Annotated in this window: 42 protein-coding genes (1 of these 42 running past the window's edge); 10 read left to right on the top strand and 32 right to left on the bottom strand. The window is 68.4% G+C overall.

What is annotated here, in order from left to right; genetic code table 11:
* Positions 1–21 precede the first annotated feature (21 nt).
* From DPV79_RS34640 to DPV79_RS34705, 14 genes are all read right to left on the bottom strand, one after another.
* Positions 22–1,467, bottom strand: a complete 1,446-nt coding sequence (locus tag DPV79_RS34640) for a Do family serine endopeptidase (protein WP_113047528.1) — start codon at positions 1,465–1,467, stop codon at positions 22–24.
* Positions 1,468–1,543: 76 nt separating this feature from the next.
* Complete coding sequence (locus tag DPV79_RS34645; protein ID WP_059854273.1) at positions 1,544–1,903, bottom strand: hypothetical protein; 360 nt, start codon at positions 1,901–1,903, stop codon at positions 1,544–1,546.
* A 45-nt stretch (positions 1,904–1,948) separates the two neighbouring features.
* On the bottom strand, positions 1,949–2,809 hold the full coding sequence (locus tag DPV79_RS34650) for a hypothetical protein (protein WP_113047529.1): 861 nt from the start codon (positions 2,807–2,809) through the stop codon (positions 1,949–1,951).
* Positions 2,810–2,817: 8 nt separating this feature from the next.
* Entirely contained in the window at positions 2,818–3,708 is an 891-nt protein-coding gene (locus DPV79_RS34655; protein WP_113047530.1) for a peptidylprolyl isomerase, read from the bottom strand.
* 44 nt (positions 3,709–3,752) lie between these two features.
* Complete coding sequence (locus tag DPV79_RS34660) at positions 3,753–4,157, bottom strand: hypothetical protein (protein ID WP_113047554.1); 405 nt, start codon at positions 4,155–4,157, stop codon at positions 3,753–3,755.
* 26 nt (positions 4,158–4,183) lie between these two features.
* A complete protein-coding gene (locus DPV79_RS34665; RefSeq protein WP_113047531.1) occupies positions 4,184–4,771 on the bottom strand; it encodes a YbjN domain-containing protein in 588 nt (195 codons plus the stop codon).
* 59 nt (positions 4,772–4,830) lie between these two features.
* The gene (locus DPV79_RS34670; RefSeq protein WP_113047532.1) at positions 4,831–5,529 is read right to left on the bottom strand and encodes a hypothetical protein; all 699 of its coding nucleotides are present in this window, start codon (positions 5,527–5,529) and stop codon (positions 4,831–4,833) included.
* Between the two features lie 12 nt (positions 5,530–5,541).
* Positions 5,542–7,353 (bottom strand): putative porin, encoded by a 1,812-nt coding sequence (locus DPV79_RS34675; protein ID WP_113047533.1) that lies wholly within the window; start codon positions 7,351–7,353, stop codon positions 5,542–5,544.
* Positions 7,354–7,445: 92 nt separating this feature from the next.
* Entirely contained in the window at positions 7,446–8,144 is a 699-nt protein-coding gene (locus DPV79_RS34680) for a TonB family protein (RefSeq protein WP_053076265.1), read from the bottom strand.
* Between the two features lie 4 nt (positions 8,145–8,148).
* Positions 8,149–8,559, bottom strand: coding sequence for an ExbD/TolR family protein (locus DPV79_RS34685; protein ID WP_059706122.1), 411 nt, complete (start codon positions 8,557–8,559; stop codon positions 8,149–8,151).
* 24 nt (positions 8,560–8,583) lie between these two features.
* Positions 8,584–10,389: a DUF2341 domain-containing protein gene (locus DPV79_RS34690; protein WP_113047555.1), complete on the bottom strand. Its 1,806-nt coding sequence runs from the start codon at positions 10,387–10,389 to the stop codon at positions 8,584–8,586.
* 65 nt (positions 10,390–10,454) lie between these two features.
* Entirely contained in the window at positions 10,455–12,107 is a 1,653-nt protein-coding gene (locus tag DPV79_RS34695) for a ShlB/FhaC/HecB family hemolysin secretion/activation protein (RefSeq protein WP_059588536.1), read from the bottom strand.
* Positions 12,108–12,257: 150 nt separating this feature from the next.
* The gene (cysC, locus tag DPV79_RS34700; RefSeq protein WP_244321851.1) at positions 12,258–12,806 is read right to left on the bottom strand and encodes an adenylyl-sulfate kinase; all 549 of its coding nucleotides are present in this window, start codon (positions 12,804–12,806) and stop codon (positions 12,258–12,260) included.
* Between the two features lie 95 nt (positions 12,807–12,901).
* The gene (locus DPV79_RS34705) at positions 12,902–13,465 is read right to left on the bottom strand and encodes a DUF4915 domain-containing protein (RefSeq protein WP_244321852.1); all 564 of its coding nucleotides are present in this window, start codon (positions 13,463–13,465) and stop codon (positions 12,902–12,904) included.
* A gap of 647 nt (positions 13,466–14,112) precedes the next feature.
* Here DPV79_RS34705 and DPV79_RS34710 point away from each other — a divergent pair.
* Together DPV79_RS34710 and gspK are read left to right on the top strand one after the other, a co-directional pair.
* A complete protein-coding gene (locus DPV79_RS34710) occupies positions 14,113–14,676 on the top strand; it encodes a hypothetical protein (protein ID WP_059622569.1) in 564 nt (187 codons plus the stop codon).
* Between the two features lie 32 nt (positions 14,677–14,708).
* The gene (gene gspK / locus DPV79_RS34715) at positions 14,709–15,704 is read left to right on the top strand and encodes a type II secretion system minor pseudopilin GspK (RefSeq protein ID WP_113047535.1); all 996 of its coding nucleotides are present in this window, start codon (positions 14,709–14,711) and stop codon (positions 15,702–15,704) included.
* Between the two features lie 67 nt (positions 15,705–15,771).
* Here gspK and DPV79_RS34720 read toward each other — a convergent pair whose 3' ends face one another.
* The gene (locus DPV79_RS34720) at positions 15,772–17,406 is read right to left on the bottom strand and encodes a type II toxin-antitoxin system Phd/YefM family antitoxin (RefSeq protein ID WP_113047536.1); all 1,635 of its coding nucleotides are present in this window, start codon (positions 17,404–17,406) and stop codon (positions 15,772–15,774) included.
* Positions 17,407–17,588: 182 nt separating this feature from the next.
* Between DPV79_RS34720 and DPV79_RS34725 the strand changes: the two genes are divergently transcribed.
* A complete protein-coding gene (locus DPV79_RS34725) occupies positions 17,589–18,413 on the top strand; it encodes a hypothetical protein (protein WP_113047556.1) in 825 nt (274 codons plus the stop codon).
* A 275-nt stretch (positions 18,414–18,688) separates the two neighbouring features.
* On the opposite strand, the gene DPV79_RS34730 is transcribed toward DPV79_RS34725, so the two are convergent.
* The 6 genes from DPV79_RS34730 to gspG form a co-directional block, all read right to left on the bottom strand.
* Entirely contained in the window at positions 18,689–18,940 is a 252-nt protein-coding gene (locus DPV79_RS34730) for a FecR/PupR family sigma factor regulator (RefSeq protein WP_225740345.1), read from the bottom strand.
* 257 nt (positions 18,941–19,197) lie between these two features.
* On the bottom strand, positions 19,198–20,193 hold the full coding sequence (locus tag DPV79_RS34735) for a FecR family protein (protein ID WP_113047537.1): 996 nt from the start codon (positions 20,191–20,193) through the stop codon (positions 19,198–19,200).
* A gap of 11 nt (positions 20,194–20,204) precedes the next feature.
* Entirely contained in the window at positions 20,205–20,753 is a 549-nt protein-coding gene (locus DPV79_RS34740; protein ID WP_011354683.1) for an RNA polymerase sigma factor, read from the bottom strand.
* Between the two features lie 6 nt (positions 20,754–20,759).
* Positions 20,760–21,506 carry a secretin and TonB N-terminal domain-containing protein gene (locus DPV79_RS34745; protein WP_021161928.1) on the bottom strand — a complete coding sequence of 249 codons (747 nt, stop codon included), beginning with the start codon at positions 21,504–21,506 and terminating at the stop codon, positions 20,760–20,762.
* A 182-nt stretch (positions 21,507–21,688) separates the two neighbouring features.
* The gene (gene gspH, locus DPV79_RS34750) at positions 21,689–22,186 is read right to left on the bottom strand and encodes a type II secretion system minor pseudopilin GspH (RefSeq protein WP_059813714.1); all 498 of its coding nucleotides are present in this window, start codon (positions 22,184–22,186) and stop codon (positions 21,689–21,691) included.
* Between the two features lie 19 nt (positions 22,187–22,205).
* Complete coding sequence (gspG, locus tag DPV79_RS34755; RefSeq protein WP_051392336.1) at positions 22,206–22,661, bottom strand: type II secretion system major pseudopilin GspG; 456 nt, start codon at positions 22,659–22,661, stop codon at positions 22,206–22,208.
* Positions 22,662–22,749: 88 nt separating this feature from the next.
* Between gspG and DPV79_RS34760 the strand changes: the two genes are divergently transcribed.
* The gene (locus tag DPV79_RS34760; RefSeq protein WP_113047538.1) at positions 22,750–23,196 is read left to right on the top strand and encodes a general secretion pathway protein GspC; all 447 of its coding nucleotides are present in this window, start codon (positions 22,750–22,752) and stop codon (positions 23,194–23,196) included.
* 13 nt (positions 23,197–23,209) lie between these two features.
* Here DPV79_RS34760 and gspF read toward each other — a convergent pair whose 3' ends face one another.
* Positions 23,210–24,427, bottom strand: a complete 1,218-nt coding sequence (gene gspF / locus DPV79_RS34765) for a type II secretion system inner membrane protein GspF (RefSeq protein WP_021161924.1) — start codon at positions 24,425–24,427, stop codon at positions 23,210–23,212.
* 636 nt (positions 24,428–25,063) lie between these two features.
* On the opposite strand from gspF, the gene DPV79_RS34770 reads away from it, so the two are divergent.
* The gene (locus tag DPV79_RS34770; RefSeq protein ID WP_113047539.1) at positions 25,064–26,398 is read left to right on the top strand and encodes a substrate-binding domain-containing protein; all 1,335 of its coding nucleotides are present in this window, start codon (positions 25,064–25,066) and stop codon (positions 26,396–26,398) included.
* A 531-nt stretch (positions 26,399–26,929) separates the two neighbouring features.
* On the opposite strand, the gene DPV79_RS34775 is transcribed toward DPV79_RS34770, so the two are convergent.
* From DPV79_RS34775 to DPV79_RS34815, 9 genes are all read right to left on the bottom strand, one after another.
* Positions 26,930–39,685 carry a filamentous haemagglutinin family protein gene (locus DPV79_RS34775; RefSeq protein WP_244321854.1) on the bottom strand — a complete coding sequence of 4,252 codons (12,756 nt, stop codon included), beginning with the start codon at positions 39,683–39,685 and terminating at the stop codon, positions 26,930–26,932.
* 316 nt (positions 39,686–40,001) lie between these two features.
* On the bottom strand, positions 40,002–42,242 hold the full coding sequence (locus DPV79_RS34780; RefSeq protein WP_113047541.1) for a tetratricopeptide repeat protein: 2,241 nt from the start codon (positions 42,240–42,242) through the stop codon (positions 40,002–40,004).
* Positions 42,239–44,482 (bottom strand): tetratricopeptide repeat protein, encoded by a 2,244-nt coding sequence (locus DPV79_RS34785; RefSeq protein ID WP_113047542.1) that lies wholly within the window; start codon positions 44,480–44,482, stop codon positions 42,239–42,241. The genes DPV79_RS34780 and DPV79_RS34785 overlap by 4 nt, the downstream gene beginning before the upstream one ends.
* A 42-nt stretch (positions 44,483–44,524) precedes the next feature.
* On the bottom strand, positions 44,525–46,747 hold the full coding sequence (locus DPV79_RS34790) for a tetratricopeptide repeat protein (protein WP_113047543.1): 2,223 nt from the start codon (positions 46,745–46,747) through the stop codon (positions 44,525–44,527).
* Between the two features lie 186 nt (positions 46,748–46,933).
* Positions 46,934–47,596 (bottom strand): PulJ/GspJ family protein, encoded by a 663-nt coding sequence (locus tag DPV79_RS34795; RefSeq protein ID WP_060220302.1) that lies wholly within the window; start codon positions 47,594–47,596, stop codon positions 46,934–46,936.
* The gene (gspI, locus tag DPV79_RS34800) at positions 47,580–48,011 is read right to left on the bottom strand and encodes a type II secretion system minor pseudopilin GspI (RefSeq protein WP_042976664.1); all 432 of its coding nucleotides are present in this window, start codon (positions 48,009–48,011) and stop codon (positions 47,580–47,582) included. The genes DPV79_RS34795 and gspI overlap by 17 nt, the downstream gene beginning before the upstream one ends.
* Before the next feature lie 333 nt (positions 48,012–48,344).
* Entirely contained in the window at positions 48,345–48,551 is a 207-nt protein-coding gene (locus DPV79_RS34805) for a hypothetical protein (RefSeq protein WP_021161906.1), read from the bottom strand.
* Between the two features lie 340 nt (positions 48,552–48,891).
* Positions 48,892–49,497 carry an alpha-ketoglutarate-dependent dioxygenase AlkB family protein gene (locus DPV79_RS34810; protein ID WP_224052591.1) on the bottom strand — a complete coding sequence of 202 codons (606 nt, stop codon included), beginning with the start codon at positions 49,495–49,497 and terminating at the stop codon, positions 48,892–48,894.
* 179 nt (positions 49,498–49,676) lie between these two features.
* Positions 49,677–50,825, bottom strand: coding sequence for a metallophosphoesterase (locus DPV79_RS34815; protein WP_113047545.1), 1,149 nt, complete (start codon positions 50,823–50,825; stop codon positions 49,677–49,679).
* 576 nt (positions 50,826–51,401) lie between these two features.
* Here DPV79_RS34815 and DPV79_RS34825 point away from each other — a divergent pair.
* The 5 genes from DPV79_RS34825 (at position 51,402) to DPV79_RS34850 (ending at position 57,317) form a co-directional block, all read left to right on the top strand.
* Positions 51,402–51,695: a hypothetical protein gene (locus DPV79_RS34825; RefSeq protein ID WP_011354664.1), complete on the top strand. Its 294-nt coding sequence runs from the start codon at positions 51,402–51,404 to the stop codon at positions 51,693–51,695.
* Positions 51,692–52,741 (top strand): multidrug transporter subunit MdtN, encoded by a 1,050-nt coding sequence (gene mdtN, locus DPV79_RS34830; protein WP_113047547.1) that lies wholly within the window; start codon positions 51,692–51,694, stop codon positions 52,739–52,741. The genes DPV79_RS34825 and mdtN overlap by 4 nt, the downstream gene beginning before the upstream one ends.
* Positions 52,722–54,773 (top strand): FUSC family protein, encoded by a 2,052-nt coding sequence (locus DPV79_RS34835; RefSeq protein ID WP_113047548.1) that lies wholly within the window; start codon positions 52,722–52,724, stop codon positions 54,771–54,773. The genes mdtN and DPV79_RS34835 overlap by 20 nt, the downstream gene beginning before the upstream one ends.
* Positions 54,760–56,304, top strand: coding sequence for a TolC family protein (locus tag DPV79_RS34840; RefSeq protein WP_059677436.1), 1,545 nt, complete (start codon positions 54,760–54,762; stop codon positions 56,302–56,304). Before DPV79_RS34835 ends, DPV79_RS34840 begins: the two co-directional genes overlap by 14 nt.
* Positions 56,305–56,609: 305 nt before the next feature.
* Positions 56,610–57,317: an MgtC/SapB family protein gene (locus tag DPV79_RS34850; RefSeq protein WP_021162348.1), complete on the top strand. Its 708-nt coding sequence runs from the start codon at positions 56,610–56,612 to the stop codon at positions 57,315–57,317.
* A gap of 50 nt (positions 57,318–57,367) precedes the next feature.
* Here the strand turns inward: DPV79_RS34850 and DPV79_RS34855 are convergent, their stop codons facing one another.
* Positions 57,368–57,671: the 3' portion of an autoinducer binding domain-containing protein gene (locus tag DPV79_RS34855; RefSeq protein WP_021162347.1), read on the bottom strand. 416 nt of this gene lie beyond the right edge of the window; only the last 304 of its 720 coding nucleotides appear in the window; its start codon lies beyond the right edge, outside the window; the stop codon is at positions 57,368–57,370.

Here is a 57,671-nt window from a genome sequence, read left to right on the forward strand (position 1 = left end):
CCCGATCAACCGCCCACCCGCTCAACCGATCTCGATCGGCACATACAGGCGCGTGCCGCCGCGCTGGACGAGCAGCGCGACGTTGCCGCGCGCGGCATCGATCTCGGTCATCAGCGCGCCGATGTTCGCGACCGGCGTGCCGTTGACCGACAGCACGATATCGCCGGCCTGCAATCCCGCGCGCGCGGCCTGGCCGCTCGCCTGCTCGACGACGAGCGCCTGGCCGACGCCGAGCCGCTGGCGCTCCTGCTCGGTCGCCGCGCGCAACGCGAGCCCGAACCGCGCGGGCCCTTGCTCGCCGCTTGCCGGTGCCGACCCGCTGTCGAATGCGGCGACGGTCGCGATCACGTGCCTCGCCCTGCCCGCGCGCCACACCAGCAGGTCGGCTTGCCGCCCGGCCCGCATGAGCGCGACCGTGCCGAGCAGATCCGCCGATTCGGCGACCGGCTTGCCGTCGACGGCGAGCACGACGTCGCCCGGTTGCAGGCCCGCGTGCGCGGCCGGGCCGTCCGGTTCGACCATGGTGATCAGCGCGCCGTCCGGGCTCGCGAGGCCGAACGAACGTGCGAGTGCCTGGCTTACCTCCTGCACGGCCACGCCGAGCCGGCCGCGCGTCACCTTGCCGGTGCGCAGCAGCTGGTCCTTCACGTCGAGCGCGATGTCGATCGGGATCGCGAACGCGAGCCCCTGGTAGCCGCCCGTCTTCGAGAAAATCATCGAGTTGATCGCGATCACGCGGCCGCCGAGATCGAACAGCGGGCCACCCGAATTGCCGGGGTTGATCGGCACGTCGGTCTGGATGAACGGAATCGCGCGCTCACCGGGCAACGAGCGCGATTTCGCGCTGACGATGCCCTGCGTGACCGTGTTCGCGAACCCGTACGGCGAACCGATCGCCATCACCCAGTCGCCCACCTCGGTGCGTGCCGGGTCGCCGGTCGCGACGACCGGCAGGTCGTGCGCGTCGATGCGGATCACGGCAACGTCGGAGATGGGGTCGCTGCCGATCACGCGCCCCTTGAACTGCCGTTTGTCGGTCAGCTTCACGTCGATCGCGACGGCGTCGCCGACCACGTGCCGGTTGGTCAGGATCACGCCGTCCGCACTGACGATGAAGCCGGAGCCGAGGCTCACTTCCTCGCGATTGCCGATCACGCGCCGCGCGAGAAACGGCGCGAGCGGATGATCGGGCGCGATGCCCGGCGGCAGCTGGATGCCCATCTGCGTGACTTCGCGCGTGACGCTGATGTTGACGACGGCCGGGCCGACGCGCCGCACCAGCGCGGCGAAGTTCGGCAGCGCAACGGCCGGCGCAGGCGACGCGGCAACCGGCTGCGCCGGCCGTTCGGCGGCCGATGCCGATGCCGGTGCCGGTGTCGTTGCACCGGCGCACGCGCAGGCCAGCGCCAGCCCGCCCGCCATCGCTCGCAGCACAACCGCCCGGTTCGTGTGCCTGCCCGCCTTCATGTCGCTGCTCCTCGTCGGTTCGCGCCGGAACGCCGCCGGCTCATCGGTACGCGCGCGGCACGCCCGGCCGCACGCATTACTTCGGTGGCACCACGACCGGCGCATCCGGCCGCTGCGGCGTCACCGACCGGCCCCAGTTCGAGCCGAACCGGTTCCGCTCGGTCGACAGGTTGAACGTGCCGAGACGGTTCGACGGCTGCTTCGACAGTCGCTCCGCATCCGTCTGCGATGCGCCCGCCTGCGGATCGGCCTTCGGCGTCAGTTGCCGGCTCAGGCAGTCGTACGACAGCGCACGCTTGCCGTCGACTTCCGCATCGACGCACACCGGCTTCGTGGCCGCCCCCGCGCTCGCCGCCGCGCGGCCGCCCTGCGCGTGCGTGCCGGTTGCCACCAGCAGGCAGACGATCGTCGCGATTGCGCTTCGTCGCATCTTCATGCGCGCTCCTTCAGAAAGGACTCCATGGCACCCGCGCTGCGGCGGTCACACGTTCGTGCCCGGCGCCGACGCGCGCGCCAGGAAACGCGCGAACGCCGCGCGATCGGCGTCGTCGACGGCCGGCTCTTGCGCATCGACCCGCTGCGCCCAGGCGTCGCGCATGCCGTCGACCGGCTGCCACGCCTGCACCTGCGCGCCGGTCGGATACGGCGTGACGAGCGGCTCGCGATAGTCGACGCGAAACAGCGACGGCGCGCCATTACCGGCCGCCCACAGATCGCCGACGTCGCGCACGCTCGCGTCGAACCAGAATCGCACCCACCGCACGCCAGGCGCGCGTGCGTCGACGCCCGACGCATCGGCGCCCGACGCATCGGTACCCGAAACATCGGCACCCGACGCGTCCGGCACGCGCAGGAAACCGGCCAGCACGAGCAGCACGGCCGCCAGATCGTCGTCGCGCAACATCCGGTACGACCAGAGATCCGCGACGTCGACGCAGGCGATCACCGCGATGAAACGCCCGATCGTGAGCGCGGGCCACGCGCGCCGCATCAGTGCGTAATGACGCGCCCAGTGCGCCACGAAGCGCTCGCGATGCCGGGCGGCCACCTGCGCGTCGCGCGAGCCGCGAATCGTCAGGTCCTCCGGCTGGTACTGGCGCGTGGTGAGCACGCACTGCGCGGAGCATCGCGCGCTCCGGTGCCGCGCGTAACCGCCCGCACCGGGCAACGGCTCCAGCGCCCCGAAGCACAGCGGGCAATGCGTGGGCCACTCGCCGGGCCGGCCCGGCCACGGGTTCGCTTTCGGCATGCGCGGGCGGTCGGCAGCCCCGGCCGGGCGGCGGCGCCCCGGCGTGCGCGCATCGGGTGCGCCGACGCGCGGCGTCGAACGGACGGTTCCCATGCGCGCGCCTACCGGGCGGATGCGAGCGCTTTCTTCAGCGCGTCTTCGTTGATCGGTGCGTTCGCGGCGAGCTTCGCGAGATACGCCTGCGCATTCTGCTGCGTGCGCTGCGCGCGCAGCATCGCGCGCAGTTGCTCCTTCACGTCGGCCAGCGGGCGCGGCGCGGCCGCGCGAACGTCGATCAGCTTCACGACATGAAAGCCGGCCGGCGTCTGGATCGGCGCGGAGACCTGGCCCGGCTTCAACGCGTCGGCCGCCTGACGGACTGCCGGCACCATCAGCTGATCGGGCACGAACCCGAGATCGCCGCCGTTCGCGGCGCTCGCCTTGTCCTGCGAATTCGCCTTCGCGAGCGCCGCGAAATCGCCGCCGCGCGCGCGGCTCGCGAGATCGGCCGCCTGCTTGCGCGCCTTGTCGAGCGTCGCGGCATCCGCGTTCGGCGGCACCGCGATATAGATCTGCGCGACGTGCAGCGCGCGCGGCGCGGTAAACGCGGCGCGATTCCTGTCATACGCGGACTGCAGCTCCGCGTCCGACGGATAGTCGGCCGGCGGCGCATTCGCCGACGCCAGGTAGCTGCGCACGACGATGTCGCGCTGCGCCTGTTCGACGGCCGCCTGCACCTGCGCCTGCTTGTCCCAGCCCTTCGATTTCGCCTCGGCCAGCACGGCCTTCTGCGCGAGCGTCGAACGCACGACCTGGTCGAGCGCCGCGGGATCGGCCGCGAGACGCTCGCGCCCTTCCTGGCTCACCGACTTCAGCAGCCCCGCGATATCGGCCTGCGTGACCGATGCCTGCGCGGCATTCGCGACCACGTCGTCCTGTGCGTGCGCAATGAACGGCGCACCCAGCACGAGACTGCCTGCCACCGTCGCCAGCATCTTCATCTTCGTCATCATCGTTCGACTGCCCTCTCGATCGTTCCTGAATTGCGGACGCCGCATCAGCGCGCGTCCGTCAGCGTCATGCGCAGGACAAGCGGCTGCGCCATCCCGCGTGGCGGCGCCGCGCCGACCGCCCGGCCGACGAGTGCGGCGTGCAGCGCCGCGTCGAGCGCCGCTTGCCCGGCCGCACCGCTGTCGATGCGCGTCACGTGCCCGTACCGGTCGAGCCACGCGCGCACCGGCAGCACGGGACGGTCGTCGCCCGCATCGGCCCGTTCGCCGGCCCAGCGCTCGATGCCGGCGCGCAGGCGGCAAACCGCCGCGTCGTCGCTTTCGTCGTCGAGCGTCGCCCGCAGCCACTGTGCGATGCGCTGTGCATACGCGCCCCACGCGGCGGGTACATCGCCCGCGGCCGAGGCTTTCGCGTCGTGCCGCGCGCGGCCCGGCAACCACGCACGCAGCATGGCGCCGATCCGGCTGCCGGCGCGCGTCACTGCGCGGCAGCCTCGACTGCTGCCGTGGCCGCTCCGGCGGTCGATGCGCGTGCCTGGTCGCCGGCCGCCGCACGCGCCGCCGCTTCCTGCCCGGCCATCGCGGGACGGTTGCGCAGGTGCAGCAGGAATTCCTGGATCAGCCGGTCCCACAGCTCGATCGTCGAGCGCAGGTAGCGCTCGGACACGCCGCCCGCGACGATCACGTCCATTTCCAGCGCAAGAAACTGCCCGTGGCTCGCGAGACGCGCGAAGCGCTTGGTCCGGTTCCAGTCCGCGACGAGCTCGGCCGGCAATTCACCCTGCACCTGCAGCACGCACGACAGCGTGTAATCGATGTACGGCAGCACGGCGGGCGTTGCATCGGCACCCTGCGGCGCGAGCGCGGCAGCCGGGTTGCCGAAGCGCACCGCGAAGCCGATGCCCTGGCTCGCGCTCATCAACTGCACCGCGCCGTTCTGCTCGGCCGCCGTCACGCGATAGCCCGCGCGGCGCAGCACGTCGGCGAGACGGTCGGCGCAGATCGCTTCGATCGGCGCATCGTGTGCCGCGCGTTCGTCGCCGGCGTTCGGTTGCTTGTCTTGCATGTCTGTCTTCCCCATGTTCAACGAATCGATCGGTTCAATCCCGGTTGCGGGCCGCGCGCTCACTGCGCGTTCGCCGAAGCGGCCGAAGCGGCCGACGCCGACGCCGGTGCCGGCGCGGCGGCAACCGGCCGCGCGGCCGGATCGTACTTGCCCGCGTACAGCGCATCGCCGTAGCGTTGCGCGAGGTCGTCGTACTTCACGCGCGCCGACTGCGCGAACGGCTGACGCGACGAGAACAGCGTGCCGATGCCGACGTGCTCGTACGCGTCGAGAATCTCGTGCCCCACGCGATACAGCTCGGCATTGTGTGCCTGGCAGGTTTTCAGCTGCGTGTCACGCGCGGCGACGTCCTTCTGCAGTTGCGTGTGCTGCGCGTCGCGGGCACGCGACACGGTCAGCAGGTCCTCGTAGGACGACTTGTATTTCGCCAGCGACTTTGCGTCCTGCTCGCGGCCCGCCCGTTCCTGCGCCAGCGCGCGCTTCGCCGCGGCCTCGGCGCCCGAGTCGCCGCGCGCGGCCGCCAGTTGCCCCTGCATCGCCTTCAGCTGCGCAAGTGCGTCGTCGCGCTGCTTCTCGGCCGCCGCCTTGTCGCTCTGCAACTGCGCCTGACTGTCCTGCAACTGGCGCAGCTCCTGCACGGTCGAGCGTAACTGGCTGCGCAGCTTGTCCTCGATGCTCTGCGCATGCGCGCCGCCGGCCGCGGACAGCAGCATGCCGGCCAGGGCGGCCGCGAGCATCGTGCGAGTGATCGTGTTCATTCCCGGCTCCGGTCAGAAGCGAGCATTGAGCTCGATCTGCAGCACGTCGATCGATACCGGCGGCCCGTACACTTCCTTCGAGCTCAGGTAGCGGGCCGACACCCACGTGTCCCGTGCAACCGCGTAGGCGGCGCCGAGCACGTAACCGCGCGCGTTGGTGCCGCCCAGGTGGAAGTCGGGATCGTTGAACGCGTCGAGCACGGCGTCCGGCTGCAGGTACTTGTATGCGATCGAGAAGTTCCACTGGCCCTTCTCGCGCGGTTCCGGCTCGCCGAACGTCGCCTTCGCGAGGAAGCCGTTCGGGCCGCTGCGGTAGTCGGCGCGCGTCGCGTTCACCGACGTCGATTCGTAGTTGTTGACCGGCAGCGACGCCGCCGCGAACGCCTTGTTGTCGTTGTACGCGAGGTTGCGCACGTATTCGCCGTCGAGACGCAGCTTGAAGCGGTCGGCGACGACCGTATCCCACTGCGCCTTCAGGTCGAGCAGCCGGTAGTTGTACGCGAGACCGAAAAGCTGCGGCTGCGGCGTCATCCCCGGCGCGAGGTTCGGGTTCTGCACGATGTTGCGCAATGCGATCAGCGTGTTGCCGCCCTGCATGAATGCCGGCGCCTCGTTGTCGGTGCTGCAGTTCGTCGCGCCGAGATACAGCGCGCACGGCGACGACAGCGTGCCGCGCATGTTCTGGAAGTCGTAATACGCGACGGCGCCGCGCAGCCGGTTCTTCGCATCGATCTTCCAGTCGGCGCCGAATTGCGCGCCGATCATCCACTTCGTGTCGCTGCCGGCCTTGTCGGTGCTGTTCGACGGGAAGTTCTCGCTCGTGTACTGGATCGGGAACACGCCGAGCGTGCCGAACAGCGTGACGTCCGGATTCCACGGCAGCGCATGGCGCAGGTTCGCGGCGAGCCCGTCCATCATCAGGTCGTCCGAGAACACCAGGTCCGACTTGAAGAACGGGTTGTCGAAACGGCCGGCCGTCAGGTTCAGCCACGACGTCGGCTTGTACGCGAAGAACGCCTTGTTCAGCCAGATGTTCTTCTTCCCCCAGCCGCCCCCGGCCGTTCCCGTCGTCGACACGGGGCCATTGTCGTTGCCGCTCGCGAGCTGGAGGCCCGCGATCATCTCGTCGGACAGCGTCGCCGTCACGCCGAGCCGCGCGCGATAGCGCAGCAGGTTGTTGCGGTTCTGCGTGGTGTTCTGGGTCGGCAGCTGCGTCGTGTTGGTGTTCGAGTTGATGTCGAACCCGTTGCCCTGGTTGATCGCCGCGAAGTTCGTCACGTTGTTCGCGTTGCGGCTGCCGTAGAAGTGGTACTCGTCGCGCACGCGCATGTCGCCGTCGAGCTTGATGCGCGACACCCAGTCGGGAAACGTGTTCGGCTGCGCCCAGTTCTCGGCCTTGGCCTGCGCGATCACTTCCTGCTTCACCTGGTCGCGGATCTGGTCGCGCACGAGCTGCGGCACGTACGGCACCGCGACGTCGCCCGGCTGCGTCGGCGGGTTGACCACGCCGCCCGCCACGACCGGTGCGCCCGATGCGCGCGCCGACCTCGCCTGCACGGCTTCCGTGCGCGCTTCGGCAATCAGCTCGTTCGCGTTCTGCTGCGTGAGCACGCCGCGCTTGACGAGCAGGTTGATCAGGTTGATCACCACGCTTTCCGTCGGCGCGGCCTTCCCCGACGCCGCCTGCGCCTCGAGCGATTGCCCGTGCGCGGCGGACGCGCACGTCAGCCCGAGCGTCAGCACCGCCGCACCGACGCGCGACAGGCGCGCGGGCAGCGCGCCGTTGCGGGGCACCCCACCCCGTCCATTCATCTTCCGAATCATCGAAGCACTCCGAACAATTTTCGTTTCTTTTCCGGCAGCATCCGTGCGACGGCGCTGCCCCATGATTCTTGCGTGGTCTCTGTCGCGCATCGTCATGCCGGCTTGCGGCCCTGGAGCTTGACGAGCACCGGATACGCGGTCGCGGGCGGCGGCACCTCATCGACCCGGCCGAGCGCCTCGACCGCCGCGACGACGGCCGCGTCGATCTTCGCGTCGCCGGTGGACTGCGCGATCGTCACCTTCGTGATCCGCCCGGACGTGTCCATCCACAGGTTCAGGCTGCCCGCGAACCGGGCGCCGCCGGCCTCCTGCACGCCCTTGTCCTGCTCGATCGCACGCTGCAGCACGTACACCATGTATTGCGCATAGCTCGCGTTGCCGAACTTGCCGCCCCCGCCGCTGCCCAGCATGCCCGACCCGTCGCCCGCGCCGATGCCGAAGTTGTCGCTGCCCGCCTGCGCGTCGGCATTCATCGTCATCTGCTTCGGCTGGTTGTCCGACGGCTTCGGCGCCTCGGACGGCTTCGGCGCGATCGTCGGCCGCTCGACCGGCGTCTTGACCTCTTCCTTCACCTTCTCGGGCGGCGGCTTCTGTTTCGGCGGCGGCGGGGGCGGCGGCAGCGGGATCACCGTCGTCACCTGCGGCGCGCTCACGCGCTTCACGCCCGCGGTGTCGCCCGCGAAACGCCAGATCAGCGCGGCCACGCCGGCAAGCACCAGCGCGATCGCGACGGGCTTCACGTAGCGGCCGGGGCCCTTGTCCGGCGGGCCGCCGTTGTAGGTCATTTCCATCGCGTCAGCCGCCCTGCTTCGCCTTGCCGGTCACCAGGCCGACCTGCGACAGGTCGAGGCGGCGCAGCAGGTCGAGCACGTCCATCACCTTCTGGTACTGCACGGCCGCGTCGCCCTTCAGCACGATCGGGAAATCCGGGCTGGTCGCCTTCTCGGTGCGCAGCCGGCTCTCGAGCTCGTCCATCGTCACCGGGTACGCGTCGAGGAACACCTGCCCCGAATCGGCGACCGTGATCGCCTTCGTCTTCGGCTTCGCGAGACTCGCGGACGAGCTCGCCTTCGGCAGATCGACCTTGATGCCCTGCACCGACGCGGTCGTCATGATGATGAAGATGATCAGCAGCACGTACGCGAGGTCGAGCATCGGCGTGATGTTGATGTCGTCGTACGGCTTGTCGTCGTCCTGAACCTGCATGGTGGTCTCCTGCGTGCGATGCGGTCAGTCGGCCAGCACCGCGTGATCGGGCGCGCGGTGCGCTTCGGCGAGGCGCGTGACGAATTCGTCGACGAACACCTGCATGTTCGCGGTCACGTTCTTGTTGCGGATCAGCAGGTAGTTGTAGCCGAACAGCGCGGGGATCGCGACGAACAGCCCCGTGACGGTGGCGAGCAGCGCGGCCGCGATACCCGGCGCGATCGCGTTCACGTTGACGTCGCCGGCCGCCGCGATCGCCGCGAACGTGATCATCACGCCGACCACCGTGCCCAGCAGCCCGAGGAACGGGCCGCCCGAGATCGCGATCGTCAGCAGCACCATCGACTTCGACAGCCGCTGGTTTTCGCGCACGAGCGTCGCGTCCATCGACGCGCGGATCGCCTCGATCGATTCGGACGTGATCACCGTGCGGCCGTTGCCGTCCACGCGGCTGTGGATTTCATGCACGCCGGCCTTGTACAGCCGGTACAGCGACGACTGGTACAGCCGGCGGCCGTCGGCGCTCGCTTCGTCGACATGCGCGAGACCGACCAGGTGGCGGCCCGCCACTTCGCGGAAACGCTGCACGAAATACTGGTTCGCCTTGTCGACGGTGCCGACGTAGCGCGCCTTGGTCCACATCACGATCCACGACACGAGCGCCATGCCGAGCAGGATCGTGATGACGACCCACGCGTCGACGGTCACCGACTGCACGATCACGCCGAAATAGCCGAAGCCGAAGCCCGACTGCTTCTCGTCCGCGCCATACGCGACGAGCTTCGATTCCGAACCCTGCGCGAGCGCGTCGACCGCGATCGCGGCCGGCGAGCGCGCGATCTTCGACAGGCGCAGCTCGTCGAGCGCGCCCGCATACGCGGCGAACCCGGCCGGCGCGCCCGGCGCGTCCGCCGCAACCGTCGCCGCGCCGGTCAACGCGGGCAGCGTCGCCGCGACTTGCGCGGCCTGCTTGCCGTTCACGTAGACGGTGAGGTTCTTGCCGTCGGCCGTGACCGCGAGATAGGTCCACTGGTTCGCGGCGACCGGCGAGGCGGCCGGCGTGCGCACCGGTGCCGGATTGCCGGCTGCGCCCTGGACTTCCGCGAACGGCACGCCGTTGTCGAGGCCGACCAGCAGCGCGTTCGCGCCATCGCGGCGGCTATAGAGCAGCGTGTTCGGCGCCAGCGCCGACGGCTTCACCCATGCGCTGAACGTGAAGCTGCCGCCGGCCGCCACATTCAGCGATGCGCTTGCCGGCAACGTCAGCGACCCCGTACCGTCGAAGCGCGCACCCTTGCCGACGATGCCGTCCTCGACCGTACGGAACGCCGCGTTCTGCGCATTGTTGCCATACGCGGTCGCATCCTTCGGCGGCGCGCCGGCCGCACCGTTGAAGTGATAGACGAGCGTGTAGTCGGCATCGAACGTCTCGGCCGGCTTGCTGCCGTCGGGCGCCTTCTTGTTGCCGTAGTACATCCAGATCGACTCCGCGGCGCCGGCCGGCATCTTCGGCACGTCGACCCAGATCAGCGCGACACCGAGCACCGGGTCGTATTGCTCGACGTGGTAGTTCAGCGGCGTCTTGTCGTCGCCGGCGACGAAGCGGATGTCGGCGCCGTTGTCGGCCAGCCCGTCGAACTGGAAATTGCCCGAGTGCAGGCGGATCAGCAGCGGCACACGGCCGGCCGACTCCGCGAGGTTCGCGCCTTTCGCGCTCGCGTCGATCGTGATCGCCTTCCGGTACGACCAGTCGTTCTGCCACCATGCGTTCGCGATGCCGGGCAGCACGCCGAGCATCACCGCCAACAGGAAAACCAAGACTCGCTTCACGATCCACTCCCCGAATGTGCGGGCGCCGCGCTCGTCGCATCGCCCCGGCACGATCAAAAAAACCGTCAGAACCCCAGCCTTACGAAGAAATCGAACCGCGGGCTGTACTGCCGCGTATAGACGCCCGCCTTCAACGGCCAGCCGGCCTCGAAATCCGCGCTCGCATACTTCATGATCTGCACCCGTGTGCCGACGCCGACACTCATCAGGTTGAAGCGCGCCGTCTGCTCCGGCAGCGGGCTCAGCAGCCACAGGTGCGCCGCGTCGAAGAACGCGTGGAAGCGCCACTCGTTCACGCGGCTGCCGACCGCGCCGCCGAGCCATTTCGCGAGCGACGGACTGCGCAGCTCGAGCGACGCGATCACGCCGCTGTCGGCCGTGTCCTCGGCCTGCATGTAGCCGCGCACGCTGTTCATCCCGCCCGCGGCGAACTGCTCGCTCGACACGAGCGGCGAGTTCGAGATCTGGGCGTTCACGTGCGCGTTGGCCTGCATGTCGTTCGCGAAGCGCTGCGTGTGATTCACGTCGAACTTGCCGTACACGAAATCGGGCGTTGCGTTGTAGCGCTTGTTGTCCCATGCGCCCCAGTCACTGCCGAGGCCGCGGATGTTCGTCGTCAGCGACGCGGAGAACGACGTCTGCGAGTTCTTCAGGCTCAACTGGCCGTTGTACGACAGCGTCACCGGCACGTACGTGAGCGGCGCCGTCGAGCCGCCCTGCCCCGGCAGCGACACGTCCTCGTCGTAATGCTTGCGATCGATCTCGATGCTGACCGAATGCGCGTAGGTCTCCGTCGCCGGCAGCGAATAGATCGCGGTGAAGCCGTACGTGGTGCCCTTGCCCAGCACGTTGGTGTTGCCGACCGACGCGACGTTGCTGTCCGAATGCACGACCGTCGCGAGGAAACTCCAGCGCGAATCCCTGATCGGCGCGAGATACGAGAACGCGTAGACACGCGCATCGTTCGGATGCTGCGGCGCGATCACGTAGGTGCCGGAAATCACGTGGCCGAGCTGCCACAGATTCGAATAGCTGAGGCTCGCGGTCGTGCGCAGCGTCGACGTGCCCGGGCTGTTGTCGTTGTTCAGTTCGAGCGAGCCGTGCAGCGGGCTGTGATCGTCGACCTTCAGGTCGACGTCGACCGTCTGCGGCAACGCGCCCGGCTTCAGCACCGGAATCACCTGGCGGTCCGCCGAGCGGTTCAGGTCGGTGAGCTGCTGCTGGGCCTGGTTGAAATCAGGCACCTGGCCTTCGGCGAGCGCCGGCACCGCATCGCGGATATTCTGCGGCGAGTTGTATTTCGCGCCGTCCACGCGCAGGCGCCCGACCTTTGCCTCGGTCACCTGCAGCAGGATCACACCGTTCTTCACCTGCTGCTGCGGCAGCTCGACGACGACCGACTGGTAGCCGCGATCCTGGTACGCCTTCTGCAACGCGTCACGTGCCGCGTTCACGTCGGCGAGCGTGCGGCCCGGCCCTTCGAACGGATACACGGCTTTCTCGATCTCGAGCGTCGGCAACGTCGTGTTGCCGCGCACCACGAAGGCATTCACGTCGAACGACTGCGGTGCGGCCGGTGCCGCCTTCGCGGCCGGCGCGGCTTCCTGCGCATGAACGCCCGGTGCGAGGCCCATCCCTCCGGCCAGCACGACGCCCGCCAGGCATCGGCATTTCAGCCGCCATCGTTCGCGTGACTTGCGGTCTACTCTCGGCGGCATGCGCCATTCCCCTTTGTTGTTCCGGGTCGAAGCGAAGCTGTCGCGAACTGCCGCCGCTCCGCTATCAGTTGCCTGTTTCACTTTGATGACGCTTTGTTCGTCATCCTTATCATGAACTGCGAAATACCATTTCCTGCCATCGATCCGGACTCAGCCGTGCCGCAGCGGTGCCGCCTGCGGATCGGCCGCACCACCGAACTGCGCGACGGCGAACCGCATCAGCGTGTCGACGCACATCGCGAGCGACGCGCGGCCGGTGTCGATCGTGAGATCGGCTTCGACCGGTGGCTCGTACGGCGCCGAAACACCCGTGAATTCCGGCAGCACACCGCTCCGCGCCTGCGCATACAGCCCTTTCGGATCCCGCGCCTCGCAGCAGGCGAGCGGCGTGCTCACATACACTTCACGGAATGCCGGCCCGACGATCGCTCTCGCGGCATCGCGCATCGCCGCGAGCGGCGAAATGACCGCAACGATCGCAAGCGCGCCCGATTCGCTCGTCAGTGCCGCGACTTCGGCGATGCGCCGCACGTTCTCGAAACGGTCCTGCACCGTAAAGCCGAGATCCCGATTCAGCCCCGTCCGCAGCCGATCGCCGTCGAGCACCACCGGATGCACGGATCGGTCGCGCAGTTGCGCCGCCACCGCATCGGCCAGCGTCGTCTTGCCCGCGCCCGACAGCCCCGTGAGCCACAACACCCCGCCGGCCCGCGGCGAGGCTCTCCACCCTGCGCACGCTCCGTCTACCGATAAGGACGAAACGACGCCGGGAAACCCGCAACGATCGATCGTCATCACGCCTGCTCCGCCGCGTTCGCGGGTTCATCGTCCTCGCGCGGACGCGGCTGCCGGATCGGCGTGAAATTGAAATAACCGTCGATCACGCTGATGCATGAGTAGCGTGTGTTGACCGCGAGCCGCACGTGCTCGTCGAGCGCCATGTCGTGCAGGTCGAGATCGCTGGTGTAGTACGACATGCTCGGCACGAACATCGCGTCGTAATGATCCGGGCGGGCCGGAGAGCGCGGCGCGAGCGTCGACACGTTGGCGAACACCATCAATTCGTGCATCGTCGCGACCGCGAGCCGGTTACCCGACACGGCCATCCCCATCGAGCGCGGCAACAGGCACGCGGACAATGTGGGCACACCGTCGTCGACGCCGATCGCGGCCACGCCGGACGGGCGGCGGCTCACGGCCGGCGAGCACCCGAGCGCCTCGAGCACCTGCAGGAAACGCCCCGTGTCGCGCAGGTTGACGACCGGCGACAGCGCTTGCGCCTGCCGCGCCGATACGTCGTCCGTCGGCGTGCCGCGCTCGCCGGCCGGCCGGGTTTCCTCGAACTGTTCCACTGTCATGCACCTGTCGGCTTCACGCCGCCTGATGAGAAAAAATGCGCGCGTCCGCGTGTTCCCGCCCGCCGGCCCGACGCATGCGCGCCGGTCGCGGACGGGGCCGCATACGGCACACCGAGTCGCAGCTCCCACCTACCTAGACGGAACGAAGCGCGCATTGCCGCAATGTTTTTTTGCGTGACGTCGACCGGTCCGCCGGCACGGGCAGGCGGTCGACGCAAGCGGCCTGCAATGCGCGCGCAGCGCTCCCTCGCGCAGGACGCGCGAGACGCGGTGCATGACCTTGCTTGGCCCCCGTTTCGTGTACGTGCGTCGTCCGGCCGACCTGCGGCGCGTCAGCGTGCTGCCATTGCGCGCGGACGACCGGAAAACGTGTCGCCGTCTGGCCAGCCCTCGCGAAAACGCGACGTGCCGGCGTGCGGCCCGACAATCCTCGGGTTTCAACCGGGAAGTTTTTGTGACATTCCGCTGAAGATATTCACGAAACGCTCGCGAAACACGGCGCGGGATCGCCGGGACCGTTTACGGCGCATCGCCGGCGCATCGCCGTATCGCGACGCACGCAACGGCACGCACGAAATCCTGCGGCTTGCGCGCGCCCGCTTCGTCCTAGCTATTGAGAACGAAACACGTCAACGACAGGACACTCCATGTCATTCGCCACGATGCTCGTCCGGTGGCTCGCCGGGCGATTGTCCGGCGCCGCCGGAATGCCCGGCCGGCCGCTGCCGCCCGCCGCTCATGTCGCGCCGCATCCGCCGCTGCGCTGGCGCACGCCGTGGCTCGCGTGGCAGCTGCTGTCGTGGTCCGCGCTCACGCTGCTCGCGCCGCCGATCTGGACAATCGGCACGCTGCTGCTGATCAATCCGTCGAGCGACCAGCCGCTGTTCTGGGCGCTCGCGATGGCGATCGTGCCCGTCGCGAACGGGGTCGCGATCGTCACGACGAACCAGCGCCATCACCGCGCGCCGTTCACGCGGCGCCCGGCGGTCGCGGCGCACATGTTCGCGATCGCGATGGCCGTCGGCTGCGCGCTGTTCGTGCTGCTGCTGTGGCGGTCGCACGCGATCGCCGGCCTCGTCGGCCCGCTTGCCGACGACGGCATGCGTCCCGCGACGCTCGCATGCTGGGTCGCGGGGCTGGCCGCGCTGTTCGGCGTCGCGTCATCCGCGCATGCGAGCATCGCGCATGCGTGGCTGGCGTTCGAGGTGTGAGCGCGCCGCGCCGACACTGCGGGGGCACGCGAATGCTTCGATACGGAAAAGACAGGACGGCGCACGCACGACGCGAACGCGGCATCGCGATCGTGACGGTGCTGCTCGTCGTCGCGCTGGCGGCCACGCTCGCGGCCAGCGTGCTGTGGCGCCAGCAGGTCGCGACGCGCGACGTCGAGAACCAGCGGCTCGCGACGCAGACGATGTGGATCGAGCGCGCCGCGGTCGAATGGGCACGCGCGACGCTGCGCGCACAAAGCGCGACGTCGAACGTCACGTTCGCCGGCCAGACGTGGTCGGCACCGGTTGCCGACGTGCCGCTCTCGGACCTGTTGCCGTCCGACGCGCTAACGGTCAACGCCGAGCTGTCACGCGCGTGGATCTCGGGCAGCGTCGAGGACGCGCAGGCGCGCTTCAACCTGACGAACCTCGTGTCGCGCGCCGCGCCCGGCAAGCCGTGGCAGTCCAACGGCGAAGGCGTGCTGGCGTACCGGCGCCTGCTCGGGCAGCTGTCGCTCGACCCGGCGCTCGCGCAACCGACGGCCGACTACATGCTGCGCTCGCTGCGCGACACGAACGGCCCGGGCGGCTGGCCGCTGCAGCTCGTGTCCGTCGACGATCTCGCACGCATTCCCGGCTACGACGCGAATGCGGTCGCAACGCTCGCGCCGTTCGTCACGATCCTGCCCGACCTGACCGTCGTCAACGCGAACACCGCGGCCGAACCCGTGCTCGTCGCCGCGATTCCGACGCTGTCGGCGAGCCAGGCCAGGCGGCTCGTCGACCGGCGCGCCACCGCCTACTTCGTCAGCACCGGCGACATCGCCGAATACCTGTTGCCCGCGCAGGGCGGCAACCCGACGCTGCCGGACGGCTCGGCCGTGGGCGTGAACAGCGGCTATTTCATCGTGCACTGCCGCGTGCATTCGGCGCGGATCAACACGCGCATCGACACGTTGATCGCGCGCTACGGCAGCGGCAATTTCGCATGGACGTCGGTCATCTGGGTGCGGCGGCTGACGAGTTGAAGCCGAGGGCGGCACGCGCCGGCGCGATGAACGGCAAGCCGGGCCGGCAACGTGCGGCCGGCGCCCGCTAATTCAACGACGACTCGCTCAGCGTCACCGGGCGCAGGCCCTGCGACGCGGCCGCATCGAACGACAGCCGCGTGAAGCTCGTCTCGCGTACTTCGCCGAGCAGCCGGTTCCAGTCGTCGATCGACACGAGCAGCGCGATCGGCCGGTTGTACTTGGTGACCATCACGAGCGCCTCGCCCGCGTGCCGCAGCGCCTTCGACGGATTGCTGCTGAAGTCGCGCGTCGCCATCGCGATCGTGCGCAGGCTGAACACGTTCGCGGCCGGATCGTCGCCGTCGTCGTGCATCAGGCGCTCGAGCGTCGCCGCGCGCAGCATCGCCTGCGACTTCGCGGACAGCCGGTTGTCACGGCGCCGCCGCCGCTCGCTGCGCGGGTCGACGTGCGCGGCGAGCATCCGCACGATCTGGCCGAGCGCGGTCGCGGGCAACTGGTCGTAACGCTGCCACCAGTCCGGCGGCAGCGCGATCATCATGCCCGCGTAGGTGGCCGCCACGCCGTCGGCGATCAGCGCCGGCAGGCGCTCGACGTCGCGCGCGTCGAGATCGAGCGTGCCGCCGACGACCCGCGTCATCACGCTGAACGCGTTGTAGGCAAACGCGGCGATCCCGCTCGCCAGCAGCGCCGCACGCGCGGGCACGGCGCCGAACGGCGCGCCGTCCACGACGGGCTCGAGCGCCAGCGGCAACGCGTCACGCCAGCGCCGGCACGACAGTGCAACGACCTGCGGCGCGTCGAACCGCCCGGCCGGCAGATCGGTCAACAGCGTGACGATGTCGCCGGGGGCCTCCGCGCCGCGCCATTCGATCCGTCGAAACGCGCCCGACACGCCGCCTTCGCCGGCCATCCCGACGGATTGTTCGCGCACGCGCCCGGCGCCGAACACGCCCGCTTCCCGCCAGTCGCCGAGCGGCCGGCACGCCGCCGGGCAGGCGTATTCGCGCAGCACGAACGCACCGCCGCGACGCGGCCAGCCGGACAGGATCGCGTCCGTATCGAAGCGCCCGTCGACGATCCACAGCTCGCCCGGTCGAACCGTTTCCAGCAGCGCGCCGACGAATGCACGCTCGTGCGACCGACCCCGCTCGCACGGCAGCAGGTCGACGATCATCCCGAGATCCGGATCGTAGACCGGCAGGACGCGCACGCCGCCCGCCACCGCATCGCGCGCGGGGTCGTCGCACGCGCGCCCGCAGTCGCAACCGCCGGCCCGCGGCGCACAAGCCTCGCCGGCCCCGTCCAGCACGCGCAGCCGCATCCCGTCGACTGCACGCGCACCGTCGACGCCGCGCACCGACGCGACCGGCAGCAGCAGGTCGACGCTGTCCCTTACCAGCGCGCGCCCCCAGCCGGCCCGCCACCGGCTCATGCAATCGTGCAGCGCCGTCACGGCCGTACCCACCCCCGGCGCAGCGGCCGCCTCGCCGTCGGACATCCGCCGTCGCCCCGCAATCGACGCGAGCGCGTCGACGGCCAGGGCAAACAGCGCCTCGCGGATCGACTCGCCGTCGGGTTCGTCGCCGGCGTCCGCCGCGGCGCCGACCCAGTCGTCGTGCAGCGCGCATTGCAGCACGAGCCGCGCCATGATCGTCATCGGGCTCTGCTCGACAAAGCGTTCCACGATCGTGCGCATCATCGGGTTACCCCACATTGTCCGGTTGACCGCGCGGGCCGCCGCAACGGCACGCGCACGCGTGCGTCGCGATGCGTTCGCACTTGACGGCGCGCGGTCGACACCGCAGCATCGTGGGCGACCCGATCCGCGCGACGACACGCCGTCGCGACGGTCAGCCCGCAATCGATGCACGAGGCACCGGCATGTACGTAGATCCCCGCGTGGCGCACGGCCGCGCCCGGTTCGACCTGAGCGGCTCGCCGCGGCTCGTCGCCGACGAGCGCCGCTGGGAAATCAGCGACGTCGTCACGCGCGGCATCGACGATTTCAACGGCGTGCGCAACCGCCGCAACCTGCTGCGGCTGCTCGAACGCCAGATCGCACCGAAACTCGCGCGCCTCGGGCTCGAACCGTACGTCGGTGCGCTCGGACGGGCCGAAGGGCTGTTCGTCAATTTCTCGACGATGAGCGCCGAGCACGGGCTGCGCGAATTCCAGCTTCAGCTGACGGTGCCCGACCTCGTGCTGCGCAGCTTCGCGTCGAACGTGATCCGTCCGCACGCGGTCGCGCGCTGCATGCAGCGCAACGGCGTGATGTCGCTGGCGGAAGTCGAACATGAAACGCGCATCGCATTCGTCGCGGCGCGCGTGATGCGCTCGCTCGCGCTCGCGGAAGGCTGGCGGCAAATCGGCGTGCCGACGCCGCACGGGTTGTTCGTCGGCGCGCTGACCGACGCGGACGACGTCGCGATGAACACGTATTTCCGGCCCGGCGACAACGACCGGCCGTCGCGCTGGAGCGGCTTCTCGGCCGTCTTCGCGACAATGCCGGACTGGCGCCCGGAACAGGTCCGGCACGGCGGCGAACTGCTGCAATGGATGGTCAACCATATCGTGGCCCTGCAAGAATCCGCATCGTTCGTCGAACGCTTTCCCTTTCTGCGCGAGCCGCTGCGCGATGCCGGCGATCCGCTCGATGCCGCATGGAACGGCGCACGCGCGGGCCTGCAGCCCGGGGCGCCATCCTGAATCGGGAATCCGTGTTGTCGTGACGCGGCCGGCACGTACTCGCCACGCGCGCCGCCGCCATGCGTGAACGGTGATCCGGGAGCCGTCTCCGGCCCCCGTTCCCCGGTCTCCGCTTTACCGCCCCTCTTCACGGTCCTGCTACACGGCCCCCTCGCTCTCTCATATACAAGGTCGAAGCGGGCCTGCATAACCCGCAGACTTTCTTCCGGCGCCCGTGGGTCGTCGCGCGAACGCGATCGCGCACCACACCGGTGCGTGCGCGAACCGCCGCCATGTCAATGCGTGCGCGTCGATCCGCCGGGCTCATGACGGCCGACCGCCTCCAGCAGCGCCCACATCCAGATCAGCTCGCGGACCGTGCGCGCATGCTCGTCGCTCTGCGCGCGCCAGCGCGCGAAAGCGTCGTGTTCCTGCTCCGTCGTATCGCCGGCGCGCAGCCACAGCAGCCAGCGCACCGCGCCCTCGCGGATCGCATCGGCGCGCGTATTCGCGTCGCCCGGATCCGTGTCCCGTTGCGATTCGTTCATGATCACGCCACCGCCCGAAGCTCCATCGACACACATCCCCCGCACCGCGCATCGCTGCGCGGCCGGGGCGCTTGCCACCCACGCCTCGGGTCCGACGACGTCACACCGGGCCGCCCTCAAGGACAGCCCGGCGTTTGCCGGCCCTCATTGATCAAGTCGTATCGGACGGCCGTAACCCGCAGTGCGCGGACGGCCGCAAGCGACGCGAACGCATCGCGCGCGGAAGGAAAACGGGGGAATGAAGCGCGGGAAGCCGGTCAGCTCAACAGCACGATGTTGCCGGGCAGGCGCGTGATGTGCGCGCCGTACAGGCGGCCGACCATGTCGATCACGTCGTCGAGCCGCGTGATCGGGAACTGCGCCTGCATCCGGTTCGCGCCGAGCGACGCGCGGCGCAGGATGACCTTGCCGCGCCGGTAGCGGTTGATCTCGTCGACGACGTCCGACAGCGGCACGCCGTTGAACACCAGCATGCCGCGCCGCCATGCGCTGACGGCGCCCGGATCGATCCGCGACACGGGCTGCACGCCGCGATCGTCGTAGACGACCTGATCGTCGGCGTTCAACATGCGCGCGCCGCGCGGATGCTGGAGCGCGACCGTGCCGGACAGGCAGGTCACGCACACCTGCGTGCCCGTGCGCCGCACGTTGAAGCGCGCGACGGTCGCCTGCATGCGGCCGCCGCCCGCCACCACCGTGACGGGCTGGATCGGCGTCGCGCGGCCGGCCGGCGGCGCGACCGCGTCGATCTCCGCTTCGCCGGCGACGACTTCGACGCCGTGCGCGGCATCGCTCGCGGCCAGCACGTCGAGACGCGTCTGCGTATTCAGCTCGACCGTCACGCGCGACGACAGCGCGACGCTGCGCTGTTCGCCGGTGCCCGTGTGGTAATCGGCGGCGATATCGCCGACCGACGGCCACAGCTGCATCGGCGGCCGTACCGCGAGCCACGACGCGCCGGCCGCAACCGCGAAACCAATGAATGCGCGCCGCCCGGTGCGCATCGTGCGCTCGCGCCTTGCAACGTTTGCCCAGGCAGCGGCCGCCCGCTCCTCGTGCGCAAGCTCGGTCGCCGCCGTGCGCAGCGAACTCCAGGTGTCGCGCAGCAGATCGGCGGCCTGCGGACGATCGGCACACCAGCGCTCGAACGCATCGGCTTCGGCCTGGCTCGCTTCTCCCGAGCGCAGACGCAGCAGCCACGCACTCGCTTCGTCGAGTTCGTCGTGGGCAGGTTGGGCCTGGGCTTTCGTCATCGTCCTGATGCTCAAAATTTACGCGGGCCGCCTCGCGTGCCCGTGTACGGATCACCATCTTCCTGCATGCGCTGCAGGCAGTACTTCATCGCCGCGCTCAGCTCGCTTTCGACGAGCCGCAGCGAAATGCCGAAATGCTCGGCGATTTCGCGGTTCAGCAGGCCGTCCACGCGGGCGGCCAGCAGGATCGCGCGGCGCCGCGGCGGCAGGCCGCGCAGCACGTCCTTCAGGGTCTCGACCTTGCGGCGCGCCGCCACGATCCGCTCGGGATCGGCCAGTTCGTCGGGCATCTCGAGCAGCGTCTCGACATCGTCGTCGTGCAGATGCCGCCGTTCGCGGCGATGCTGGTCGATCGCGACATTGTTCGCCATCCCGAGTATATAGGCGTCCGCGTTCGTCACCTGCGTGGAGACGTTCGCGTTCTCGAGGCGCAGCCAGGTTTCGTGCAGCGCATCGGCGGCGCCGTCCTTCGACCCCGTCACGCGTTCGAGCCGCCTGACCAGGTACGCGTAGCGCGTCGCCAGCAGATTCCGGAGCCCGGAGCGGTTGCTGTCGGACATGGCGGCCTAGCCCCGCACGGCCGGCTGCGGCGCCGGGCAACGGAAATGCACGCCGTTGCCGGCCGGCCGCAACAGGATCGTGACCGGCTGCGGCAGGTCCGCAGGCGGCGCGTCGTCCAGCTTCAGTGCGCGCAGCGCGCGCATCACCGCCGCGTCGCGGGCGGCCGAGCCGCTCGATGCCACCATGTTGACCGCCACCACCGCCCCCCTGTTGTCGATGCGCACCTGCGCGACGAGTCGATAGCTGCCCGGCACGGCCGCCGGCTGCGCACACAGTGCATCGATCAGATGCGCCTGCAGCAGGCCCGCGAACGTGCGCCGCTCGCCGGAATCGCCGATCCCGTCGATCGGCAGCGCCGCATCCGCCGGCGTGTCGGCCGTCGCGGGCGGCGTCTCGGCGGCCGGCTGCGCGACGATGATCGCTTCGTCCGGACGCGAGAATTCCGCACGCAACCCCGTTCCCGCCAGCATCCGCGCGAGCGCATCGCGCGGCGCGAAGTCGCCCTGCACCGGCGCACTCGTGCGCCCGTCGAGCAGCGGCGCCGGCGCCAGCACGATCAGCTCGGTGAGCCGCGCGAAGTCCTGCAAGGTCTTCGCGAGCGGCTGCGCGGGCAGATCGAAATGCACCGCGCTGCCCGGCTGGCGGCCGATGGAGCCGGTCTCCTGTGCCTGTACGCCGCGCATGCACAGCACGACGAACGCGAGCCCCGCGACGAGCGCCAGGACACCGGTCGGCGCCCGTGAACGAGTCATGAATTCCTGGACGGAAGTGGAGTTGCACGCTGCCGGCGAAACGCGCTCCCCCGTGAGCGGTTCCGTCGCAAGCGAACGACAGATTGTGAGCGGGCACTGTGACAGTCAGGTGAAGCGTGCAAGGGCATGATTCAATCGCGACGCGTTCGCGCGTCGTATCCGCACCCGGCGCCACGCGTCGCTCAAGGCCGGCGCACGACGAAGTTGCCGATGCCCGTGCCGACGACGGCCATTCGCACGTCGCCGGACCACAGCGTGATCGTCACCGGCACGTCGATGCTTTCGCTGCCGAGCACGATCTGCGAAGGTGTTTCGCCGCCGCCGGTGTAACGCACCGACACGCCCGTCACCTCGGCGCCCCAGCGGCGCGCACGATAGAGGTCGTCGGACATCGGCGCCCACGCGCCGCTCTCGGTGCGCTGCACGAACCGGTAGCCACCGCCTACCGGCTGCCACGCGATCGGCATCGACCGCACCTGCGCTTCGTCGCCGGCCGATTCGAGCAGGTTCGCGAGCCGCTGCGCTTCCTCGGCGAGATCCGTGCGGCGATTGCGCGACGGCGCGAGCGTCACGACCGCGACCAGCAGCCCGACGATCACGAGCACGACGAGCATTTCCAGCAGCGTGAAGCCGGATTGACGATATCGACGCGATCGCTGCCGCGCGTTCGTGCGCTTCATGTGTGCCAAGCCTTTGCCGTTACTGCCACGAACCGATGTCCGCATCGTTTCCCTCGCCGCCCGGCTTGCCGTCCGCACCGTAGCTGAACACGTCGATCGCGCCGTGCGCGCCCGGGTTCAGGTATTGATACGCGTTGCCCCAGGGATCCTTCGGCAACCGCTCCAGATAGCCGCCGTCTTTCCAGTTGTTCGGCACCGGGTCGGTCGTCGGCTTCTGGATCAGCGCGGTGAGCCCCTGCTCCTGCGACGGATAGCGGCCGTTGTCGAGTCGATACAGGTTCAGCGACTGCATCATCGTGCCGATGTCCTGCTTCGCCGCAATGCGGCGCGCTTCGTCGGGACGACTCATGATCTTCGGCACGATCAGCGCCGCGAGAATCCCGAGAATCGCGACGACCACCATGATCTCGATCAGCGTGAAGCCGCGTTGCGCGCGTCGGCATGCAGGTTCCTGCGGCTTGCCTGCGCGCAACATGCGGGTTTCGTTCGGGCCCGTCATCATGCATTCACCCTTCCATCAAAGAATGGCAATCGTCTTTCGTCCATCGCGTCGACTCTTCGCCATGAAACCGCTCGCCCTGCACCGTATCGTTCCGTCCCGCGCCGATCTCCTGCCGCTCGTCGCGACGCTCGCTTCCGGCGCCGCGCTCGTCGCCGTCTCGCTGTGGGCCGTGCGGCTGCTGACCGTGCCCGACGCATCGGCGCCCGCGGCCGTCGCAGTGCCCGCGCCGATCGACGTCACCGCGAGCGCGCAACTCTTCGGCGCGAAACCCGACGACAACCGAGACACGATCCAGTTGCTCGGCGTGCTCGCGTTCGACGCGCGCCGTGCGGCCGCGATCGTCAGCGTCGGCGGCGAAGCGGCGCGCGTCGTGTCGCTCGGCGCGGCGATCGGTGAAGCCGCGCAGCTCGCCGAGGTTCGCGCGCGCTCGATCGTCGTCGATCGCCACGGCCTGCAACGCGAGATCGCGCTGCCCGCCACGGAGAAGGCGAACGCGTTCGTGCGCTGAGCCGAACCGCGCATCACTGCACCATGTTGTTCAGCTCGATGATCGGCATCATCACCGCGAGCACGATCACGAGCACCACACCGCCCATCGCGAGAATCAGCAGCGGTTCGAGCAGGCTCGTCAGGAACATCGTGCGGCGCTCCAGCTCGCGCGATTCGCCTTCCGATGCGCGGTCGAGCATCGTCGTCACGTCGCCGGTCGCCTCGCCCGAGCGAATCAGGTGCACCAACACCGGCGGGAACGTCTTCGTGTGGGCGAGCGCACGCGACAGCGCCGAGCCTTCGCGCACGCGCACGATCGCATCGTCGACGTTCGCGCTCATCGCGCGGTTCGACAGCGTTTCGCCGGCCGCCTGCAACGCGCGCAGGATCGGCACGCCCGCCGCGGTGAGGATGCCGAGCGTGCTCGCGAAACGTACCGTGTTGTAGCCGCGCACGAGCTTGCCGGCGAGCGGCGCGGTGAGCAGCCAGTGATCGAACTTCAGTCGCGGCCCTTCCTGCGACAACACCTTGCGGATCGCGAACACAACCGCAACCATTCCCGCGAGCGACGCCCACCACCAGTGCCGCACGAAATCGGACAGCGCCATCATCACGACCGTCAGCGTCGGCAACTGCTGTTTCGTGCTGGTGAACACATTCGCCACCTGCGGCACCACGTAGCTCAGCAGGAACGTGACGATGCCGAACGCGATCAGCGTGACGATGCCTGGGTACGTGAATGCCAGCAGGATCTTCTGCTTCAGCGCATTGCTCTGTTCGATGTAGTCCGCGAGGCGCGACAGCACGATACCGAGCTTGCCCGTGTGCTCGCCGGCCGCGACGAGCGCGCGGTAGATGTCGGGGAAATCGCGCGGATGCTGGCCGAGCGCGTTCGCGAACGAATGGCCGCCGACGACTTCCGCGCGGATCGACGCCATCAGCTCACGCAGGTATTCGCGCTCGGCCTGCTCGCTCAGCACCGACAGCGATTCGTCGAGCGGCAGCCCAGCGACCAGCAGGCTCGCGAGCTGGCGCGTGAGGATCGCCTGCTCGCGCTGCGACAGCTTGCGGCCGAGCGACAGGCGCTGATGACGTTCACCGTGCAGGCGCTGCGCGGCGAGTTCGACGACGAGCGGCGTGAGCCCCTGCGTGCGCAGATGGCTGCGCCCGGCGCGCGCGCTGTCGGCTTCGAGCACGCCTTTCAGCGTGCGGCCGGTGGGATCGATCGCTTCGTAGCGGAATGCCGACATGTCACTGCCCTCGGGTCACGTGTGCGACTTCCCCGGCGACGTCGTGCAACGAGTCGGACGGAGTCGTCGGAGAAGACTAAGGAGTGAACCGGCGCAGATTTGTGACGGATGTTGGGCTACCTTTTTGAGGTTTGGCGGGCTTTATTACTTCCGGCCGTTGTTCTTATATTGGATAAACGATTTCATTCTGGGCGGTGACATCAATTATTCAATCATTAATCATCCATCAATCACGATCCAATGATTTCCCAATGATTCAATTAAATGAATTTCAGGAATATCGCAACCGGATGATCGATTCACCTCTGGAAGAAATGTTCCGTAGCATCTGCCACGAAACCGACTTGATGTTCGGATAGCGCCGCTGTACGCACAAGCACGCCAGCGGAGCGACATCGCGCCGCATCGGGCCGCCTTCCCAACATCTGGGAATCGCTCGCCACGCGAATCGATCACGATCTTTCGCCAGCCAATCCGGATAACGCATTGGCAATATCGACAAAAATGTTCCGTACCATTCGTTATTAAAAATTCACACGCGTCATACGGAATTCCCCCTACATTTACCCGGCGGTCCACAAGTATTCAAACCGCAGTAGCAGGGGTTCCGTTTATCTTCGTCCAAGGAAATTTCTCATGAAATCCAGCAAGCGCAAGATCTGTCAAGTCCTCGCTCTCGTCGTTTCGGGCATGGGCGCATCCCTCGCGATGGCCGCAGGCCCTGTGATTCAAGGTGGCGGTTCGTCGCTCGTCGCGCCGACGATCGGCTCCGTCAGCAACACCGCCAGCGAAATCGGCCTGTTCGGCACGTCCGAAGGCACGTTCACGTACTACTCGGTCGGCTCGGGCGCCGGCCAGAACGCATTCCTGAACAACCAGCCGACGTTCTTCGGCTCGGGTGTCACCGGCACGGTTCACTTCGCCAACAGCGATGCCGCACTGACCACCGCTCAGGTCACCGCGTACAACAACACGGGCCTCGGCACCACGAACGGCCCGCTGATCCAGATCCCGTACATCGTGACGGCCATCACGGTGCCGGTCGTCAACGCGCCGGCCGTGACGAGCTCGACGACGCCGCAAACGACGCCCGGTCAGGCGCACAGCATCGCGCTGAACGACGACGACCTGTGCGGCATCTTCTCCGGCAAGCTGACGAACTGGAACCAGGTGATCAACCCCGAGACGAAGACGGCCTATACGACGAACGCACCGATCAAGGTCGTCTACCGTTCGGACGGCAGCGGTACGACCGAACTGCTGACCCGCCACCTGGCTGCCGTCTGCACGACCGCCAATACGGCTTCGGGCGTCAAGTTCATCGATTCGCTGACGTTCGCGAACACGTCGGCGTTCCCGTCGGGTGTGCCGGCGAACTTCGTCGCAGCTTCGGGCAGCGGCGGCGTCCGTGGTTCGCTCGCGTCGCTGTCGTCGGCCGGTACGGCCGCCGTCGCCTACCTGAGCCCGGACTACACGAACACGTTCCTCGCGTCGCAAAGCTCGGTCGTGACGTCGTCGGGCGCGCTGCAACTCCCGATCGCCAGCCTGTACAACACGAAGGACACGAAGTACTACGCACCGACGTACGCGAACGCGACGAAGGCGATCGGTACGATTACCGCCCCGTCGGGCACCGCTGCCGGCGATCCGACCCAGTGGGTTCCGGTTTCCGGTTCGGCGTATGCCGCCCTGGCCAACCCCGCTTCCGGTTATCCGGTCTCGGGCACGAGCCAGATCATCCTGAGCCAGTGCTACTCTAACGCCGCAGCGGGTACGGCTGTTCATGACTTCCTGAACAACCACTACACGAACGCCAGCTACGCGTCGGTCGTCCATGGCAACGGTTTCGACACCGTTCCGTCGGGATTCCAGACCGCGATTTCGTCGAACTTCCTGAGCAACTCCAGCGGCAACGGCCTCGATATCAACGATTCGGGTGTGTGCGGCGCGGGCGGCTTCGCCGGCCGGTAACACGCAGGATCGCTTCTGAATCAACGTCCTGATGAACCGCCTCGAGTGATCGAGGCGGTTTTTTTATGCCGAAGCTGGCTTACGTCATGTCTCGATGCATGCGACTCCAGCAGCACTCACCCGAATACGACAAGGGCGCACGGGACGATTGTTTCTGCGTCCGGTGGTGATATGACCGATCCCACCAAGCGGGCTTCGTTTTCCGGCTCCGATGCCTGTCACTGGCCAACCCGCATCCGGTTACCCGGTCTCGGGCACGGACCGGATTCTCTTGAATCGGCGAACCTCCTGAGCGACACGAACGCATTTTTTCTCGGCACCGACAATTCACGCGTCTGCGGCCTTGGAGGCGACGAGGGACATTAACCGGAACCAGAATCGAGACTAACGCAACAACGCACGGCAGCCGCCTCGATAATCAAGGCGGCTGATGTATCAACCGGTTAGTCTGGCCAAATCAAGCCGGGCATCCCACTTCCGGTTGGCGAAAACACAGCTTTCGTCTCGGCTATGTGGCCGCTTACACGCCAATCAGAGCCGGTTGAGTTTCGCCAACTCCTCCTTGCTCAGCAACGCTTTCTGCGTCGCCCCCGCCGCCGCCCCAAATCCCAGCAGCGAAACCGAATTCGACGAATCGTAGCCAACCTGCTCCGACCTGCGCCGCTTCGATCCTCCATCCGCGCCGTTATCACCGAAGCCCTCGACCTGCACGCTGATCGTCCAGCGACGCGGCGCGACGCCCGATGCGTTGTTTCTCGCGATGTCCTGCGCGACCTGGCTCGCCGCCGACGCGGCCGAACTCGCCGCCGTCAGCGCACCCGTGTTCACCGCCTGCACGAGCGGAATGCCGGTCGCCTTGCCCGTCACCTGGATGTTGTCGGCATTCACGACACGCAAAGCCGCGACGTTCAGGTTGCCCGCGCGAATGCCGGCGTCACCCGCATCAACGGTACCGCGCGGCGCGATCAGGTTCACCGTGCCTTTCGGCGCGCCCGGTATGCTCTGCAGCGTCGCGATACCCGCCCCCGTCACCTGCCCGCGCGAATCGACCGTGCAGTAATGGTTCGCATCGCAGACATACTGCGGCGCCGGCGTGTCGGCCGACGTTTTCGCGCCCTTACCCGCGTTGATGTCTCCGTTCGAACTCCAGATCGTCATGTCGCCGCCCTGCTCGGTGAAAATCCGGCTCTGCGCGAGCAGCACGCTCTGATCCGTGAAGATGTCGACGTTCCCCTTCTCGAGCGTCAGGATCCCCATCGTGCCGGGGCCGGCCACTACGTTTCCGGTGCTGTCGACGATCTGCGGCGGCGCCGTCGTGCTGCCCACGAGCGCCTGCCCGCCGGGACCGAGGATCGTCACGTCGCCGCCCTGCTGCGTCTGGATCGTCGTGCTGCGAATGTCGAGATCGCCGGTGGCGACCTGCTTGTTCGAGCCATTCGAGCCACCGCCCAGATTGTTTGCGGTATAGCCGAACGAAGCCGGGAACAGCGTGTTGATCGCCTGATAGCCTCTCGCGTACTGACCGCTGTATCGGCTCGCAGGATCGTTGAAGTCCGCGCCGACTTGCGCGAGCACGCCGAACAGCACCTTCTCCGCAAAGAGTTGCTGGACATACGACGGCAGCGCCTGGAATTGCTTCCACGCTTCGTCAGCCGTCAGCCGGCCGACCTTGGCCAGCGCCGCATCCTTGTCGGCCTGCAGGCCCGTGTCGACGCCAATTCCCGCGTCGTACTGCTCCATGAATGCAATCAGTGCGGGCGTTGCGCTCGGTACGCCGGCAACCGAACTGCCCGGCGCGACGTAGGTCGAGACGAAGCCGGGAAGATCGATGCCTGGGCCTACGCCGAACAGCACATTGATGCTCGCACTCTCGTGCGGCAGATTCGGGTTGTTCGCGTTTCCGACTGCATCGATGCCGGTGAAAAGGTGCATGAGTCCGCCCACGTTGACCTTCCGGTTATACAACTCGGCTTGACTCGTCAGCGGGCCGATATTACGTCCAGCCTGAACATCGAACCATCCCGGTCCGCCAAGCGACAGTACCGGCACCGCACCGGTGGTCGTCGAAATCGGCGTATCGTAAATGTCCCGCCCCGCCACGACGCGCGTCACATCGGAGCTGCGCAGATTCTGCCCCCAGAACGCCAGATTGACGATGTCCTGCCCGGCCTGCAAAAGCGCGGGTTTGTCGACCGAAAACGTGACGAGATTCTGGTAAAAGCCGTCGCCGGTAACTGAAGTATTTATCCCGCCATTGACGATGCTTCCGTTCAAGCTGTAAACGCGCACAGGCTGCAAATCTGCACCGTGAAGCGGATTCAGCGCATGAGCTGCAAGCGTCGTATTCGTCAACGCCGGGATATTCGGTGTCAAGCTCGGATTCGTCGGCGACGGCATCTGCGATGGATCGGCGTCCGATAGACCGAACGTTTTCGGCAATGCTGCGTCGATCCGCGTGGCCGATACATTGGACAGGTACACCGATTGACTCGCGATCAAGTTCAACTGACCGACTGCCGAAGGATAGAGAACGCCTCCGGATTGGATGTCGATTGCACCGTCGAATGCGGTCATGCTGAGGCTCGCAGGCAACACGCCATTTGCACCGGTCAACGCTCCTCCGAGCGCGCCGAGTTGAACGTCGCCGGTCGTGGACAGCACATTGACCGCCGAAGTCGGGGAATAGACCTGATTGTCGGGATACTGACCATAGCTCGAAAGATTGATGACACCGGTCGGCTGTCCACCGCTCTGCAAAAAGCTGCTTGAATAAGACGGATTCAATACCGCGCCAATCCCCACACCCTGACGTGCGGTAACGTCGAATATGCCGTCCTGAGTCGCAAGCACCGTCGACACGTCGATCGGACCAGCGCCGAGCACACGAGGTGCGATGGAAATATCGGACCCGATGCGACCGCCAGCCGATATCGTGCCGGCTCCCTTCGCAACGAAATAGTCACCACTCAGAATGTCTCCACCTGCGCGTACGGTCAGATTTCCTCCACCGACGGTGACAGGCTTGCCGCTGCCGTTCAGGTACCACGTGGTCGGCAACGATACGGCGAGATCCGAGATATTGCCACCGGCGCTGATCGATACATTACCGCCGACACTCATTACGCCTTGGTCGAATGCGCCGAAGTCGATCGAGGTTCGGGTCAGCGGCGCGACAACAACTTGACCGTCGGTTGTTTTCCCCGCGGTAATCTGCATCCACTGCCACCAGTATTGGCCAATGTCGTTACCCGTGCTCCCTGTCACGGCTCCTTTCGTATCGATCACGCTTTGCATGCCATCGATATCACCCTGCGCGTGAATCGTGATATCACCGGCCGAATCGGGATTCACGGCAGGTGTAACCAGGACGTCTTGCAGGCCGCCACTCGGAGCATGGGCAATCACAACGGCAGTACCCACCGATGGCGCCCCTGCAGCAGGCGCACCGGCCGTGTAGATCACGCCGGGAACGATCAAGGTTGACGAATCGGCTGTCTTGTTCGTATCGAACAGCGACACTCCGTTGCCGGCCGCCACATCGATTGATCCCGTGCCGGTGCGGATCGTTACGGGCTCGACGAGTGTCAGACCGTTGCTGTCGACGTAGCCGGTATGCCCGCTCAGCATCACATTGCCGGTACCGGCTGAGGTCGCCCCTGCATTCGTGAGCGTCGAAACCGGTTGCAATGCGAGCGGATTCGCACTCTGCACATCGGCACCCGACACGATCCGGTATGACGAGCTACCACCGCCAAGCAAGGTCGCGAAAGCTACCGGCATCGGGTTGTTTGGCGTCGGCACGTTGGCTACCGCGTTACCGGGCAATGCACCGATGTTGACGATGCCTGTGTCTGGCACAGATGCGGGTGCGATCGGTGCATAGAACATGTTGTAGGAGTTTCTAGGTGCGAAAAAACTAGGCCATCGACTATTGAAGTAGTCCGAGTACGCCAGCATGTAGTTTGAATAGTCTGCCAAGTACGCCGCTTGGGCAGAGTTGCCCGAATTGGGTTGTAACCCGACCGGAGGCGTAGGCGCAGCGGGCGTCCCGAATCGGATTACCGACGCGCGAGAGTACCCATACAGATACGATGTCGAGCTCTTGGCGCCTGTCAGGTCCGGCCCCCAATAGGCAGTCAGATAATCCGAGTATGTGGCGAAATCAGCCAGCACCAGCGCCGGCGTCGTCGACGGCCTGACCGGCAGGATATGCCCAATGTAATTCGATGCCGTGTCCGGCGACGTCCATGCTTCGATATCCTGTTGCCAAGCTCCGGTATATGACAAATACGCAGAGTAATAGCCGGCCGTCTGACCCATTAGCGGTGAGGCGAGCGTCGCATTCGGATCGAGCGACATCAGGCTCGCCGTGTCTCCATTCGTAAAAGTCACCGTCACCTGCGTCGGATCATCAATCGACACAAGCTGATCGAACTTCTGCTTCGCGTCCGTGTAGGTACCGGTTGCCGTAACCGGCCCCACCCCGCCCAGAATCGACGCGACCTGGCTCTGATAGAACCCGTCCGAAATGCTTGCGTACGCATCGAAATCGTTCGCCGCGCGGAACGTCAGCGTCGGCGCGATCGTCGACCGATAGCGGAAATCGGGTGTGATGCTGCCGCTATTGTTCGGTGCGCCCGCGCCGAGGTTCCAGTTCGACAGCACCGAAATATTGCCGCCGTTGACCGCATTGCCCGGATTGTCGAGCTCGATGCCCGGCACGACGCTGAAATTCTGCAGCGATGCACGGGCGAACTGGCCGGCGACGCCATCCGGGCCATGCTGAACGAACGCCATCAACGTGCCCGGCGACGTACCGGAACCGTCGGCGCGATATCCATAGAACGCGACATGATCGGCATTCGCGGCCCCTGCGACGAAATACGCACCTGTCAGCCCGGTAAAGCCGCTGCCGGAAATCCCGTTGCGCAATTGATCCTCGCTGACCGCCGTCGACTCGCCGGTCGCGTTGTTGACGAGCGTTCCGCCGCCTGCGCCGCCCGGCGTATAGCTGTAAGTCGCCGGCGTGCTGCCCGGCACCGTGAACGTTCCGGCAAGCAGATGGCCACTGCCGTCGTACCAGCCGGCCGGATCGATGAGGCCGTCGAAATGCTGCGAGCCGGTCGTCGCATCCGCTGCGCTCCACACCGCATACGCCTCGACGGTCGTCTTGCGCGAACCATGCACGCCGCCACCATCGAGCGCGATATTGACCGTGCCGTCGCGCAGCAGCGGTGCACGGAAATTGACCGTGCCGTCGAGTGTGCCGCCCGGCGTACCGCCGGACACGTCGATCGACGCATTCGAGCCGAGCCGGATCAACCCGGACTGCGCGGCGGATACATTCTCGTAGCCGTAAGTCGCGTTGTACGGATCGGCTACGGCCGGATCAAACGTCGCGCTCGTGCCGATCGCGACCTTGCCGCCGCGCTGGCTCGCATCGGTCGCTTTCGCGAGCAGCGAACCCTCGATATCGACACCGCTCTTGCCGTACAGGCTGATCTGCCCGCCCGCCTTGCCCGACGCATCGATCGTCCCCAGCACGTTCACGTTGCCGTTCGCCGTATCCGACGCGTTGCCCGCGCCGCCATCGGCCGTCAGCGACACCGCCCGCGCGGTCAGCGCATTGCCCGCCGACAGCGTCAGGTTGCCCGACCGCGTATGAATGTCGATCGACTGGTTCACGCCGCTCGATGCGAGCGTCTTCGCGAGCGAATCGAGGTCGGCCGCGCCGCCCGTGTCGAGCGACAGCGAGCCGCCCGCGTAGCCGTTCGTCGCGCCGCCCTTGATCGTGCCGTTCAGGCTCGCGACCTGCTTCGGCGCCGACAGCGTCAGGCTGCCAGCCGCGCCGCCCCCCTTCGCGCCCGAGAAGTCGAGCGTCGCACCCGGCTGCACGTCGACCGTCCCCGCATCGGCGGTCAGGATAATCGAACCGGCCGGCGCGTACTGCGTCACGTCGAAGAACTGCTTCGACACGCCCGCCGAACTGACCGTCGAACCGCCGCCGATCGTCAGGTTGCCGGTGGTCGCCTCGAGGCTCACGTTGCCGGCGGGCGCCGCGATCGTCGCACCGTTGTCGGCAAGCGTGCCGCCAACGAATTTCCATGCGCCGCCGACCGGCGCATTCGTCAACGCGGTGCCCGCCGCGCTGTTCAACGTCAGCGCCCCGGTCGTCTTCACGGTCGACGCGGAGCTCGTATCGGCCAGATACACGGGCGCGTTGAGCGTCACCGGCAGCGCACCGAAATCGAACGTCCCGGTGCCTTGCCCGACGATGCCGCCGGTCGCCGTCAGGTTCGCCGACGAGAATCCGCTCAGCGTCTTCGTGCCGGTGCCGAAGTCGATCTCTTTCGCGTTGACCGTCAGCGCACCGCTGCCCGGCGTGACGGTGCCGTTCGCCGCGCCCGTCTCGTTCGTGAACGCGATCTGCTGTCCGTTCAGCGTCACGCGGCCGCCGTCGCTCGTGAACGTACCCGCGCTCAGGTCGACGCGCTTGCCGAACGTCGCGCTCACGTCGCCGACGAAGCCCATTGCACCGTAGCTGCGCAGCGACACGAGATCGGCGTTGGCGAGTTGCGCCAGGCCCGCCGGATCGATCACGAAACCCGGCAGCGCCGCCGCGGCCGCGCCGCTTGCATTCGTGAACGTGATCGCCGAACCATCGACCGTGATCGCTTTCCCGGACAGCACCGCGCTCGGATCGACCTTCAGGTTGCCCGAGGAATCGAGCATCAGCGCCTGGCCGCCCGACAGCGTCGCGCCTGCACCGACCGTCAGCAGCCCCGTGCCGGTGCCACCCGTGCGCGCGAGCGGCGCCATCGCGCCATTCGACACGCGCAGCAGTGCGCCGTCGCCGGCGATCGTGATCGGCTGATCCTTCGCCGCCGGGTAGTCGCCCGCCGCCGTGATCGATGCACCCGCGTCCACGCGCAAACCGTTCGCCGCGCTCGGATCCGTGCCGCTCGCGTCGGTTTTAGTCACGAGCAGGATCTCGGGCCCCTTCAGCGACGAATTCCCGTCGTTCGACACCACGACGCTGTTCGCGATCGGCGTGATCGTCACGCCCTTGGTCGTCGCCGCGCGCGTGCCGCCGATCAGCAGGCTGCCGGCACCCAGCGAATCGAGCGCCTCGCCGCCGATCTGCAGATAGCCGGGCAATGCGGCGCTGCCGCTGCCGGTGATCTGGATGTCCTGCGACGCGATGTCGACCTCCGCTGGCGCGCCGCCCGGGCCGGCCGCCGCGTTGAGCGTCGCGCCAAGCGTCAGCGCCTTCGTCGCGGCGAGCACGAGCTGGCCGCCATCCACCGGCAGCGGCGGGGTCACGTTGCCCTGCTTCGCGGCCTGCGCGGTGAAGAAGTCGTTCGCGCCCTTCAGCGTGTACTGCGAATACTGCTGCCACGTCGCGCCCGACTGCACGTTGAAGAGCGTCGGCGTCGCGCTGCGGCCGCCCGTCACCGCATCGGCGAAATACCCGGCCGTCATGACGGTGCCGTCCGGCAGCACCTGCGACGCGCCCGGCACGACGTTGCCCGTCGTCGCCGACACGGTCACGCGGTACGCGCCCGGCAGCGTCGCATACTTGCCCGGCAGCAGCGTGTAATAGCCGGGCGCGAGTCCCGGCACGCCGGACAGGTACACAGCCTTGCCGATCGCGTCGTTCAACCCGGCCTGGCCGACGCCCAGCGTCACGGTCTTGGTCGTCGGCGTGCCGTTGCTGGCGACATCCGGCTGCACGGTCTGCGCGAACAGCGGATCGTAGGCTGCGACCGGCGATTGCGTGCCCGGCACGATCGCATAGACGTTCCCGCCGCCGGCATTGACCGGCACCGCCGTCGCGCCCTTGCCGCTCGCATAGCTCACGTTGTATTGCGACAGCACGTCGCGCGTGCCGCCCGTGCCCGGCACCCATTCGGCAGCCTGCAGGTCGCCGCCGCCGGACAGGTCGATCGTCGCGCCCTTGTTGAGTGCGACGCTGGTGCCGTTGACCCCGATGTACTTCGCTGGCGGCGCGGTCAGGTCCGACGCCGTCGTGCCAGCGATCGGATTGAATTGCCATTCGACGCCATCGACCGTCGTGCCGAAAGGAATGATCGACCCGCCGTTCGAAACCGACGTCACGCTGCCGTTCGCAAACGTCACCGAATCGGTCGCGACAAGCAGCAGGTTGCCGAACTGCTTCTGCGTCGCGCTGTTCGTCGGATCGCCGACGCCGAACACGAGCGTGCCCGACGGTGCGCGCACGGTGCCGCCCTGCACGATGTTCGTCGCGTCGACGAGCAGCGTGCCGCCGGCCGACAGCGGCGTGCCGGACACACCGGTCGTGCCGAACGTGACGGTGGTCGGCGCGGGCTTGCCGGTGGTCGAATCGACCGGGCCGACCGCATCGACGATGAACGTGCTGCCGGTCGCCGGATACACGTCCGCCGCGTTGAACGACACGTTGCCCGGCGTGTACAGCATGCCGGGAGCCAGCCCGGCGGGACCGCTCTGCACCGCGCCGGTCGAACTGAGCCGGATATCGCCACGGCTTGCAAGGGTCGCCTGGCCGATATTGTTGAGCTGGATCTGATTGCGCAGATCGAGGAACGACGCGTTCACGTTCAGCGTCGCATCGGACAGCGTCGCGACCGGCGTGAACGCAGGAGACGACGAAGTCAGTACCGGGCCGGCCAGGACGACATAAGGCGCGCCAATGGTCACCGTCGTGCCAAGCGGGTGAGCCGGCGGTTGGGCGAGCAGGTTCGTGAGCACCGAATTGCCGCCTGCAGGCAGGGCCGGGGTCGACAGCAATGTCGAAAGCTGGTCCATGCCGATCGCCGCGATGCGTCCGGTGTTCAGCGTCACCGACTCGGGCAACGCCAGGTTCACGTCACCGGCAAACACGATCGGCGGCACCGATGCAGGAATCGGGGACGGCGTGCTGTCGCCGAGCACGAGATTCGCGATTCCCGAATCGTTCAGGCGATCCGTGGCGAACTGGATCACGCCGGTCGGCTGGCCGATCGGTTGTCCGGTGGTCGGGTCGATCGCCGTCGAAAAATCCTGACCGGGCGCAACGCCGACGGGAACCAGCATCCCGCTCGATCGCACGACGAGTGCGGTCGCGCCAGCCGATCCGTTATTCTGATGCGGCAGGATCGTCAGCGTGCCACCGCGCGCCTGTGACGCTCCGCCGTAGCCGGCCAGCGTCCCGTCCGCAAAAAGTCCATACGCGGCCGACAGCGTGATCGAACCGGCGTCGCTCCACACGGGCTGCGACGCATAGGTGCCGTTCGCCTGCAATCGGTCGAAGTTCGCGGACACGCCCGACACGTCGATCTTCGACCCGGCTTGCGTCACCACATAGCCCGCATCGCTCGACAGCGTCACCGAACCGCCAGGCAGAACCTTGCCGGTATTCGGCACGACGGTCGTTCCACCGATCTTGACCGGCGCGGCAAGCGGATTGGCGAGAGCGACACCGGATACGTCGAGCGTTGCGTCCGAACCGAGCCACGCGGATCGGCTGTTGCTTGGCGTGAAGACATTGAATTGGCCCGGTTGAGGGGCCGTGGTGCCGGTATCGGCGCTCAGTACGATCGACCCGCCCGGCGCGACCACCGAGCCGAGCACGGTCACCTGCTTCGGCGATGCGAGCACGATGCCTGCACCGGCGTCCGCGTGGATCGATGCCCCCGACGACAGCGTCACCGCACCGGTCACGCCCGGATACGACGGCACCGCGCCGTTGTTTGCCGCCGTCAGCCACGACACGGCGTTACCGCCGGTCAGCACGAGCCCTGTCGGCTGCCGGTGATACGCATCGAGCTGGCCGACCGTCGTCAGGCCGCCTGCGGACAAGCTCGCGCCCGAACCTGTCTGCTGCAGCGCCAGCGCGTCGGGAAGCAGGTTTCTCTGCGTGAGCGCAACCGTCGCGCCCGGCGCGATGGTCGAGTCGTAGTACGCGTTCAGCACGTACTTGCCGAAGCCCTGTTGCGCAAAGAAATTCTCGGGTAGATACACGTCCCACGGCGCCGCTGCCGCCTTGTCTCCACCGATCCGGAAGCCGAGCGCGCCCAGGGTCATCGTCCCGCCCCCCGAGAAACCGTCGCTCAGGATCGTGCCGCCCATCGCAATCGTGCCGGCAGTCGGCTGGGTGTCCGGCAGGTTCGCGCCGCCGTCGTTCGTATGACCGAACTGCGCGCCGCCCGCCGGCACCGCATAGGTCTGCAACGCAACGTTGCCGCCGCGCCCGGCCGGCACGCCGTTCTGCATCAGCAACTGGCCGTTCGCGAGCATTTCGCCGCCGCCCGACACATCGAGCACGCTGCCCGGTTGCAGCAGGATCGATCCTGTCGCATCCACGGCGGTGCCGTTCACGAACGTCGCATTCTCCCTCGCCGACAGCGAAATGCTGCCGCCGTTGATGAACTGGCTGTTGCCGGGCGTCGTGCCAGGCGCGGCCTGCACGTCGTTGTTCACCCACTGGCCGGCCGCACTGAGCGCGCCCTGCGGCCCGACGACCACATTGCCGCCGCTCGTGATCGAAATCGAACCGGACGGCGCGGACAGGCGCCCCGCGACGGTCACGTCGGCGCCGACCGCCGGGCTGTTGAGCGAGATCGAACCGCCCGGTTGCAGGTTCAGCTGTGCGCCCTGCCCCACCACGATGCCCTTGCCCGCGTTCTTGTCCTCGGTCACGTTCAGGTTCGCGAACCCGCCGTTGTTCAGCGTCGCGACCGGTACCACGCGCGTCGCCGGCAGATTGTTCGGATCGTTGGCGGCCAGCGATTGCGGCGCCCCCTTGTCGAGCGGCGTGTCGATCGAGAAACCCGGCATCAGCGCGCTCAACTGCGGTGCCGAGTCCTGCAGGATCGTCAGTCCCGACAGCGCATTGAGCGGCAGCGACGCGGTGTTCGCCGCACTGTTCCACGTCATCCCGGCCAGCGCAGTGCCGGCCAGCTTCGGATCGGCCCCCAGGTTGAACGTGCCGCCGGACGGCAGGCTGTTGCCCTGCATCTGCTTCGCACCGCCGAACGCCTGCGCGCTGATGTCGCCGTCGAGCACCAGCGCCTGCGACGCGAACAGGTCGAGCGTGCCCGCGTTGCCGCCGACGATGGTGTCGGACTGGTAGGTGCCGCCCGTCTGCAGCGGGTTGAACCACGACTTCGTCACACCCCAGCGCGGATGGCTTTCGACGAACTGCCCGGCAATGCCGACATAGCGATCGTACGGGCTCGCCTGCCCGATCGGCACGATCGCGCCGTTGGCGTCGACGAGCCGCGTCGTATTGACCATCCCGCCGTCGTAGTGCACGTACCCGCCGTTCAGGTTCATCGACGAACCGGTCGCGGTCATCACCTCGTTACCGGACAGCGTGATCGTGCCGCCGTTGGTCAGCAGTTGGTCGACGGTACGCGGAATCAGGTTCACATAGCCGGACAGATTCAGGATCGGGCTGCCGACCCACTGCACGCCGTCGCTGCGCGTGCCCGACAGCGTGCTGTCGACGACCACGCCCTTCAGCCCGAACAGGAAACTGTTGCGCAGCAGCGGCGAATCGGCGAGTTCGTTCTGGCCGATCCGGTCGACCGTCACGAGCGTCTGCGAAATCGGCGCCTGCACGTCCGCCAGCCCCGACACGTCGATCGTCGCGCCGTCGTCCACGTAGATGCGGCCCGGCACCGCGGTCTGGCCCGACACCTGGTTCGTCACGACCGACGGCGCATAGGCCGTCACCGACACGTTCGAGCCCGGCGCCTCGATCAGCGAGCCGCCCTGGAACCAGACGGAGCCGGCCGTCATCGCGATGCCGCCCGGCGTGAAGGTCGTGCCGGGCGTCGACGTCGCGGTCTGGCCGTTGTTGTCGGGCAGCACGGTCGTCACCGATCCCGGCCCGAAGCTCAGCAGACCGGCGCGATTGACGTTGTCGCCGCCGCCGGGGCCGCCCGTGACCGGCGTCGAGCCGGTATAGGGATTGCCCAGCGGATTGTTCGACGCATATTCGTCCGCCGTCGAGATCGTGATCGTGCCCGGCGTGTTCACGCTCGTCGTCACGCCCACCACGCCGTTCTGCGCGACGCGGCTGCCGAGCAGGTTCACGTTGCCTCGCGCAGCCTGCACGATACCGGTGTTCGTCAGCGTGCCGGCCGGCGTGACGTCGATCGACGCGCCGGTGGCCGGGTCGACGGTCACGATCTGCCCGCTCAGCTCCGGCAGCAGCACTTGCGGATTGCCCGACGTTCCGGCTCCGTTCGGCCGCAGGCTCACCCCCACGCCCGCCGCCAGCACGACCTGTCCCGACGTCGCCGCGATGCTGCCCGCGTTCGTCACGTTCGGCGCGGCGACCAGCACGAAACCGCCGTCGCTGGCCGTGCCGTTGGTGTGCGTCGTGATCGACGCGCCCTGCTCGATGGTCACGTCGCCCGGCGGCTGATACGCACCGCTCAGCAGCGCCTGACTACCGAGCCCGAGCACCTCGTTCGGCTTGCCCCCGTCCCCGGCCGTTCCGCTCGAACTCCCCGACTGCGGATAAGCCAGCCCGCCCGTCGTCCCCGCCGGCAGGCTCAGGAACTGCTGGTTGCTCGCGACGATGCCCGCGGGCGTTGGCACGAGCTGGTTCTTCATGTCGAGCAGGTTCAGCGACGAAGCAACCAGCGAATGCACGTTGACCTGCGACCCGGCGCCGAACAGCACCCCGTTCCGGTTGATCACATACACCGCCCCCTGCGCAGTGATGTTCCCGAGAATCTGGCTCGGCCTGCCGCTCGGATCGTTGATCCGGTTCAGCACGGCCCAGTTGTTCGCGCCGTTCGTCTGCGTGCCGCCCGATTGATCGAAATTCAGCGTCGTCTGCCGGCCGACGTTCATCGTCTCCCACGTCAGCACCGCGTTCTGCCCGGTCTGCTTGACGTCGACGTTCACGTGCCCGCTACTGTCGACATTCTGCGTCGGCGCATTCGCGTTGAACCACAGCACGGGATTGTTCGTATCGCTCGACGCGCCAGCCGCCACCTGCAGCCCGCCCGGCGTCAACCCGTTCGGCACGGTCGAAGGCAGCTTCGCCGCCGCCGCTGCCGCATTCTGCTGCGCGGCAATCTGCGCGGCGATCGCATGCGCTGCATACCCGAGGTTGCGGATCGATGGCTGGCTCGCCTGCAGCGCCTGCTGCGCCGACACACCCAGATTCGGCATGCCCGGCGCGCCGCCGGCACCGCCCGCACCGCCGCCGGACGCACGCGCGGCCGCCGCCCCGAGGTTCATGATGCCCGCCGCGTGCACGTGCGCGGACGCGCCCGCCAGCAGCATCAAGGCCACGGCCCGGACCAGCGGCCGCAGTTCCGATTTCAGGACCGGGCGCGAGCCCGTCGCGTCAGGTTGTCGTGCCGTGCGTGCGCGTGCTGCCATTCTTCACCCCGAATCCTATGAAATTGCGCTGGACGACGGTCGCGCGGAAAGCGGCGCCAATCCGTTTTCGCGCTCGGTCGTTGCAACCGGGATCGACCCCGGCCACTGGAATCCCAAGAACATACGAAGGCCCGATGGCAGCCGCGTGGCGGGTGTTACGGACCATTCGGGCCGCTTGCCAAAGGTCCGTAGCTTTTGTCACAGTCGGCCGGGCCGGTCACGCGGTGTCGCGATGCGCAAGGATGCGGGCCGCGAGCGCCTGCGCCACGCGTTCGACCAGTGCCGGCCAGTCGCCGGGCAGCCCCTGCCGGAACAGCGTCGCGGACGGATACCACGGGCTGTCGTCGCGTTCGAGCAGCCAGCGCCAGTCCGGCACGCGCGGCAGCATCACCCACACGGGGCGTCCGAGCGCACCGGCCAGGTGCACGACCGACGTATCGACGGCGATCACCAGATCGAGCGTGTCGACGAGCGCGGCCGTTTCCGCGAAATCCTTCAGCTCGGCCTCGAACGACAGCACGCCGCTTGCCTCGAAAGCTTCGGCGTCACGCGGGCGCACGCCGACCTGCAGGCTCACGAACGTCGCATCGAGCGCGACGAGCGGCGCGAGCGCGGCGAACGTCATCGACCGGTTTTCGTCGTTCGCATGAACCGGATTGCCCGACCACGCGAGCCCCACGCGCATTCGTCGCGGCGGAGCGGCCGCATCGAGCCGTTCGACCCATGCGGCGCGCCGTTGCGGGTCGGCATGCAGGTACGGCACGTCGGCCGGCACCGTGTCGAGCGTCGTGCGGAACGCGAACGGCAGGCTCATCAGCGGGCAATGCAAATCGAACGCCGGCGCAGGCTGTCCGTCGGCGACGACGCGGCTCACGCCGCGCAGCGTCCCGAGCAGGTCGGCCAGCGCGGCCGGCGCGTCGACCACCACGGTCGCGCCGCGCTCGTGCGCGAGGCTCGCGTAGCGGCAGAACTGCAGCGTGTCGCCGAATCCCTGCTCCGCATGCAGCAGCAGCGTGCGGCCGGCGAGCGGTTCGTCGCCAGTCCATTGCGGGCGGTCCGCGTGACGCCGATGCAGCGTCACGTCGGCGGCATCCCAGCGCGCTTCATGCTGCCGCCAGCCGGCGTCGAAGTCGCCCGTCACCAGACGGCAGAACGCCTCCGACCGGCGCGCGACGCCGTGATTCGGGTCGCGCCGGCTCGCCAGCGCGAAATCGGCAAGCGCGGCTTCATGGTCGCCGAGTTGCTGCCGTGCCACCGCGCGCGTGTAGATCTCCTGCGCCGTCTGGCCCGGCGCGCTGACGGCCGCCGCGTAACTCGCGAGCGCATCGTCGTAGCGGCCAAGCAGTTGCAGCGCGATCGCGCGATTGCACAGCACTTCCGCGTGCGGGCCGCGTGCTTCGAGCGCACGGTCGTAATGCGCGAGCGCTTCGTCGAACGCACCGAGCGCCCGCAGCGCGCCGGCCCGGTTGCGCAGCGCGTCGAAATCCGCCGGCGCGCGCGCGAGGGCTTCGCCATATGCGTGTGCGGCTTCCTCGTGCCGCCGCAGCCCGAGCAGCGCGTTGCCGCGGCCGACCCACGCGCCGACGTTGTCGCGGTCGCGCGCCAGCAGCCGGTCGCTACGCTTCAGCAATACGTCACGCAGATGCAGCAAGTCGAGCGCGACACAACTCACGAACAGCAGTTGCATGTCGTCCGGCATCCGCGCGAGCGCTTCGTCGAGACACGCCAGCGCTTCGGCCGGACGCCCCAGTTCGATCAGCGTATAGCCGCACGCGTAGACGAGATCGGGCGTCTTGCCGCGCACCACCATCGCAAGCTGAAAGCAATGCAGCGCCTCGTTGCCGCGGCCGAGCGCACGCAACGCATGGCCGCGCTCGGCGAGCGCCGCCGGGTCGTCCGGCGCGATCCGCAGCGCGCGCTCGATACTGATCAGCGCGTCGGCGGGCCGGCCGAGCGCGCGCAATGCCTCGCCGCGCCGCGCCCACGACACCGCGCGGCCCGGCTCGCGCGTCAGCGCAAGATCGTAGGCGCCGACCGCTTCGCCGTGCCGGCCGAGCGCATGCAGCGCGTCGCCGCGCGCCGCGTAAGCCTGCGCATGGCCGGGATCGCGCTCGAGCGCCTGCGCAGCCGCGTTCAGCGCTTCGCGATGACGGCCCGTGCCGCTCAACGCCTGCGCATGATTCACGAAATTCCACGGGTGATTCAGCCCGGACTGCATCGATCGCGCAATCAGCGGCTCCGCGCGCACGGCGTCGCCAAGCTGAAGATGCACGAACCCGAGCAGATGCAGCGCCTCGACGTGATCGGGCATCATCGCCAGCACACCCTCGTAGAGCCGTCTCGCGCTCGCGTAGTCGCGTTGCTCGAGTCGTGCGCGCGCATTGCGCAGCGCATCGTCGACGGCGGCCCGCAGCGGCGCGGCACCCGCGCCGAACGCCGGTGCCTGCGCCGTGCTCATCGCGACGCTCCCGCCACCAGCGCCGGCAGCGCGTCGCGCAGCCGCTCGACGACGGGCGCCCACTGTCCGCCTTCCGGCTGGCGAAACAGTCGCGCACCCGGATACCACGGGCTGTCGTCGCGATCGAGCAGCCAGCGGAAGTCGGGCGTGTGCGGCAGCATCACCGCGAGCGGCCGGCCGAGCGCGCCCGCCAGGTGCGCGACCGACGTATCGACGCTGATCACCGCATCCATTGCCTCGGTCAGCGCGGCCGTTTCCGCGAAATCCGTCAGTTCGTCGCCGACGAAGCGGATCGGGCTCGCATCGAGCACCGGACGATCCTCGTCGCGGATCACCTTCTGCAAACTGATCCATTCGTAGCGTTCATCGAGCAGCGGCAACAGGTCGGCGAGCGTGATCGAGCGATTGCGGTCGTTCAGGTGCAGCGGATTGCCGGACCACACGAGGCCGATGCGCGGCCGGTCGCTCTCCCCCAGCCGAGCGCGCCAGTGCTCGACTCGTGCGGGATCGGCGCGCAGGTACGGCCCGCCCGCCGGAATCGACGACAGGTCGGTGCGGAATTCGAGCGGCAGGCTCAACAGCGGGCAATGCAGGTCGAACGGCGGCAGCGGGTCGCCGCGCGCGACGAGCACGTCGACGCCGTCGAGCGTCGCGAACAGCGCCTTCAGCTCGACCGGCGCCTCGACCACCACGCGCGCGCCGAGCGCCTTCACGAGCGGCACGTAGCGGCAGAACTGCAACGTGTCGCCGAGCCCCTGCTCCGGATACAGCAGGATCGTCTGCCCATCGAGCGGCATGCCGTGCGTCCAGCGCGGCTGCGCGAAATCGCGCCGGCTGCCGTCGAGCTGGCTGTCGCGCCAGCGCCATTCGTATTCGGCCCAGCCGGCCTCGAAGTCGCCGATCGACAGGCACAGGAACGCGCGCATGCAGTGCGCCAGCGCATAGTCGGGGTCGATGTCGATCGCTTCCGCATACGCGTGCAGTGCGTCCTCGTGCCGCCGCAGCGCGCGCAACGCGCTGCCGCGATGGAAGTGGGCGAGCTTGTCGCGCGGCGTCGCGGCGATCACGCGGGCGAGATCGTCGAGCGCGTCGTCGTAGCGGTGCGTTTCGAGTCGGACACGCGCACGCGTGAACGATGCGGGCGCATAGTGCGGATCGATCGCCAGCGCGCGGTCGCACATGTCGTGCGCATCGTCGTGACGGGCCACCTGCATCAGCGCGCTTGCATAGTTGCACAGCACGCCCGTGCTGCCCGGCTCGACTTCGAGCGCGCGCGCATAGCTGTCGACCGCATCCGCGAAGCGGCCCAGATGGCTCGCCGCATTGCCGCGATTGGCGAGCGAGCGCGCATGGCGCGGATCGATCGCAAGCGCGCGGTCGCAACGCATCAACGCCTCTTCGTGTCGGCCGAGCTGTTCGAGCGCGACCGAGCTGTTGAAAATCGCATCGACGAACGTCGGGCTCGCCGCGATCGCCGCGTTGAAATCCGCCAGCGCATGTTCGGGGTCGTGCAGGTCGAGATATGCGACGCCGCGCAGGAACAGCGCGTCGGCGCTGCCCGGCCGCAGCGCAAGCGCGTGACCATAGCTGTCCGCTGCATCGCGGAAGCGGCCGAGATCACGCAGCGCAAGCCCGCGCGCGCGCATCGCGTCGAACGTGCGGCCCGCGAGTGCGATCGCACGATCGCAATCGGCGAGCGCATCGCCGGCGCGGCCGAGTGCGCGCAGCATGTCGCTGCGCTTCACGTAACCGTCGGCGAACCCGGGCGTCAGTTCGAGGAGGCGATCGTAGACCGCGCATGCTTCGTCGTATCGCGCGAGTTGCGCAAGCAGCCCGGCCCGCTGAAACAGCACGCGCTGATGCAGGGGATTGATCGCGAGCGCCTCGTCGAGCCGCGCGAGCGCATCGTGCTCGCGCCCGAGCCCGGCCAGCACCGCCGAGTAGTTCGCGAGCGCGAGCGGCACCGGCTGGCGCTCGACCGAGCGCCGCATCAGCGGCTCGGCATCGTCGAGGCGCCCCTGCTGGAACCGTACCGCGCCGAGCAGATGCAGCGCCTCCGGATGCTCGGGATCGAGCGCCAGCAACTCGGCATAGGCATGCTCCGCATGCTGCAGCGCGCCCTCATGATGCGCCTTGCGCGCGCGCAAGAGCAGCCGTTCGAGCTGCATGGTGTCGGGCGGGCGGCGATCCGGCGCGACCGGCGCGCTCGCAAGTGTCGTCCCTTCCCCGTTCGGTGTCATCGTGTGGCCCCCACTGGTCGCTGTTCGTATCGCGTGTCGTGTCTAACGTGTCATCGGTTCGAGCGCGGCACGCACCGCGTCGATCGCATCGGCCCAGTTGCCGGGTGCCGGCTGGCGAAACAGCCGCGCGGACGGATACCACGGGCTATCGTCGCGCCGGCGCATCCAGCACCACGCCGGCGGGTCGGGCAGCAGCACCCACACGCGCGCGCCCAGCCCCCCCGCCAGATGCGCGACCGCGGAATCGGCCGCGATCACGAGATCCAGCGCGCCGATCAACGCGGCCCTGTCCGCGAAATCGCCGAGTTCGTCGTCGACGCGAGATACCGGCGCATCCGCCAGCCGCGCGGCGTCGCGCTCATGCAGCGGTTGCTGCAGGCTGATCCAGTCGACGTTCAGATCGAACAGCGGCGCGAGTTGCGCGAAATCGATCGACCGGCCGGCGTCATCGGGTCGTGTCGACTCGCTCGCCCACGCGAGTCCGACGCGCAGCCTGCGCCGTTCGCCGAGCAGCGTGTCCCACTGGCGCGTTCGCTGCGGGTCCGCGTGCAGGTACGCGGCAGTATTGGGAATGGTGTCCGCTTCTGTGCGGAACACGTGCGGCAGGCTCGGCAGCGGCACATGGCAATCGAAGGCGGGCAGCGGCTCGCCACGCACAATCACGCGGGCCGCACCGGTGAGCGACGCCATCAGCACGCGCAACGACGGCTGCACCTCGAGCACCACTTGCGCGCCGCGCGCCGCGACGAGCGGGACATAACGGCAGAACTGCAGCGTGTCGTCGATGCCCGGTTCCGCATGAATCAGGATCGTCTTGCCATCGAGCGGTTCGTCGCCACGCCATACGGGCTGCGTGAACGGCCGTGCATGGCGCGAGAGCCGCGGATCGCGTAACCGCCATTCGTAGCCGCGCCAGCCGCGCGTGAAATCGCCTTCCGCCAGGTGCAGCGCTGCCCGCGCGCAATGCGCGGCGGCGAAGTCGGGTTGCAGCGCGAGCGCGCGATCGTAGGCGGTGAATGCTTCCTCGACCTTCCCCGTTTCGCCAAGCACGTCGCCGCGGGCCAGCCAGTTCGTCGCAAGATCGGGGCGCAGCTCGAGCGCCCGATCGAGCGACGCGATCGCTTCTTCGTAACGACGCAGGTCACGCAGCACCGTGCCGCGGTTCGCCCACGCTTCAGCAAACCGCTCGTCGAGTGCCAGCGCGGCGTCATAGCTCGCGAGCGCCGCATCGAAGCGCTGCAGGTCACGCAGCACGGTGCCGCGATTGCACAGCGTGTCGGGCGAGCGCGGATCGATGACGAGCGACCGGTCATGGCTGTCGAGCGCATCGTCGTGGCGCCCGAGTTGCAGCAGCGCATTGCCCCGGCTCGCGAGCGCCCGAGCGTGATCCGGATCGAGCGCCAGCACACGTTCGCAACGCGCGAGCGCCTCGTCCGCACGGCCGAGCCGTTCGAGCACGGCCGCGCTGTCGCAGAGCGCGTCGAGCCGCGCGGGATCGGCCGCGAGTGCGTCGTTGAAGGCGGCAAGCGCTTCGTTGAGGCGGTCGAGCTCGGCAAGCGTACGGCCGCGCTCGGCCATGATCGCGACGATGCCCGGGCGGATCGCGTTCGCGCGATCGAAGCAATGCAGCGCATCGGCCGCGCGCCGCAACGCGCGCAGCACGAGGCCGCGGTTGAACCACGATTCGAACGAATGCGGATCGACCATCAGTGCGCGGTCGTAGGTGTCGAGCGCGTCGTCGAGGCGGCCGAGCGCGCGCAGCGCGCCGCCACGATTGCAGAGCGCGTCGAGCACGAGCGGCGACACCGCGAGCGCACGGTCGAACGACGCCAGTGCGTCGTCGTAGCGGCACAGGCCGATCAACGTATTGCCGTGGCGCACGAGCGTCTGCACGTCGTCGGGCGCCGCGCGCAGCGCGTTCGCGAAATGGCCGAGCGCTTCGTCGACGCGGCCGCGCTCGCCGACGATCGCCCCGAGATCCGACAATGCGCGCACGTCGGGTGCGATCGCAACCGACTGGCGCAGCAGCGCTTCGGCCTGATCGGCCGCACCGCGCTGGAATTGCAGCACGCCGTACAGATGCAGCGCCTGCGGATGATCGGGCTCCTTCGCGAGCACCGCGAGGTATTCCCGTGCCGCGTCGTCGAAGCGACCGGCGCCATGCCACTGCTGTGCGCGGCCCAGAATCGCCGCCGCTTGCCATTGCCCGCGCGCGTCGTGTCCCGACGCGCCCGCGTGTGCATCATGCCGGTGCTCGACCGTCACGTTCGCCCCCTTCCCGTTTGCCGACGCCGCCGCTGAACCGGCCGATGGAACCGGTCGCGGCGGTCATGCTCGTCACGAGACTAACGGACGGCCAATAACAGACGTATGACGAAAGTTACGGACCATTTTGTCCGGGGGACGGAACGGCTTTGGGGGCCTCGCCGCGTACGCCGGACGGCATCGCGCTTACTGTCCGATCGGGATCGTCCGCACGTATTCGACCGCCGGCGCGCCCATCGTGACCGAGAAGCGCACCCCGCGCGGCACCGGCACGCCGATCGACGTCGAGTTGCTGATGCCGTGCTGCGCGAGAAACTGCGCATAGGACTGTTCGATGTCAGCCTGGCTCGTCGTCCAGCCGCCGGGCGGGATCCATACGGACACCTGCATCGAGCGCGCATCGTTGCTGACCACGACGCGCGCGAGCGCATCCATGTGATGCAGCGCGTCGTCGACTTCGGCAAGCGACGCAAGCGGCTGCGACGCGCTGCGCACGAGTTCGCGCCCGTTGAGCTGGTAGCGCACGACCTGCATCTGCGTCGGTCCGCCGCCGACGCCGAGATGACGCACCATCACGAGTTCGCCCGGACGAATGCGCAGCGGCGGCCCGAACACTTCGTCGGGCGTGACGAGGTTCGTCAGGTCGAACTGCAGTTGAGAGAAGTAGCGGCCGAGCAGACGCGTTTGCGCCAGATTCGACGCGATATCGTCGCGGCCGCGGATCGTCGCATCGAGGCCGCGCCACGACAGCAGCGCGATCACGGCGAGCAGCGTGATCGCGACCAGCATCTCGATCAGCGTGAAGCCTCGGGCACGCGCCGCCGCGCGCGGGTTAGCGGCGCGCTTCATTCTGGATCACCGTGACTACCTCGGCGAGCACGTTGCGGCTCGACGCGGACGGATACACGCTCACGGTCACGCGCCGCACGAGCGGGCTCGGCATCGCGGCCACCGACTGGCGGCACACGAACCGGTAGCGGCCCTGCGGGCATGCAAACGTGTTCGTGCCGACGGACGGCCAGGTCGAGGCGATGCGGATCTCGCCGAGCGCGTTGTCGGCGCTCCATAACGCGAGCAGGCGCATCCGCGCCATGTCGGTATCCGACGCGAGCGCGCCGATCGCGCGCATCACGGCACCCAGCGCCACCGCGACGATCGCCAGCGCGATCAGCACCTCGATCAGCGTGAATCCCCGTTGCGGCGCCCGCGCCGTGCGCGATCCGCCGCGCGCATGGCGGTTGTAGTCGGTTCTGTCGTCGCACATGACCTGCATTCTTGTCGATGGGTCGTCGTCCGGCAGCCGGCGTGCCGATCGCGGCACGCCGCCGCATCGCCGGCGCGACGGACGCCGTGCACGGACGTTAAGCGCCGCGTATGGCACACGCGTGTCGAATGGTACGGACCATTTGGCGCGGGCGGCCCGGACGGACGGGCGCCCGGGCGCGCCGCATCCGCTATCGCGCGACGGGCACGGCACGGCACGACGCGGCCCGGCGGCCGGGCAAACGGATGGAAAACGGGAAGCGATCGAAAGAAACACCCGGCAGCGGGTGGTGAGCGGTGAAGGCGATCCTCGGGCGGGATCGACGCGACGGCGTCAGGCGGTCACGGCGGCGTCATACGCGGCGCGGGCAAGCTGGCCGGCGGCATAAGCCTCGGCCTCGCCGCGAAAGCCTTCCCGGCTGAACGCAACGACTTTCACGCCAACGCCGGTCGCCCGCTTCACCGTCAGCGCCCATTGCCATCCGCCGTCTTGTTCAAAGACGTGCAGCGAGGGTTCGAAGGAAGGGTCGATTACGGTCACGCGTTTTACTCCTGCCCCCTTGCGCGCCGCATCGGCGACGCTCGGGGCATGTCGAAAGGGTCGCGCCGGGATACGACGCGCTTCTGCCATTCGACAGTCTAGTCAAGGATTGTTGCGACGCACCATCAGAGGTTTCACTCATCTATCGGTACCGGGCGGTCGATCGAATCTACCTGTAACCCATATGGGACGGGTCTCAGCGCCGATCGATCGCATACGGTTCGGTACTCATGCGGCAACGTGCCGCATGGTCGACCGCTTGCCTGCATCGGTCGCCCGTGGCTCGCAAAATCGGGGCGCGAATCGCCCGGCGATCCGGGCACCTCGGCGACGAGGATCGTTACCGGCCCGTACCCGCCGGCATCACGCGCCGGAACGTCAGGTTCACGCGCTCGCCCTGCACGCCCGGCGCCTTCGGCACGCGATGCTGCCATTCGGCCTGCGTGCGTCCGCGCATCACGAGCAGGCTGCCGTGCACGAGGCGATACGCATGCGTGACACCGGTCGCGCGATGGCGCAGGTCGAACACGCGCATCGCACCGAGGCTCACCGACGCGATCACCGGCGCATCGCCAAGCTCGGGCTCGTTGTCCGCGTGCCAGCCGAGGCTGTCCAGCCCGTTGCGGTAGCGATTGAGCAGCACGCTGTTGAAACGCGCGCCGCACGTCGCCTCGACCGCGCGCTTCAGGTCGAGCACGGCCGGCGTCCACGGCGCCGGCACGTTGCGGATCCCCGAATACACGTAGACGGCATCCGGCTCGCCCTGCCACGCGGTGAGCCGCGGCAACGGAATGCGTCCGCGCGGCGTGCGGATCGTGTCCTGACGCCACGCGACCTCGTCGATCAGCGCGGCCAGCGCGCGATCGGCATCGGGCGGCGCCAGCCAGTCCGGGTACCAGTCCACGTCGGGTGCGGGCGTGTCGGCAAAGAGATCGGGCGTCGACATGTCGGGAGGAACGGGCGATGAGCGGAGCGAACGGTGCATGCCTGCATACTAGCCAACGGCATCGCACGCCGCCATGCGCTGTCATTCGCAGACGAGGCAGGCTGCCGCCTGCCCGGTTCCCGCTGACGACGGGCTTGCACCGGCCCCGCGAATGGTTTCCCCCTGACGGGAACCGTGCGCTACCCGCCGCGCGTCAGCCGGATCAGCGTGATCTCGGACGGCACGCCGAAGCGGTTCGGCGGCCCCCAGTATCCGGTGCCGCGGCTCGTATAGAGCCACAGATCGCCGAAGCGGCTCAGCCCGCCGATCACCGGCTGCTGCAGCCTCACGAACGGCGGCCACGGCAGGAACTGGCCGCCGTGCGTGTGCCCCGACAACTGCACGGTAAACCCCGCGCGGTTCGCCGCTTCCGCGCTGCGCGGCTGGTGCGCGAGCAGGATCTTCGTGGCCACCTCGCGCGGCGCACCCGCCAGCGCCTGCTCGGGATCGCTGCGATGGGCGGGATCGAAGCCGCCCGCCGTGAAGTCGGTGACGCCCGCGAGCACCGCGTGCGCGCCGTCGTGGTCGATCAGCACGTGCTCGTTGAGCAGCACCGTCAGCCCGATGCGCCGGAATTCGTCGATCCACGCGTGCGCCCCCGCGTAATACTCGTGGTTGCCCGTCACCAGGAAGCTGCCGTGCCGCGACTGCATGCGGCCGAGCGGCGCCGTGTGCTCGCGCAGGCGCTTGACCGAGCCGTCGACCACGTCGCCCGTCACGACGACGAGGTCGGCATCGAGCGCATTGACCGCGCGCACGATCCGTTCGACATAGGGCCGCTTGATCGTCGGCCCGACATGGATGTCGGACAGTTGCACGATCGTCAGCCCGTCGAGCCCCGCCGGCAGCCCCTCGACCGGGATCGACACGCGCTTGACCGCCGCCGTGCGGCGCGCGCCGACGAACCCGACCACGGTAACGAACACCGCACCGGCCAGCACGCCGAGCGCCGTGCCGGTCGCCGCGCCGGGCCACGCGCCGTCGTGCCCGAGATGCCGCCATGCAAACACGCCGAGCAGCACGAATTCGCGGAGGAACGTCAGCAGGAGCAGCGACGAGAAGAAGCCCATCACGACCGAGCCGGCCCAGCCGGCCAGCGTCGCGGCCCAGCCTTCGTCGAAGCGGCGCGAGAACATGCCGACCGGAATCAGCACGACGAAGCTCGCCAGCACGAGCGCCGCGATCGTGCGCACGACCGGCGACGCGAACGCATCGGGAATGATCCGCATCCCGACGTACAGATGGAACAGCACGCCGATTGCAATGAACCGGACAAAAAAACTTCGCATGGAACGTTCACCTTCGTTGCGATACGGCCTTGACGCTTCCGCGACGTGCGTTGCACGAGGCCGTGAGGCTCCGTTCCGCGCGCCGCGCCATGTGTACGATGGTACACAGATCGCGGCAGCGACGACCGGTCGCCGGGTTTGGCGTCGATGCCGTCCGGCACGGCGCGCGACCGCGCCCTCATCGGCCGCCGGGCCGCCTGATTACCATGCGTTCAAACGACAATCGACCGCTTCCGCGCTGATTGCGTGCCGATTCCGCTCTCCCGACATCGCAAATTCAGCCCGCTCCGTTCGTCTGACGATCCTTTACAGTTCGTTAGCAACCCTACGCGTGCCGGCACTGGCAGAATCGCGACGGCCCGGTTTGCGCTGCCCCCGGTTGCGAAAACGCGATGCCGGCCGTGCGGACCGGCCTCCCTGAACCGCCAACGCGCCGCCATGTTGCGCGGGACGGATGGCTGGCGATCCGCACCGCGCTGATTTATTATCGGCTCCGTATCCCGGAATCGTCGTCGCGGCGACGATCCGCATTGCGCCGCGCCCGGCATCCACCCCCACCGTCGAGCTCGTCACATCATGAGAAAAACAACGCCGCGCGCGCCCTTGCGCGTCGCCGCCGTCCTTGCGCCAGCCCTGCCGCTCGCGGGTTGCGCATCGCGCGGTGCACCGTCGTACGTCCTGTTCGGCGCATATTTCCCGCTTTGGCTCGTCAGCGCGATCGTCGGCGTGATCGGTGCGATCGTCGCGCACCGCGTATTCGTCGCGACCGGCTGGGCCGCCACGGTGCCCTACCAGCTTGCCGTCTGCACCGCGATCGGGCTCGTGGTCGCCGTGATCGTGTGGCTCACCGGCACGGGGCCGTTCGCATGAAGGCCGCCGGCACCGCCCGCCCCTCCGTCAAAGGCCGCGTGATCGCCCTCACGATCGTCGCGCTCGGCATCGCCGCACTCGCTTACGCGTACCTCCGCACGACCGCCTACCCGTCCACCGACGACGCGTCGATCGACGCGGACGTCGTGCACGTCGCGTCGCCGGTCGGCGGCCGCATCGTGCAGCTCGCGGTGCATGAAAACCAGCGCGTCGCGAAGGGCGACCTGCTGTACGTGATCGATCCCGTGCCGTACCGGCTGACGGTTGCACAGGCGCAGGCCGACCTCGAGCTCGCGCGCGCGTCGCTCGACACGCGCCGCCGTTCGCTGATCGGCGAGCGCTCGAACGCGGCCGTGGCCGCCGAGCAGGTCAAGCGCGCGACGCAGAACCACGATCTCGCGACGCGCGACGTGAACCGGCTCGCACCGCTCGCCGCGCAGGGCTACGTCAGCGCGCAGCAGTTCGACCAGGCGAAGGTTCGCCAGCGCGACGCGGCCGTGTCGCTCACGCAGGCACAGGAACAGCAGCGCGCGTCCGCGCAGACGATCGGCGACGAAGCCGACGCGATCGCGACGCTGCATGCGCGCGAGGCCGCGCTGGCGCGCGCGCAGCATGCGCTCGAAGACACCGTCGTGCGCGCACCGCACGACGGGCTCGTGACGGGCCTGACCGTTCTCGCCGGCGAAACCCTCGCGCCGAACCAGTCGATCTTCACGCTGATCGACGCGCGCGAATGGTTCGCGGTCGGCAATTTCCGCGAGACGGCGCTGAGCCGCATCGCGGTCGGCGATTGCGCGACCGTCTATTCGATGATCGACCGCAGCCGCCCGCTGACCGGCAAGGTCGTCGGCATCGGCGCCGGCATCGCCGACAGCGCGCGCATCAACCTGCCGCGCTCGCTGCCGATCGTGCAGAACTCGGTGAACTGGGTGCACGTCGCGCAGCGCTTCCCGGTGCGCGTGAAGCTCGACGAACCCGACGGCACGCTCGTGCGCGTCGGCGCCAGCGCGATCGTCGAGGTCCGGCATGGCACTGCCTGCCGCTGAGGTTCGCTCGCCGGGCCCGCGCGAAGTCCTGCGGCTGCTCGCACCGTTTCCGGGGCGCGCGTCGATTGCCGCGCGGGTCGCACTGATCTGCGCGCTGACCGCGTTCGTGACGGCCGCATACGGGACGCCCGAAGCCGCGCTGTCCGCGTACGTCGTGTTCTTCATGATCCGTGCCGACCGCGTGACGAGCGTCGTGCTCGCGGCCGCGCTGCTGCTGATCGTCACGATCGTGATCGGGCTCGTGCTCGGCATCGCGATCTTCAGCATCGACTATTCGATCCTGCGGGTCACGTGCATGGCCGTGCTGTCGGTCGCCCTCCTGTACCTGACTTCCGCCAGCAAGCTGCGCCCGGTGGGCGCGATCCTCGCGATGATCGTCGGCTTCGGGCTCGACCAGCTCGGCCTCGCGCCGTTCGGCGAAGCCGCGACGCGCGCGCTGCTGTACATCTGGCTGACGATCGCGATCCCGGCCGGTGTCGCGATCGTCGTCAACCTGCTGATCGCGCCGTCGCCACGCAAGCTCGCGCACGCGCAGCTCGCGAAACGCCTGCGGCTCGCCGCGCAGCGGCTGCGCGGCGACGATGCGGCGCGCGATGCATTCGATGCCAGCCTTCATGAAGGCGACAAGCAGCTGCTCACGTGGCTCAAGCTGTCGACGCTCGAAGGCTCGTCGTCCGCCGCCGACTTCGCGGCGTTGCGGCAGGCCGTGGCATCGAGCACCGCGCTGCTCGTCGGCGTCGCGCTGGCCGATCGCGAACCGGGCGCGCGCCTGCCCGACACGTACGCCACCCCGATCGCCGCGACGCTCGACGAGATGGCCGACATCCTCGACCTGGGCGGCTACCCCGTCGACGTGACGCTCACGCTGCCGCCGGCCGACACATTGCCGCCGCTCGCGCGCGTCGCCGTCACGGATATCCATGCGGCGATCACGCGCTTCGCGGAACCGGTCGCAGCGGCCGAAGCCGCGACGGATGCACCGTCCGCCGCGGCCAACACGCCGACGGCCGCGCCCGGAACGCCTGCCGCCGCGCCGCGCAGCGGCTTCTTCCTGCCCGACGCGCGCACCAATCCCGACCACATCCGCTACGCACTGAAGACGACCGCCGCGGCGATCTTCTGCTATCTGCTGTATTCGCAGCTCGACTGGTCGGGCATCCATACGTGCGTCGTCACCTGCTACATCGTGTCGCTCGGCTCGACGGCCGAGACGGTCGAGAAGCTCACGCTGCGGATTCTCGGCTGCATCGTCGGCGCGCTGCTCGGCACCGCCGCGCTCGTGTTCGTCGTGCCGTCGCTGTCGTCGGTCGGCCATCTGATGGCGCTGGTGTTCGCCGGCGGCTGGCTCGCCGCGTGGGTCGCATTCGGCTCGCCGCGCATCGCGTACGCGGGCTTCCAGATCGCGTTCGCGTTTTTCCTGTGCGTGATCCAGGGCGCCGGCCCCGGTTTCGACCTGACGATCGCGCGCGACCGCACGATCGGCATCCTGCTCGGCAACGTCGTCGTGTATCTCGTGTTCACGCGCATCTGGCCCGTCAGCATCGGCAAGCAGATCGACGCCGGGCTCGCCGCGCTGACGGACCAGTGGCGGCGCGTCGCACAGGTCGCGCAGCCGGCCGAGCGGCGCGCGCTCGCGGCCGACGCGTTCGCCCGCCACGGCGCGATCGCGCAGGCGCTCGGGCTGGTTCATTACGAACCGTCGTGGGTGCGTCCGGCCGCCACGTGGCTCGCCACGCGGCGACGCGCGCTCGCGGAACTCGGCGCGCTCGAAGGCCCGCTGTTCCTGCTCGCCGAACGCAAGCCCGGCGACGCGGCGATCGCCGCGCAGCTCGCGCGCGTGACCGACCCGCGCGACGACGAAGCCGCGCGTCATGCGGATTCGCCCGCGCCGCCGGCCACCGCGCCGGGCCTCGCCCCTGCCGACCCTGCGCGCGACGCGCTGCTGAACCTGATCGACACGCGGCTCGCGCACATCGCCGACGCCGCCCGTCAAGCCACACCGAAGGAGCCTGCCCCCCATGCGCCTACCTGAACCGCCGGCCGCCTCGATCGCCGCCGCCGCCCTCGCGACCGCCGTCGCGCTGGCCGGCTGCGCGACGTCGTCGATCGATCTGGCGCCGGAGGCGTCCGACCGCCCATGGCAGCCGCAAACGTCGGCTGCCGGCGACATCGTGCCGGGCCCGCCGCGCGCATCCGCGCAAGGTTCGCACGACTACACGCTGCCCGCGTCGCCCGCGCTCGCGTCCGTCTCGCCGCCGGCTGCGCTCGATGCCGCGCACGCGTACACGCTGCCCGAACTGATCGATCTCGCCGAATCGGCGAACCCGCTGACCCGCATCGCGTGGAACGACGCGCGCAACGCGGCGCTCGCGGTCGGCCTGGCCAAGGCCGCCTACCTGCCGAGGTTGTCGGCGACGGCCATGGGTGCCTACCAGGCAAACCACGGCTCGACGTCGACGATCCTCGGCGACTCGTCGAGCGACACCACCGTTCACGGCACGATCTCGGCGCTGTCGCTGCAATGGCTGCTGTTCGATTTCGGCGGCCGCGCGGCGCGCGTCGAGGCGGCCGAGCAGGCGTCGATCGCGTCGAACGTCGCATTCACGGCCGTGCACCAGCAGGTGATCCACGACGTGACCGTCGCGTACTACCGCTACGAAGCCGCGCGCTCGCGCGCCCTCAGCGCGCAGCAGGGCCTCGCGAACGCGGACGCGATCCTCGCGGCCTCCCGCGCGCGGCTCAAGCACGGCGTCGGCACGGTCGTCGAGCTCGCGCAGGCGACGCAGAACCGCGCGCAGGCAAACCTCGCACTCGTGCAGGCGAACGGCGCGGAGAGCGACAGCTACCTCGCCCTCGTCTCCGCGCTCGGCATCTCGCCGCTGTCGAAGCCGACCATCGCCGCGCTGCCGAAGCGGCCGCTGCCGCCCGCACTCGGCTCGTCGGTCGACGCGATCGTGTCGGACGCAATTGCGCGCCGCCCCGACCTGCAGGGCGCGTTCGCGCTTGAAAAAGCCAATCGCGCGAAGATCAAGGCCGCGGAAGCCGCGTTCATGCCGAAGATCTTCCTGTCCGCGTCGACGTCGTATGCGAGCGGCGGCACGTCCATCTCCGCGCTGCCAGCGATCGGCGACCAGTCACCGACCGTCAACCTGAACGGCAGCCGCTACGGCGGCGGCGTGTTCCTCGGCGTGACGATCCCGCTGTACGACGGCGGCCTGCGCTCGGCCGTGCTGATGCAGGCGCGCAACGACGCGGAAAGCGCGTCCGCGCGACTCACGCGGACCAAGGAGGAAGCCGTCCGCCAGGTCGTCGCCGCGCAGAACGCGGTGCAGACGAGCCTTGCGTCGCACGACGCCGCGAAGGCGCTCGTCGATGCCGCGCAGACGAGCTACGACGCGGCGCTGACCGCGTACCGGAACGGCGTCGGTTCGGTCACCGATGCGACGATCGCGCAAAGCCAGTTGCTCGCCGCGCGCAACGCGGAGGTCGACAGCTATGCCGGTGCGCTGTCCGCTGCCGCCGCGCTCGCGCTCGCAACGGGGACGATCGGCTCGGCGCAGTAGCACGACCGCCGCGAGGCGGTTGACGCATGCGCGCGCCGCCCACTAGAATGCCGGCCATTCTTCCTTCAGGAACCATCGTGGACAGTTGCAGCACTCCGTTGCGTGCGCCGCTTGCCGCCTGAACGCCTGTCCGACGCAGTTCTCCTGCCCGGCTCGCGTTCCGCGAGCCGCACGCCTACCGTTTCACACTGAATGACGCATTCGCGCGGTACAGTACCGCGCGATGACGGCTATCGTCGTGTCGCCTTCGGCCTTGCGCCGCAGCGGCACGGGACGGCACGCGCTTCTTGCACGGCAGGACAACCATGACTTTCGATTTCGCACTCCGCCTTTTCACCGCGTTCGCCTGCGGCGTCGCCATCGGCCTCGAGCGCCAGATGCGCCAGCGCACGGCCGGCCTGCGCACGATCACGCTCGTCGCGAGCGGCGCGTGCCTGTTCGTCACGCTCGGCGTGCTGACCGGCAACGGCGTCGCGGGCGTCACGCAGATCGCCGCATACGTCGTGTCGGGCGTCGGCTTTCTCGGCGGCGGCGTGATCATGCGCGACAAGGGCTCGATCCAGGGCATCAACACGGCCGCGACCCTGTGGTGCTCGGCCGCCGTCGGCGTACTGGCCGGCTCCGGTCATTACGTGCCCGCGCTTGCCGGCACGGGCGTCGTACTCCTCACCAACACGGTGCTGCGCGGCGTCAGCCAGGCGATCAACGCAACCCCGGTGTCGAACGCCGATCTCGTGCGCGAATACCAGATCACCGTGATCTGCCTGACCGCCGACGAAGTGCACATCCGCACGCTGCTGTCGAACTCGATGTACGCGAAGCCGCTGTCGTTCCAGAGCCTCACGAGCGAGGACGTGCCCGACCAGCCGGACCGGCTGAAGGTGACCGCGACACTGAAGCTGCATCCGAAGGATCAGCAGAAGCTCGAGCAGATCGCGAGCCGGATGAGCATGGAGAAGAGCATTTCCAGCGTGAGCTGGACCGCGAAGGAAGCGGAGCCGATGATGGAGTGAGCGGCCTGGCGGCAGCGGTATTTCGCGCTGCCGCCCGCCCTCGTTCGAGGTCAGGGCGCCTCGATCAGCCCGGCCGAGATTGCCTTGACGACCGCCTGGACCTTGTTCGTCGCACCCAGCTTCTCGAGGATGTTGTTGACATGGAAGTTGACCGTTCGCTCCGAGATGCTGAGGATCTGGCCGATTTCGCACGCGGTCTTGCCCTCGGCCGTCCAGCACAGCACCTCGCGCTCGCGCGCGGTCAGCGTGACGCCCGCCGCCGGCGACAGCTTCGGCACCATGAAGCGGCTCATCAGCGAATGCGACAAGTTCGCGAGCCAGTTCGTCTGCAGCGTCAGCATGTTGATTTCGGCC

This window comes from Burkholderia reimsis (genome assembly GCF_003294055.1).
GTDB classification, from domain to species: domain Bacteria; phylum Pseudomonadota; class Gammaproteobacteria; order Burkholderiales; family Burkholderiaceae; genus Burkholderia; species Burkholderia cepacia.

Coding starts and splice junctions, on each gene's coding strand:
- DPV79_RS34735 (WP_113047537.1), bottom strand. CDS start 20,193: ATGACGAAAGCCCAGGCCCAACCTGCCCACGACGAACTCGACGAAGCG.
- DPV79_RS34835 (WP_113047548.1), top strand. CDS start 52,722: ATGGCACTGCCTGCCGCTGAGGTTCGCTCGCCGGGCCCGCGCGAAGTC.
- DPV79_RS34660 (WP_113047554.1), bottom strand. CDS start 4,157: ATGCTGCGTGCGTGGTTGCCGGGCCGCGCGCGGCACGACGCGAAAGCC.
- DPV79_RS34815 (WP_113047545.1), bottom strand. CDS start 50,825: ATGCGAAGTTTTTTTGTCCGGTTCATTGCAATCGGCGTGCTGTTCCAT.
- DPV79_RS34725 (WP_113047556.1), top strand. CDS start 17,589: ATGTACGTAGATCCCCGCGTGGCGCACGGCCGCGCCCGGTTCGACCTG.
- gspK (WP_113047535.1), top strand. CDS start 14,709: ATGCTTCGATACGGAAAAGACAGGACGGCGCACGCACGACGCGAACGC.
- DPV79_RS34710 (WP_059622569.1), top strand. CDS start 14,113: ATGTCATTCGCCACGATGCTCGTCCGGTGGCTCGCCGGGCGATTGTCC.
- gspF (WP_021161924.1), bottom strand. CDS start 24,427: ATGTCGGCATTCCGCTACGAAGCGATCGATCCCACCGGCCGCACGCTG.
- DPV79_RS34745 (WP_021161928.1), bottom strand. CDS start 21,506: ATGACTCGTTCACGGGCGCCGACCGGTGTCCTGGCGCTCGTCGCGGGG.
- DPV79_RS34695 (WP_059588536.1), bottom strand. CDS start 12,107: ATGCCGCCGAGAGTAGACCGCAAGTCACGCGAACGATGGCGGCTGAAA.
- DPV79_RS34740 (WP_011354683.1), bottom strand. CDS start 20,753: ATGTCCGACAGCAACCGCTCCGGGCTCCGGAATCTGCTGGCGACGCGC.
- gspI (WP_042976664.1), bottom strand. CDS start 48,011: ATGTGCGACGACAGAACCGACTACAACCGCCATGCGCGCGGCGGATCG.
- DPV79_RS34645 (WP_059854273.1), bottom strand. CDS start 1,903: ATGAAGATGCGACGAAGCGCAATCGCGACGATCGTCTGCCTGCTGGTG.
- DPV79_RS34730 (WP_225740345.1), bottom strand. CDS start 18,940: ATGAACGAATCGCAACGGGACACGGATCCGGGCGACGCGAATACGCGC.
- DPV79_RS34670 (WP_113047532.1), bottom strand. CDS start 5,529: ATGAACACGATCACTCGCACGATGCTCGCGGCCGCCCTGGCCGGCATG.
- DPV79_RS34705 (WP_244321852.1), bottom strand. CDS start 13,465: ATGACAGTGGAACAGTTCGAGGAAACCCGGCCGGCCGGCGAGCGCGGC.
- DPV79_RS34685 (WP_059706122.1), bottom strand. CDS start 8,559: ATGCAGGTTCAGGACGACGACAAGCCGTACGACGACATCAACATCACG.
- DPV79_RS34840 (WP_059677436.1), top strand. CDS start 54,760: ATGCGCCTACCTGAACCGCCGGCCGCCTCGATCGCCGCCGCCGCCCTC.
- DPV79_RS34675 (WP_113047533.1), bottom strand. CDS start 7,353: ATGATTCGGAAGATGAATGGACGGGGTGGGGTGCCCCGCAACGGCGCG.
- DPV79_RS34640 (WP_113047528.1), bottom strand. CDS start 1,467: ATGAAGGCGGGCAGGCACACGAACCGGGCGGTTGTGCTGCGAGCGATG.
- DPV79_RS34760 (WP_113047538.1), top strand. CDS start 22,750: ATGAAACCGCTCGCCCTGCACCGTATCGTTCCGTCCCGCGCCGATCTC.
- DPV79_RS34825 (WP_011354664.1), top strand. CDS start 51,402: ATGAGAAAAACAACGCCGCGCGCGCCCTTGCGCGTCGCCGCCGTCCTT.
- DPV79_RS34850 (WP_021162348.1), top strand. CDS start 56,610: ATGACTTTCGATTTCGCACTCCGCCTTTTCACCGCGTTCGCCTGCGGC.
- DPV79_RS34775 (WP_244321854.1), bottom strand. CDS start 39,685: ATGCTGCTGGCGGGCGCGTCCGCGCACGTGCACGCGGCGGGCATCATG.
- DPV79_RS34795 (WP_060220302.1), bottom strand. CDS start 47,596: ATGAAGCGCGCCGCTAACCCGCGCGCGGCGGCGCGTGCCCGAGGCTTC.
- DPV79_RS34655 (WP_113047530.1), bottom strand. CDS start 3,708: ATGATGACGAAGATGAAGATGCTGGCGACGGTGGCAGGCAGTCTCGTG.
- DPV79_RS34680 (WP_053076265.1), bottom strand. CDS start 8,144: ATGGAAATGACCTACAACGGCGGCCCGCCGGACAAGGGCCCCGGCCGC.
- DPV79_RS34665 (WP_113047531.1), bottom strand. CDS start 4,771: ATGCAAGACAAGCAACCGAACGCCGGCGACGAACGCGCGGCACACGAT.
- DPV79_RS34720 (WP_113047536.1), bottom strand. CDS start 17,406: ATGATGCGCACGATCGTGGAACGCTTTGTCGAGCAGAGCCCGATGACG.
- DPV79_RS34650 (WP_113047529.1), bottom strand. CDS start 2,809: ATGGGAACCGTCCGTTCGACGCCGCGCGTCGGCGCACCCGATGCGCGC.
- DPV79_RS34770 (WP_113047539.1), top strand. CDS start 25,064: ATGAAATCCAGCAAGCGCAAGATCTGTCAAGTCCTCGCTCTCGTCGTT.
- DPV79_RS34780 (WP_113047541.1), bottom strand. CDS start 42,242: ATGAGCACGGCGCAGGCACCGGCGTTCGGCGCGGGTGCCGCGCCGCTG.
- DPV79_RS34785 (WP_113047542.1), bottom strand. CDS start 44,482: ATGACACCGAACGGGGAAGGGACGACACTTGCGAGCGCGCCGGTCGCG.
- DPV79_RS34810 (WP_224052591.1), bottom strand. CDS start 49,497: ATGTCGACGCCCGATCTCTTTGCCGACACGCCCGCACCCGACGTGGAC.
- mdtN (WP_113047547.1), top strand. CDS start 51,692: ATGAAGGCCGCCGGCACCGCCCGCCCCTCCGTCAAAGGCCGCGTGATC.
- gspH (WP_059813714.1), bottom strand. CDS start 22,186: ATGAAGCGCACGAACGCGCGGCAGCGATCGCGTCGATATCGTCAATCC.
- gspG (WP_051392336.1), bottom strand. CDS start 22,661: ATGTTGCGCGCAGGCAAGCCGCAGGAACCTGCATGCCGACGCGCGCAA.